The sequence below is a fragment of the Oceanisphaera litoralis genome (assembly GCF_016907015.1).
Lineage (GTDB): Bacteria > Pseudomonadota > Gammaproteobacteria > Enterobacterales > Aeromonadaceae > Oceanimonas > Oceanimonas litoralis.
Window position 1 is genome coordinate 57,672 of sequence record NZ_JAFBBE010000012.1, and the last position, 47,744, is coordinate 105,415.

Here is a 47,744-nt window from a genome sequence, read left to right on the forward strand (position 1 = left end):
AGCACCTGCAACAGCGCCACCAGCAGCAGTATCCAGCCCGGATTGTTTAATGCCGGGCTGCTGGTCAGCACGCCTTGCCAGTCGAACAAGGGATGCAGCAGCGCCATGCCGGCCAGCAGCACGATGAGTACCATAAGCAACCCCATCTGCAGCACATCGGTACGCAACGAAGCCCGCAGGCCGCCGGTCATGGAATAGATCAGCGTCAGCCCGGAGACCGCCAGAATAGCCCCTGTGTAAGCGCCGGAGCCCGCCACCCCGAACACCATGCCCACCACCAGCAGGTTGGCGAACACCTCGGTCAACAGCCGCAGAGAGATCAGCAGATTGAAACAGCCGCTGCCCACCCGGCCGAAACGAGCCACCAGAAAGCCCTGTATATTATGTACACCGTGGCGATAACGCAGCCGGTCGACAATCAGCCAGCCGGTGAGAAAGGAGCCGTAATAGGCGGCATAGGCCAGAGCTCCGGCAATGCCATAGACATAGCCGAGAATGGCGGCGTTCAACAGGGAGCGGGCAAAAATCCAGGTGGTCACCTGGGAGAAGGTCAGCGTCAGCAGCCCGGGCTGAGCGCCCTGCTCGTCCAGCCCGGAAAAAAAGCCGTCGGCGGTACGCACCCGAGGCGCCAGCAGCAGGCTCAGCAGCCCTACCCCGGCAAGCATAACGATGAGTATGGACACGGGAAAGTCGGCCATGCAGATCTCCTTATCATCTGGTCAGTCGTCTGAACGGTGTTGATAGGTAAAGCCTTTTACGCCTCTTTAGCCCGGCAACGCCTCCAGTTCGGCCAGCCAGTCATCCACCGAAATCGCCAGCTGGCCGGTGATCTCCAACTGGCGGTCTTCGAAGATGTCCTGGTCCGGGTGCAGCCCCTGCCAGTGCTCTATCACCGCGTCCCTGTGCCGGATCAGCGCCTCGATGTGGGGCCGGAACAGCACCAGCATGTTGCTCAGCCAGATATTCACCGGCCAGGACGGACTGGCATGATCGATAACGAAGCGGTCCAGCAGGGATATCACCGCCTCGGCCGGATACCAGCTTTCGTCGGTCACCCAGCGGTTGCAGGCGAACAGACCGGCGGGATATCCCCAAGCGTCCATGGAAATGGCGATCAGATGGGCGATGGCCTGCTCTCCCCCGGGCCAGGGTTCACTGGCCCGGGGATAATCCAGCATTTTCAGCTGCGCGGGAATGCCCGGCCCGCGCAGAAAGGTATGGAAGTGGCCGTGCTCCACCCCGCCGCCGCGATGGGCATGGTAGTAATACTGACTGTGGCTGCCTTTATCGAAGACATCGTCGAGCGGGTAATGGGTCATCTCGAAAAAAGTGCCCTGCCCCTTGAGCACTTCCCCGACGATATTGACCCCGCCTCTGGTCATCACCCGGTAACATTCCCGAATGCGGGCGCCGGCCTCACGCATCCGCTGTATGGTCTCGGGCGTCAGGCTGGCCGCCACCGGTGGTACCAGTTCGGGCAAGGGCCGAAGTGTCATTGCGGTCATAGGCTTCCTTACCGGGACTTGACGGCGCAGGGATTTTTCGCCGCACAGGGGTTGGCAGAACAAGGGTTGGCTGCACAAGGGCTCTTCACCGCACAGGGGTTGACCGCACACGGACTTTTCACCGCGCAGGGATTAGCCGCGCACGGGCGCTTTACCGCACACGGATTTTTAGCCGCGCAAGGGTTGGCTGCACAAGGACTCTTGGCGGCACAGGGATTAAAAGTAGCCTGCTCCGTTTGTACATAGGCCACCAGAGCCGCCAGCTCTTTCGAGTCCCAGGCAAGGGGCCGGGATGCCATGGGGGCGACCATGCAAATCTGGATCATCTCATCCAGATGCACCTGGCTCAAACCAAACTGACCCTGCGCCATCGCCACCGGATGGGGATAGGCCATGGCGAAACTGCCCTGGTACATCTGCTGCCCCTGGTGACAGCTGCTGCATGCCAGGCCATTGCTGCTCAGGCTGGTGTCGTTGAACAGCGCCTGCCCCAGGGTCACCAGTTCGGCCTTGTCGCCCTGGTAGGGCTGATGGCCGTCCGGGCGCTGCACGGCTTTGGCGGCACAGGGATTGACCGCCGCCGGTTTGGCCGCACAGGGGTTCTTGCTCTCGCAGGGGTTGGCCGAACACGGATTAGCCGCACACGGACTCTTCACCGCACAGGGGTTCTTGACCGCGCAGGGGTTAGCAGAACAAGGGTTGGCGGCGCAGGGATTGGCGGTGCAGGGCTTCTTGCTCATGGCTATCGGCGGTACACCAGTGGCGCCCGACTCGACGGCCTGCACCGGACCCGATAACGCCAGGGTCAGCAAGGAGGCCGACACCAGGGCGGCAACGGGAGAAAGACGAAAGTGACATTCGGACCGGGGATGAGATCGATGCATGATGAGGTTCCTCAAGATAAGTTCGTCCATGAAAGGCTCGGGGTAAAGCAGGTCTTGCCGATGGGTACCGTCGCAACAGGCTCCCCGGTTATTACAGACCGACGAACATTTTTGTCCCTCGCTCACCTCAGAATAGCCTGATTAACGCAGAGCAGAGGCCTGGCGCCATTCATGACCTACCGTGTTGTTTGGCGATCAGCATATAGAGCGAGGGCACCACGAACAGGGTGAACAGGGTGCCGATGGCCATGCCGCCCACCAGCACCAGGCCGATGGAGTTACGTGCCGCCGCCCCCGGCCCCTCCACCAGGGTCAGGGGAAAATGCCCCGCCACGGTGGCCACCGAGGTCATCAGCACCGGGCGAAAACGGGTCATGGCCGCCTCCTCGATGGCCGCCAGCTTGTCATGCCCCTGTTGCTGCAGCTTGTTGGCAAACTCGACGATTAAAATGCCGTTTTTGGCCACCAGCCCCACCAGGGTCACCAGCCCGACCTGGGCGTAGATATTCAGGGTGGTGGTCCAGCCGTCGGTCCACCAGGGAAAATCCGGATTGGGCATCTTCAGCACGGTGAAGATCAGCGCCCCGAACATGGCCAGTGGCACCGAGCCCAGCAAAATCACCAGGGGATCGCGAAAGGAATTGAACTGCACCGCCAGCACCAGGAAGATCATCAGGATCGCCAGCCCCAGCGCCGGCAGAAACTTGCCGCCTTCGGTACGCAATTGGCGCGACTCGCCGGTGTAGTTGATGGTGTAATCCGCCGGCAACAGCTCGCGGGCGGCGGCTTCCAGCACTTTTAACCCTTCGTCCAGCCGGGGCGTCATGCCCGACAGCTTGACCGCATTGAGCTGCTGAAACCGGTTGAGCGAACGCGGCACCGTGCTGTCGCTCAGGGTGGCGATGGCGCCGAGCGGGATCAGCCGCCCTTCCGGTCCGCTGATATAGATGTCGGTCAGCTGATCCGGGTTGAGCCGTTCGCCCCGCACCAGCTGGGGGATCACCTTGTAGGCCCGCCCCCCTATGTTGAAGCGATTGACATAGTTGCCCCCCAGGGCCGCCCCCAGATCGGCGCCCACCTGCCGGTGGGTCAGCCCCAGCGCCGCCAGCTTCTGATAGTCGAGCACAATTTCCGACTGGGGCTGATCCATCTTCAGATCGATCACCGGCGGAAAATAGAAAAGGCCGCTTTCCATCGCCGCCTGCTGCAACTGCTCGGCATAGGCCAGCATCTTTGCCGGCTCATCGGTGGAGGCGATGATAAATTCCACCGGAAAGTTGCTGCCGCCGGGCAGCGCCGCCGGCTGGCTGGCAAACACCTGCAGGCCGGGAATGGCCGACAGCCCCGCCTGCATCTCGGGCACGATTTCCCGGATCGAGCGGCTGCGCTGATCCCAGGGCTTGACGACCATGCCGCTGAAACCGCCGATGCCCAGGGCCGCCGAGAAGGGATCCGAGGGCGACAGCAAAATCTGGAAGGTCAGCTCCCGTTCCGGCGCATTCAAAAACACCTGCTCCGCCGCCCGCCCGAAATGGATTTTCTGATCCGCCGAGGCATTGGCCGCGTTGTTGATGATGCCGAACATGAAGCCCTGATCTTCGATCGGCGCCAGCTCCCTGGGCGAAAAGACATACATGGGCCCCACCAGCAGGGTCAGCACCGCCCAGAAGGCATAGACCGCCGGCCGCACCTTGAGGATACGCGCCAGCCCGCGGCCGTAGGCCAGGCGAACCCGGTCGAATCTGTGGTTGACCCAGCCGGTAAAGCCGCGCTCTTCCTGCTCGGCACTGCGCAGCAGGCTGGCGCTCATCATGGGCGACAGGGTCAGCGCCACTATGCCGGAGATGGTCACGGCCCCGGCCAGGGTGAGGGCAAATTCGCGAAACAGCGAGCCGGTCAGGCCGCCCTGCAGGCCGATGGGAATATAGACGGCGGCCAGGGTGATGGTCATGGCGACCACAGGCCCAATCAGCTCGCGGGCGCCGATCAACGCCGCCTCACGCGGCGTGCGTCCCTCGCGCAGATGGCGCTCGACGTTTTCCACCACTACTATGGCGTCGTCCACCACCAGCCCTACCGACAGCACTATGGCCAGCAGGGTCAACAGGTTGAGGGTGAAGCCGAACAGTTGCATCAGGAAGATGGCGCCGATCAGCGACACCGGAATGGCCACCACCGGCACCAGCACCGACCGCCAGGAGCCGAGAAACAGGAAGATAACCAGGATAACGATCAGCAGGGTATCTAGCAGGGTGCCCACCACCTCGTGGATGGCGTTGTCGATGTACTCGGAGGCATCGTAGCCCAGCCTGGCCGACAGTCCGGCGGGCAAGTCCCGATCGAGGACCTCCAGATCCGTGCGCACTCCCTGAATCACCTCGATGACATTGGTGTTGGGCAGCGGAAAGATCCCCATGAACACCGCCGTCTGGCCGTTGAAGCTGACCTCGGTGTCGTAGTCCTCGGCGCCCAGCTCCACCTCGGCCACCTCCCGCAGCCGCACCAGGGTATCGCCCTGTTGGCGCACCACCAGTTGCCGGAACTGCTCGGCGGTATGCAAGTCGGTATTGGCGGTCAGATACACCTGCACCTGGGCCCCCTTGGTGTTGCCCACCGCCGACAGAAAATTGTTGGCGGCCAGGGCCGCATTTACCTGTGCCGGGCTGATATTGAGCGCCGCCATGCGATCCGGCTTGAGCCAGACCCGCATGGCAAAGGTACGGGCCCCGAAGATCTCGGCCCGCTGCACCCCCGCCAGTGCCGCCAGCCGGGGCTGCACCACCCGTACCAGATAATCGGTGATCTCGCTCTGGGACAGGCGTTCGGAGGAGAAACTCAGGTAGGCGGCGGCAAATTCCGAGTCCGCCGACTGCACGCTGATCGCCGGCACCTCCGCCTCTGCCGGCAACGCATTGCGCACCTGATTGACCTTGGCGGTAATGTCCGCCAGCGCCCGGGTTGGCTCGTAGTTGAGCTTGAGCCGGGCGGTCACCAGCGACAGGCCGAGCAGGCTCTTGGACTCCACATAATCGATGCCGTCGGCGGAGGCGATGGCCCCTTCAATGGCGGTGGTAATGAAGCCGCGCACCACCTCGGCACTGGCACCGATATAGGGAGTGGCCACAATCACGGAGGCATTCTCGCTTTGGGGATACTGGCGCACGCTGAGCGACCACCAGGCCTGCAGACCGGCGATGACGATAACGATGCTGACCACCAGCGCCAGCACGGGGCGACGGACGAAGATATCGGTGACGGCAACCATGGTCAGCTGTTACCGGGCCGGGGGGCGAGTTGGAAGTCCGGCGCCAGGCGGTTGTCTATCACCACCCTCATGCCCGGAAACAACTTGAACACGCCGGTCGACACCAGCCGCTCGCCCACGGATACCCCTTCGGTCACCACCACGAAGTCGCCGCGCCGAACACCGAGGCGCACCGGGCGTAACTGGATCACCAATGACGAAGCCCCATCGGCCCCTGCCTCTCCCTCTTCCAGTACAAACACCGCATCGCCATCGGGGCCGTGCACCACCGCCGTCTGCGGGATCGGCAAGACCGTCTCCGCATCTGCCAGCTGCATCTCTACCGTCACAAACATGCCGGGCCGCAAGCGGTCATCCGGGTTGGCCAGGGTCGCCTGAATGCGCGCACTGCGGGTCACGGCGTCTATCTCGGGGTTGAAAGCGGTCACCCTGCCCGCAAATGACTGTTCGGGGTAGCTATCGGCGCTGACCGTCACCGCCAGGCCGGCGCTCAGCTCGGCCAGCCGTTGCTGGGGCAGAGAAAAGTCCACATAAACCGGATCGAGCGACTGCAGCGACACCACGGCGCTGCCCTTGTCGAGAAACTGGCCCTGGCTTATCTGACGAATGCCCAGTTGTCCGGAAAAAGGGGCGCGCAGGGTTTTTCTGTTGATCAGGGCGCGAAAAAAATCGACCCGGGCATTGGCCTGCTGCAGATTGGCGGCAATCTGATCAAAGTCGCTGCGGGAAATACTACCGCTTTTACGCAGTTGCTGCGCCCGCCGAAAGGAAAGCCGTGCCAGGGCGGCGGCAGACTCGGCCTCACGCAACTGAGCCTGCTCCAGCTCGGCGTCGAGCCGCAGCAGCACCTCACCGGCCTTTACCCGGGCACCCGACTCGAAGCTGATGTCCTGCACTATGCCCTCGGCCTCGATACGCAACAGGGCGCCCTGCACCGCTACCACGGAGCCCACCGCCCTGACCACCGGCTGCCAGCGTGCTTCGCGTACCACTATCATGTTGACCGGCTCCGGCGGCAGTTGCTGTTGCTCGCCCGCCCGGGCCATGGCATTGAACTGGGTCAGCTTGATCAACATCAGCACAGCGACGATGGGCAACACGACAAGCAGACCCACTCCGGCCCATAGCAATTTTTTCGGCATCGGCTCCTCTGAACGGCTGCTTCTGGTTGATCGTTTGCTCACACTGAAGTCTAGTCGCCCCGGATGCCTAACGGACATCGGTGTAATAATCCCCGTATCCCTTGCGACTCTGTGCATAACCTTCATCATGATCACCGGCGCCCTGTCGCCTCATGTCGCCTCATCGCCATCAAAAGGATTGCTTATGCGCAAACCCCTGTTGCTTACCCTGTTATTACTTCTGGTCGCCCTGTTTTTCATCTTCGATCTCGGCGACTGGTTCACGCTGGAGGCGCTGAAACAACAACAGGCCCAGATGGCCGCGTTGCGGGCCGGCTCGCCCTGGCTGATGGCCGCCGGCTTTTTTGTGCTCTATGTGCTGATGGCGGCACTGTCCTTGCCCGGTGCCGCCATCATGACCCTGGCTGCCGGGGCCTTCTTTGGCATCTGGCAGGGACTGGTGCTGGTGTCGTTTGCTTCGAGCATCGGCGCCACCCTGGCCTTTCTGGTGTCCCGTTTTCTGCTGCGGGATCAGGTACAGCTACGATTCGGCGACCGACTCAAGGCGGTTAACAGGGGCATCAGCCGGGACGGCGCCTTCTACCTGTTTACCCTGCGACTGGTGCCGGTGTTTCCCTTCTTCGTCATCAACCTGCTGCTGGGGCTGACCGCCCTGCCCGCCCGCACCTTCTACTGGGTAAGCCAGCTCGGCATGCTGCCCGGCACCCTGGTGTACGTGAACGCCGGTACCCAGCTCGCCGCCATCAACAGCCTGAACGACATACTGTCGCCAACGCTGCTGGCCTCCTTCGCCCTGCTCGGTATCTTTCCCCTGCTGGCCCGCACCCTGCTGCGCCAGGTGCAGCGCCCCCGGGTGTATCGCAGCTTCAGCAAGCCCCGCCATTTCGACCGCAACCTCATCGTGATCGGCGCCGGCGCCGCCGGTCTGGTCAGCGCCTATATAGCCGCGGCGGTCAAGGCCAGGGTCACCCTGATTGAAGCCGGCAAGATGGGCGGCGACTGCCTCAACACCGGCTGTGTGCCGAGCAAGGCGCTGATCCGCAGCGCCAAGCTGGCCCACCAGATGCGCCACGCCGAGCAGTTCGGCCTCACCGGCACCACGCCCGAATTCAGCTTCAAACAAGTCATGCAGCGGGTGCAGGCCGTGATCCGCAAGGTAGCGCCTCATGACAGCGTCGAGCGTTACACCCAACTGGGGGTGGAGGTATTGCAGGGTTACGGCAGGCTGCTGGACCCCTGGACGGTGGAAGTGACACTGACAGACGGCAACACGATCGATGGCAAAACCCGAAGGCTGACCGCCCGCAGCATCATCATCGCCGCCGGCGCCCGCGCCGCCGTGCCGCCGATACCCGGGCTGGATGAGGTCGACTACCTGACCAGCGACACCCTGTGGGACGCCATGGCCGAGCGGGATACGCCGCCCAGGCGACTGCTGGTAATGGGCGGCGGCCCCATCGGCTGCGAGCTGGCGCAAACCTTCGCCCGGCTGGGATCCGAGGTCACCCTGCTGCAGCGCAACCCCCGGCTGATGCCGAAAGAAGATCCGGAAGTGAGTGAATGGGTCAAACAGGCTCTCACCAGAGACGGCGTGCGGGTACTGACCGAGCATGGCCCCCAGCGGGTAGAGCCAGGCGCCAACGGCATCCGGGTGTTTGCCACTCATCGGGAGCAGGAAAACACACTGGAATGCGACGATCTGCTACTGGCGCTGGGCCGCCAGGCGCGGCTGCAGGGCTACGGGCTGGAGGCACTGGGCATACCCACGGATCGCACCGTCACCACCAACGACTACCTGGAAACCCTGTATCCCAATATTTACGCCGCCGGTGACGTGGCGGGCCCCTACCAGTTCACCCACACCGCCGCCCACATGGCCTGGTATGCCAGCGTCAACGCCCTGTTCGGCCAGTTCAAACGCTTCTCCGTCGATTATTCGGTGGTGCCCTGGTGTACCTTTGTCGATCCCGAAGTGGCCCGGGTGGGCCTGAGCGAGCTGGAGGCCAGGGCGCAGGACATCGCCTATGAGGTCACCCGCTTCGAGCTGGACGAGCTGGACAGGGCCATCACCGACGGCGCGGATCAGGGCTTTATCAAGGTGCTGACCGAGCCCGGCAAAGACCGGATACTGGGGGTGACCATCGTCGGTGAACACGCCGGGGATCTGCTGGCCGAATACGTGCTGGCCATGAAGCACGGGCTGGGCCTGAACAAGATACTGGGCACCATCCACGTCTACCCCACTCTGGCGGAAGCCAACAAGTACGTGGCCGGCGAATGGAAACGCACCCATGCGCCTGCGCGGGTACTGGCCTGGCTGGGCCGTTATCATCAATGGCGGCTGGGCAAAGGGTAAACACAAAAAGGGGCCGGGATGCTTTCGCATTCCGGCCCCTGTCACACTGCCTGCCTGTTTAAGGTCTGCAATAACCGGGCGCTTTAAGGCCCCGTTTTTTCATCAGCATACAATGACGATTATCCGCCCCATCACCCATCGACAAGGTCTGGGTAATGACGCCCGTGTTAGCCGATACTGTCGCTGCCTGAGCCGGTAACATAACTAGGGTAAACACCGCCGCCAGCGTAAGAGCAATCATGGTTTTCATAATGCTTCCCTCTCGTCTGAGTGAGTGGCCTTGTGACCATTAGCGTTGCCTGCAAGGCCTGAGTCAATAACACCTTCCGTCATGGCAACGATATCTAACAACGATATCTAACAACGATGTCTGACGGTTACTCATTAAGTCGCAGCAAGGCGGCTGATTATTACAACAAGAGACCATTTTTTATACAAATCACTGACGGGCGGTGTGACGGACGGTGAGTGATCAGCTTAGCGCCTCACTAAAAAAGTCCAGCAGCATCCGTACCTTGGGCGACAGATGGCGGTTGTGCGGGTAGAGGGCCCAGATGCCATCGTCCGGCTCCTGATAATGCTCCAGCAGGGAGATCAGCCGGCCATCGTCCAGCGCCGGCTGCACATAATAATCCGGTAGCTGCACTATGCCGATCCCCTTGATGGCCGCATCCAGCAGCCCCCAGCCGCTGTCGCAACGGATATTGCCCTTTACCCGGACATTGCGCGGCTTGCCCTGCTCCTGAAAGCGCCAGTAATCCAGGTTGCCCTGCAGGCAGTTATGTTGCTCCAGCTCCGATAACGAGTGCGGCACGCCATAGGTCGACAAATAATGAGGCGAGGCGCACACGTACTGGGTACGGGAAGACAGCCGCCTGGCCATCATGCTGGAGTCTTCCAGCTTGCCCAGTCGAATGGCCAGATCGTACCCCTCGGCCACCAGATCCAGCCTCTGGTTGGTCAGTTTCATCTGCACTTCCAGTTCCGGATAACGCAGCACGAAATCGTTGACCAGCGGGGCTATGGTCTTTTCGCCGTAGGTCACCGGCGCCGTCAGCCGCAACTTGCCCCTGGGCGCCAGTTGCAGATGGGTGATGGTGCGCTCGGCCTCTTCCAGCCCGTCCAGCACCTGGCGGCAGTGCTGATAGTAGATCTGGCCGGCTTCGGTCACCGACACCTTGCGGGTGGTGCGGTAAAACAGCTTGGTCGACAGCCGGGTTTCCAGGGCGCTGACCTGACGGCTGACCTGAGCGGTAGAAATACCCAGCCTTTTTGCCGCCTCGGTAAAACTTTCCACTTCGGCCACCGCCACAAACTCACTCACCCCTTCCCAGATAAACATGTCTACATCCTTACGTCGGAGCCGAATACATCGATAAGCACATTATATTGTTACTTAGGAGTAAAAGTAATTTTAGATATCCGGCCATTATCAACAGAAGGGATGTGAATATAATATCGCCATGGCACCACGGCGCCGGCTTCTATGTCAACGCCACCCAGGCGCCCTGGAACCGGCATTACCGCATGTACGACTATGTGCTGAACGAACTGCCGACGCTCGTCGAGTCCATGTTCCCGCTCAATGATCAGCGCTCCATCGCCGGTCATTCCATGGGTGGTCACGGCGCCCTGGTGCTGGCCCTGCGCAACCCGGAGCGTTACCGCTCTGTGTCGGCCTTCAGCCCCATCAGCAATCCGGTCAACTACCCCCGGGGCAAGAAGGCCTTCGCGGCTTACCTGGGCAAAGACACTGCAGCCTGGGCGGAATACGACGCCAGCCTGCTGATGCGTCAGGCCAGCCGGTTCGTGCCGGCGCTGGTGGATCAGGGCGAGGCGGACGATTTTCTTGCCGAGCAGCTCAAGCCGGAGACACTGGAAGCGGCCGCCAGGATCAGCGGTTATCCGCTGGAGCTGAACCGGCGAGAAGGCTTTGATCACGGTTATTACTTCATCGCCAGCTTCATCGAGCAACACCTGCGCTTTCATGCCGGGTACCTGGCCCGGTAATGCTCCGGCCCCGGAAGACAGCTTTCGAGGCCAGCACTCCGTCCCCCCGGAAGAACTTCGTCCCCCTCGCGAAAACCTCGTCCCCCCCGCGAGAACCTCGTCACCCCCGCGAAGGCGGGGGCCCGGTGCTACTCTGCAGGCGATGCCATAGCTGCAGAGCCGCGCTTCCCATCCTGGATGTCTACCTTGGTGGAAATGAGTCGTGGAAATGAGCTTAGGGGCAATGACCATGTGTTTATATGAGAAGCCACTGATCCTCCACTCAAGTGCCGGCCGACAGCCGCCGGCTCAGGTAGTCCACCATCTTCGACAAATGAGTGATGCCGGCAAAGTCCGTTTCGGGAATGACCAGCCCCAGCTCCCGGCTCAGTGCCTCGATCAGCCGCAGAAAATCCATCGAGTCCAGGTCCAGGGCGTCCCGCATATCTTCTCTTGTCATCCCCGCAGCCTTCTCTTGTCATTCCCGCGAAGGCGGGAATCCAGAAGCAGTGGCGAAGCACTGTCAGCCTGCGGGGCACCTGCAAAGGCACTGGCCCCCCGCCTTCGCGGGGGTGACGATAAAGGCGCGGGGGTGACGATACAGGCAAACTCGCACCCAAATCCATATCGGTTACAGGAGATGCTTAGGCCGTCATTAACCCCGAGCCGACTGTCACCGGCATTGCTTGCCGTGGCTGTCGGATCTCAATCAGCCCGTATCTTCCTTCTCCCCTTGCCCGATTTCGTTAAATACCGCTTAACCATCCAAAAACCTCGCTGTGACATCATGGCTTGCGGCATCCGGTTGCCGCCAGACGCTACATGCCCAAGCGGCCCCAACCCCAAAAATACCCAAAGATGGGTGGATTCCCCCGAATCCATACCGAAATAAATGCATCTCCACATCGGCCATGCCTTGCCCCAGCGCCATCTTCGCCAGAAATAAAGACTGGTATGGATATTGCCTTTTCTGTTTGAAGCCTCTTTGTGATTGAAACGGATTCAAGGATGAGGGGCACCGTTCATGGCCGGAGGAAAAAAAATGCAAAAAACAACACTCAACACCGCAACCGCGCTTTTGCTCGTGATGATCACGGGGCAATCGGCGCAGGCGGCACTGAATGCCGTAGACCCTGGGCCTTATCTGCAGGAAAATGGAGGCTTTGCCGCCTGGTATCAGGATACTCACGGTCGGGTACTTGATCTGTGCCTGTCAAAGGCAACCAGCTCTCGCGTCCCGGGGGCACCGGATGCCCCTTCCTATATGTGCGCACTGTTGCCCGAGCCGGGATTTGATGATACGCAACCGGTCAACTTTCCCACTAACTTCCCCGGCGAAGCCTTCTGGTTTACCGGTGATGCCAGCATAGTGGATACGGCCTCGGGCATCGATTTAGCCTACGGTTCAGCCTTGGAAGCCGCGTTCGCCGCCGAGGAAGTGGTTGAAGGAGATCAGGTCAGTTTCGCCCGTATCCGTATTCGGGTAGATGTGCCCACGGCCGGTACTTACATAGTCACCCACCCTTACGGCACCGAGGTGTTCGAGGTAGACGCAGCCGATGTGGGGGGACGGGCCATCAACATGACCCGGGATATCGGCATAGGTGCGCCCCAAACCTATGACGGCGCCCTGGCCGGTGATGTAGGGCCTTTTCTGCGTAGCGTGAACGGTCCCTATACGGAACCCAACCCGGATACCGGGGTAGTCGAAACCTTTATTGGCGATCCCAACCTGCTGGAAGAAGTCACCGGCAGCCCCTTTGATACCAACTATATTCGTATTCAGGGCCCGGAGGGAGTCGATTTACGCACTGACGTGTTCGCCGTGACGGGCAAACTGTCTGCCGTCGGCCTGACCACCCCGGCCAAGGTCGAACGCGCCACCTACTCCCGCAAAAATGGTGTCAGCGGCGTTGAGGCCCAGCAGGATGTGTTTCTGCAAGCCCCACCGCCCCCGGGCACAGCCAGTTTCACTGACTCGTCCAATGTCAGCGTAGAGATGACCGAAGCCAACACTACCGGCAACTGGTACGGGCAATCGAGCAGCAACCCCACCACCCTACCAGTGACCCTGAACCTGAGCGCCGACAACCAATTGGCCATCCCCAACAGTACGGCAGCCACAGTCACTACGCCCCTGGTCGATCTGGTGCAGATCCACAGTGCTACATACAACCCGGCAAACGGCCAGCTCACCATATCGGCCAGCAGCAGCGACGAAACGGCATCACCGACCCTGACCGTGTTCAGCAACGGTAACGACATCGGCACGCTCGCTGGAGCCGGGCCAATCAAGACGCTGACCACCAACAGCACGCCGATTCCTCCCGCCCAGATACGGGTGGAATCGGCCAACGGCGGCAGTGATCTCGAAGAAGTCATTATTCAGCCCTAAATATTCAGTGAGCCAGGAGGCATCATGAACAAATGGACAAGAACAATCATCACTCCCATAGGGCTGTTTGTCGCCACCGTCGGGCCGGCCCAGGCCGCGCTGTCGGTGGTGGCGCCAGGGCCCCATACGGCCATATCCGGTGGTTTTCCGCTTTGGTATGAGGACGAAAATGGTCTGCAACTGGAGCTGTGTACATCCAAAGCTGTCAACGGAGGCACTGCCGGTGCCTACATGTGTACCTTAATCAACGAGCCCGGGGTCTTTGACGATGCCGACCCTCTGATCTTCCCGGACAACTGGCCAGGAGAGACATTCTGGTTTCTGGCCGAGACCTCCATCCCCGAAGTCGGTAACAGCGGCTATGAGCTCGAGGTGTATGTCGCCGCCCTGGAGGCCGCTTTCGCCGCGGAAGAACCGAAAGCAGGCGATCAGGTGGGCTTTGCCCGCATTCGTATCCGCGCCTCGGTGCCAGTAGCTGGGACCTATACCGTCACCCACCCTTACGGCGTCGAAACCTTCGTGGTAGACGCAGCCGATGTCGGCAGGAGGGCCATCAACATGACCCGTGACATCGGAATAGGTGCACCGGGCGACTTCACAGGAGCCCTGGGGGGAGATCTGGGCCCCTTCCTGCAAAGCGTGAATGGGCTCTATACCGAGACCAACCCGGATACAGGGCTACCCGAAACCTTTATTGGTAATCCCAACCTGACCGAGCCGGTCACCGGTAGCCCCCTCAATACCAACTTTGTACGCATCGATGGCCCGCCGGGGAGAATAGAGAGCGATCTGTTCACCCTCTCTGGCAAGGTACGCGACTCGGCTCCCTCGATTCCACTGGACATCGAGCGAGCGAGCTACCAACGCACCACTGAGCAGACGAACATCGAGGTCTTCGCCAGCTCATCGGCAAATGCCGAGGTCTGCTTCCGCGAAACCCTGGCATTAGTCGACGGCAGCCCTTGCCTGACCGACCTGACCGCCGACAATAACGGCCGCTTCTTTGTGCAGCAGCCTCCGTCAGCAGCGTTGCCGTCCTTGATCGTGGTGACCGCCAGCTCGCCAACCGGGGCAGCACCATCCAGTTCCCTGTCCAGCTCGTTGGTTGACATCGTCAAAATCAATAGCGCCACCTACTCGTGGGACGATAACACCCTTCGCATAGAGGCGACATCCAGTGATGAAGCCCAGGTACCGGATCTGGTTGCCACCGGCTTCGGTCCGTTGAGCAAATCGGGCACAGTGCAGAGCCTGACCATAGTCGATTTGCCCCAACCGCCCGCCAGTATCCGGGTGCAGTCTGCCGCCGGCGGCGCTGATTCCGAGCCGGTTATCGTTATCGGCAGCGCTCCTGTTGTCGACGAAAACCAGCCGCCGGTTGCCCAGGCAGACAACGGTGCCACTACCGCCGGCGTACAGATCACGCTGCAGGTACTGGATAACGACAGCGATCCGGAAGGCAATACGCCGCTCGGCATCGTAGGCCTCACCCAGCCGGCTGCTGGTCAGGGCACCGTTGATAGCAACGGACTCACTCTGACCTATACACCACCGGCGTTGGTCACCAGCGCCTTTGACGCCATCTTCACCTACCAGGCACAAGACTCGCTCGGTGCGATCTCGTCGCCAGCCACGGTCACGGTCAGGGTGTCGCCAGCAGATGTAGACCAAAACCAGCCGCCGGTTGCTCAGGCAGACAATGGTGCCACTACCGCCGGCACACCAATCACGCTGCAGGTACTGGATAACGACAGCGATCCGGAAGGCAATACGCCGCTCGGCATCGTCGGCCTTACCCAGCCGGCTGCAGGTCAGGGCACCGTTGATAGCAACGGACTCACTCTGACCTATACGCCGCCGGTGTCGGTCACCAGCGCCTTTGACGCCATCTTCACCTACCAGGCACAAGACTCGCTCGGTGCGATCTCGTCGCCAGCCACGGTCACTGTCACGGTGTCGCCACAACCGGACACGGCTGAGAACCTAACGGTCACCAGCGCCGAGCTCCGTGATAGACGTGGCCGCCAGAGCTGGGCACTGCAAGGCCAAACCACGGTGGCCACCGATAACAGCATTACCGTCACGGTATCGGGCATCGATGGTCCCGAATTACTGGGCACGGTAACGCCAACTGCGGCCGGCAACTGGCAGTTGTCGGCCCGAACCTCCGGCCTGGTGCTGGCGGAGAACCCGACCGTCACTATCAGCTCGGCCTTCGGTAACACCAGTACGGTGCCGTTGACTATCCGATAGCGTCCCCCTGCCTCTGCAAGGTCGCGGAGGCAGGCTTTACTGCCGGGAAACCAGGCAGCAAGAAAAACCAGAAGGAGCTGACATTATGTCACACCAGACAGACTGGCTACGCCACTATAAAGCACTTGTGCTTGGCTTCTGCTTCTGCCTGGTCAGTCCGCCGCCCCAGGCGGCAGATTTGATGGAGAACTTCGACCTGGCCGGGAATGCCGATTTGATAGCGCCAGGGACAGGCGAACCCGGTAGTACAGCACAGGCTCAGCTGGCGGCAGTGCTCCAGCAGGGTCAGAACAACCTGGCGTACTTAAACCAGTCCGGTTCGTCTCTGCTCGGAATTATCGTGCAGGCCGGTACGGATCAGGAAGCCTATATCTTGCAACAAGGAGGTAGCCAGATGGCAATGATTAATCAGTCGGGTCAGGGTAATACGGCCTTTATTTCACAAGAAGGTGCCGATAACCAGGCATTGATAGTACAGGCCGGCGCCAACAACGGTGCCCGTATCGAGCAGTCCGGGAGTGGGCTGCAAGGCAGTATCGCCCAATACGGCAACCAGCTGCAGGTACTGGTTCGCCAGTATCAGTAACAGACAAAACAGACAACATGTTCATTTGTGACGTACTCGTAAAATATCCTTTGGAGGTAATACCATGTTTAACCTAGTCAAGTTTAAAATTACGCCGGTCGCCGCGGCCATGATGACCCTGCTCAGCGTGCAGGTGCTGGCAGACGATAGCACCTCTACCCAGACCCAGTATGGTGACTTAAACACCGCCGAGGTGACCCAGAGCAACGCCAGCTACAGCTCCACAATGCAGACTCAAACAGGGACTAGCAACCAGGCCATATCTTATCAGACCGACTCGAACAAAACCGTAGAGCAAATTCAGGCCGGCACCACCAACGCGGCCTACGCCGATCAGGACGGCGAACTGAACAGCAGCACGGTGCAGAACCAGGAGGGAGAGCTCAACGATGCGCTTAGCGTCCAGAGATCGGGGGAAACCGGCACCACCACCCAGACCCAGGTCGGTAACCGGAACAAATCCAGCTCCTGGCAGGTAGCAGAGATTGGCAGCACCTCATCAACCACACAGGAAGGTAATGACAACGAGGCCTCAGTCTTTCAAAGTGACGGCGGCGGCAATACTGCTACTATCAGCCAGAATGACAACGGCAACCGGGCCGCGACCGTACAGCTGCTGGAATACGACAGTGCCATTACCGTGACTCAGAACCAGGAGCTTAACGATACTTACGTGCAGCAGGCTGGCGGCTCGGTTAACACCGCCACCGTGTTGCAGGGGGGCGCTAAAAGCTACTCGGAAATCTGGCAGACGGGTCAGCAGGGCAGTATCTCCAGCATCACCCAGCACGGCACCGGCGGCGGCACCATTAACGAAGCGATTATCGACCAATTCATGGGCGACTCCAATCAGGCGACGATCTGGCAAGTGGGTAATACCCAGGCCGCCCTGGTCCAGCAATACAACGCTGACTGGGTAACAACCAGCGTCACCCAAGTCGGCAGTGGTAACGTCAGCTACCTCTACCAGGAAGGCAACGACCACCGCCTGACGGTTCACTCAAGTGGCACCGGCAACACAGTCGACGCCGGCACCCCGGAAGGAACTAACAACGCTGGTGGCCAGTACGGCACCGGCCAGATTGCCACGCTGAAGCAGGATGGTACCAACAACCAGATGAACTTCAGACAAGAAGGCACCAGCGCCAACGAGCTGTATTTCGATCAGGATGGTAGCGGCAACATGTTGACTTCGGTACAAAGCGGTGGCGGTAACTATGTGAAGGGCTACAGCAACGGCGATGACGGTATCGTCACCCTGGACCAGTCCGGCGGCGGCAACCGGGTCGAGATAGCACAGGTATCCGGCATTGGTAACCAGGCCACTGTCACCCAGGCCAACTTCAACCAGGCTGCCTATATCACCCAGACCGGCAACGGCAACATGGCAACCGCCAACCAGTACTGAGCCACAACAGGGTGCCGCCCATCGGGCATTGATAGTGCAGACCGGCGCCAAGCACGGCGCCGGTACCTTGCAGTTCAGAACCGGGCTGCAAGGCAGTATCGCCCAAGACGGCTCTCGCCAGTATCAGTGACAGACAGAATGTTCATTTGTGATGCACACGGAAAATACCCTTTGGAGGTAATACCATGTTTAACCTGACCAAGTTTAAAATTACGCCAGTCGCCGCGGCCATGATGACCCTGCTCAGCGTGCAGGTGCTGGCAGACGACAGCACCTCTACCCAGATCCAGGACGGTGATTACAACACCGCCGAGGTGACCCAGACCGCGGCCAACTTCAGCACCGTGACCCAGAGCCAGACCGGCAACAACAACCTGGCTGAAGCCAAACAGGACGACGAGCTGAACAGCCACTCCTTAACCACACAGCTCGGAAATGACAACGACGCTTCGGTCCTTCAAGAGTACGGCAGCGGTAACCAGAGCGACATCACCCAGACTGGCGACGGCAGCCTCGCCGTAACAGAACAGGAGGAGGAATATGACAGTACCATTACCGTGACTCAATACGGCGGCGTGGGCTCGGAGCTTAACGATACTCTCGTCCTACAATATTACGGCTCCGATAATACCACCACAGTGTCGCAGTCGGGCTCGGGCAACATCGCCACCTCCTGGCAAGAACTTCAGCAGGGCAGTAACTCTAGCGTCACCCAAATCGGGACCAACAATGACCTGTTTGTCGATCAGTTTGACGGCTCAGCTAACCAGGCGACGCTCTGGCAGGAGGGTACGGCCAACATAGCCACGGTAAATCAGTACGACGCCTACGAAGTGATGGCAAACATCATCCAAACCGGAAGTAATAACGACAGTGTCCTCCACCAGGAAGGCGCCAACCACAGCCTGACGCTCATCTCGAACGGCACCGGCAACACCGTCGGCACCGGCACCCTGGACGGTAGTTATAACAACGGCGGCCAGTACGGCTCCGGTCAGATTGCCATGCTGAACCAGAATGGTGACTACAACGAGATGAACTTCAGACAAGAAGGCACCAGCGCCAACGAGCTGTATTTCGATCAGGAGGGTATTGGCAACAGTCTGACCTCGGTGCAAAGCGGTGGCGGTAACACTGTGAAGGGCTACAGCAACGGCGATAACGGCATCGTCTCACTGAACCAGTCCGGCGGCGGCAACTGGGTCGATATCGCACAGGTATCCGGCAGTGGTAACCAGGCCACTGTCACTCAGGCCAACTTCAACCAGGCTGCCTATATCACCCAGACCGGCAACGGCAACATGGCGACCACCATCCAGAACTAAGCAGAACCCCACTCAATGCCGCCCTCGTGGGCGGCTTTATTTTTGCCGCCTTGCTGATTGCCAGCGGTTTTCAACAATAGTTTCCACACTAGTTTCAACACTGGGTCAGATTCCATGCTAGCCATGCTGTTATCCGCCGTTATGCTGACGGGCGACTCGCCGGTCAGCCTTCAATTCGATATTTACAGGCGGGCCCCGGCGCAAGTGCAAGTCAGCCTGTGTTTTCAGGGGGCGGGTCAGAGGGTGCGCTTCAAACTGCAGGTGCTGTCAAACAGTAGCGCAGGACGCAGTCGCACCGTTCAGAGCGGAGAGCTACGAACGGAAGCCGAGCCCGAATGTCCGGTAATCAATCAGATAACGGCACCCGGTCCCGGACGAATCGAGGCCAGCCTGTACTGGTGGATTGACAATATCGAGCAGGCTCCCGAAACACGCACCATCGAACTGAAACAGACCACAACCAACGGCCCTCATACCACAGATATCATCAGGGCCTAAGTGGCACTGCCTTATTACCCACGCTCAGGGGACATCGACACCTCGCCGAGATATTTCGGCAACGACGACTGCTCGAAGCTACTGTCGTCGGCTGCCTGCCACAGACGCTGCTCGATACCCTGCGCAATCATATGGGCCACCGCCGCCTCAATTGCCGACAAGACACTGAGCTGGGCCGGTTCATTGGTGGTGTAGCCCGCTTCGGCTTCCAGCAGCTCCTTGAATTCGATGAATTTGAAGACTCCCGCCTTGTATCCCACCGAATAGATGGTTTTGCTGGTCATGACGTTGGCCAGCACTCGCCCACTGCGCACATCCACCGCGCGCAGGTTAACCGTGACCTGATCGACCCGGTACTCGTGCGAAAGGCTGATCCCCAGATAGGCCGCCCCCTCTCCACCACTGCGCACATTGGTGTCGTAGGCGATGATTCCCCCTTCCAGCAGCAGGTTGGCCGCCTGCAACGGTGGCAAATCATCCTGAATGTTAACTGGTGTGTTGGGCTTGTTCTGGGAGGCGCGGATAATCTTGCGTTCGGTCAGTACATTCTGCAGCCCTTCACGTTCCAGCACGTGAAACCAGCCACTGGCTTGCAACGCATCCACCAGCATGCTGGCGGCGCCCTGGGTCACACTGGTAGAAAAAGAGCTGGCCGGTGTGGGTTTGTACTGGCCGGTTTGATCACGAAAACCATAGACGGCGGCAACCAGTCTCCCCTTGGGGCTGGGCAGCGCCAGCAGATCATAATAGGTCGACGCCCGCGGCGTCAGGGTCGGTGTTTCAGGTTCCATCTTCGCCTGTACAGGCTCGCGCACCGCACAACCCGACAGCGCCATTGACACCAGGGTCAGCATGATTAATCTGTTCATTGTCTCGACATCCTTGTTAGACCTTGATACAGCGGTTTATTATGGCTGTAATTACAAGCCGTTAACGACCACTTCCGATACCTCGCCGGTTACTCGGTCGGTAATCACAATACTCAAAATTCCTGCGTCATCCTCAAGATCTATCATAAAGGCATCCGTGGTCAGGCTACCGGTATTGCCGTCCTGGATATTAGTCAGCAACTGTGACAGCAGGCGCGATTCCAGTTGGGAGGTAAAACGCTCCAGCGCCGTTTGGGTACTTCTTGTGCGGCTCTCCAGATCCGGATCCTTGTGTTTATTCTGAGCCTGGGCACTACCCAGCAAAAAAGAACCGTTCAAAGGGCTGCCACCAAAGGTGGGGTTAATGGGAGTATAAACCAGCTCGGTGGCCTGACTCGATCCGGCAAAACAACTGGCGGCCAGCCAGAGACAGAGCGAAGTCGATGTCATTTTTATCTTCATAATTCATCCCTCTCCAAATCAAATGTATCCTGAAACATATTTTCCAACTTCTGTCGGGCAACTTCTTCACGTATCAAATCCGCCGCTTCATGCGCGACCGACTGCAACTGCGAGGTATTCGGGGCCAGAAAATTACGATAAAGGGTTCGTCCTTCATACTCTACCCACACCAGGCTGCCCCAACGGGCCGATGGTCGTTCGCGCACCACCAGATTAAAGTCCAGTTTACTGGTATCCCGCAACCGCTCGGTGAAATAACGATAGAACTCATGCCCGACGCGAGAAATACTGTTATCGACGATAAACCCCATCATCTCATCCTCATTCGCGTTCACGCTCCCTGCCGTCAACAACAGCAGTAGCAACCCCATTAATAGTGGTCGCCTTCCTCCCGAACGGGAACTTTTAGCTATCCTCCAGCTCTCGGCCACAGTGACAAATAGTGCGCTCTTACTGGGTACACAAGCACACTCTGGATGATTGCTCGTCTGATATTTCATTTCGCTAATCCCTGTCATGATTGTAGACCCCATAGCGCGGCAACCTGGCTTGAGGTCAGTTCACCAGAAAGGACCTTTCCGCCACAAACTGCCAGTCCCGATAGCTGCCCATACGCTCGAACTCCACCCACTGAGCCGGGAAGTTCGCCTGCTTTAACGGCTGCGCCTGCAATCGGCTGTAAACGCCGGCAATGCGGCCATCAACGGACAGGATCAGCCCCCAGTCATGACTTCCGGTCATCGGATCCGGGTAGAGACGGCGCAGATGGCGACGAACCTGAGGGAAACGGGGATCCTCCAGCAATTCTTCCAGCCGTTGCGGATACCGGGCCACGCCCGGCGAGCTGCGGTAGTAGCTGCGCAGTGCCTGGGCATACTGAGTCCCTACCCACAGTAGCTCCCTTTCCTTGGCGCGCTGACTACCCAGTGACCAGAGTTGCCCGGTTCCGGCCAGCGCCAATCCCATTAACACCACCAGGAACAGCACCCCGATATAGGTAAATCCCTGTTGTCCTGCGGCCACACCGCTACCACTGCGCATACCGACTTCCATCCCGGGCCTGGCCGGGGGCTCCGCTTTTGATATCCCCCACCCCGTTACCCTCCGGCGGTGGCACTATGACCCATGAGTCACTGCGCTCGATAATGGGATCCTGCGGCAACCTGCGCAGATAGCGCTGCTCCACCAGCTGCTCAAGGGAGTCCGGGTAGTGGCCGGTATCGCCATAATATTGATCGAGCGCCTCACGCATTACCGACAGACTCTGGCGGAGCGTGGTCTCCTTCGCCTTTTCCAGGCTGGTAAAATAACGTGGCCCCGCCACCGTCAGTAGCATGGCGATAATGCCCATCACTACCAGCAGTTCAATCAGGGTAAAACCCAGGTTCCGTTTCATAAGTCACCATGCTCGATATGGAACACCGTTAAGCCCCGTGCCGGGAGCCAATGAATAAACATCGAAGACATCGTCCCCGGCCCTAGGCTCATCTGCCGGGCTATCGTAGGCACGCAACCCCCAGTGCTCTGCCGCCTCCCGTCGTTGATCGGCAAAAGGATCTCGTGGTATGCGGCGTAAGAAGTAGATTTTTCCACCTTTGACATCTCGTACGTCGCGTACCCCTTCCACCAGCACCTGCAGGGAGGGAGGGTAACCACTTTCATTGGCCGACGTTTGAATATACCCGGCTGTCGCCGCCATGTTGTAGGCATCAATGGCATCACGGAGCTGGTACAAGGCCGTTTTAAGCTCCTGCTCGTGGCCGCGACGGATCACGGTTTCCGTCATGGGTAATGCCATGCTGGCAAGCAGCGCCACCAGCGCCATGGTGATCACCATTTCGATCAGTGAAAAACCCCGTAATCGCTGCAACATAAAGCCTCCTCAGGATGCCGGCGATTCCCTGTCCAGCCCTTCGGCTCCTAGCGAAGGCAGTGGTACCGAAACGGGTTGCAGCTGCAAGTGGCTCTCGGTGCCGCTCGAGAACTCCATGTCGCTGGGGCTGCGGTATGGCAGGTTGCGAACAATTCGCGGAGTAATGGACAACACCAGTTCCGACTTGCCGACCGTATTCTGATTACTGCCAAACAGTCGACCCAAACCGGGAACATCACCGAGCCCCGGGATCTTGTTACCGCTGGAAGAATGGTCATTACGCATCAGGCCGGCCAGCAACTGGGTTTCGCCATCACGCAGCCGCAGCGTGGTCATCGCATTGCGAGTATCTATCTGTACCGGAATGGTTCCCGTACTGGTGGGCCGCTGTGGCGTAGCGTTGCTCACCTCCAGAGATATTTTGATCCCCACCTCATCGTTAAGATAAATGGTCGGCTCTACATCCAGCTTCAGACCCACATCCAGATAGGTGATGGTTTCGGTAATTACCGGCCCCTGAGTGGAGGGCACCGAGGTGGCACTGATAATAGGAACTCGCTGGCCAATATGGATCTTGGCCTGCTCCTTGTTGGTCACCCGGATCACCGGACTGGCCAAGGTATTCACGTCATTATCCTGGGCATTAATCCTGAGCTGAGGAGACGGTGATATGGTGATGCGCCCCGAATCTATACCCCGCAACTGATCCAGAATTCCGATAGCGGATCCATCTGCGTTAATCACACCAAAGGTGTTGGGCCATTGCAGCCCCAGGTCAAGAATTCGCTGCTGGGACACTTCCATCACTTCCAGCTCCAGCACCACTTCAGGGCTGGCTTGATCTTGCGACAACAACAACATTTCGGCCATACGCACCGCGTCCTGCGAATCTCTCATGGTCAGGGTATTGAGCCGTTCGTCAATAAAGATATCCCGGGTTTTAAGCATGGTCTTAATCAGATTAAGCGCCGAGTTGGCATCGGTATTGGTCAGGTAGAAAGTGCGCATCACCAAATCCTGATAATCCTTCAGTTTTTGTGGCGAGTCGGGATAAATCAGAATGGTATTGTCGTTGATCACCTTCTGATGCAACTGATTCTGTTGCAACAGCAGATCAACGGCGTCTTCGATGCTGACTTGACGCACAAATATCGACGCCTTGAGATCCGGCCTGATGTCTTTATCGAAGATAAAGTTCAACCCGGCTGTACTCGCCAGCACCTCGAAGATAACTTTCAGATTGGCGTCTCTGAACTCCAGGGTTACCGGACGGCTCAAGCGGGAACGTAACTGCGGATAGGGAGTACGCGTACGCGCCCTGAGTGTTTCGATGCTGCGCTGTAACTGTCGCCCGCCTTCGTGTTTCGGATCCAGGGCGAAAATGGAGCGTACCTGCTGCTCGGCGCCACTTAAATCACCTCGTCGCAGCGCCGTCTGCCCATGCCGAAGCATGTCGCTGATATAGCGCATCTCATCCAGTTGACGCAGCCCTTCTTGTGCTCTGGCATTATAGCGCTCAATGCCCAGTACCCGTTGATAGCCAAGCCGGGCACTCACGAAGTCTCGTGAAGCTCTGGCCATGTCGGCCTGACTCAACAAGGTCGTTAATACCTTCTTGCGCTGCGTTGCCAGCGTAAGCTGCAGGGCCGTGTTGCGTGGCTTTTCCGCGGCGCTCTGCTCGAGCTTAGCCAGCCCTTCCTCGTAGCTCCCCGACTCGATAAGCGTCAGGCCCTCATGCCGGCTCACACCGGCACATCCGGCCAGCAGAACCAGCCCTGCTATCATGATCAACCAGCGGCCCCACGAACACCCGGTCACTCTTTTCCTTACCCAAGCCTTCCCGCCAGAAACAGAAATCACCGCCGGAAAAGGCAGGCAGGCTAACGTCATTCCGTCGTCATTAACCCGTGCTGCCACTATCATAGTTTGCTCCCTACATTTAGAGACTGAGTCGCTTGCAGAGGCAGATAGACCAACGTCATCCTGTCGTCGGTAACTCCATCTACCCGGTAAGTGCCGTCGATCACATCACCGACACTAACAACATGAACCTCTTCTCCTCGTTGTAAAAAAACCAGCATTTTCTGGCTGTCATCCAGTTTGCCAATAAAACGAAAAGGCAGAGGGGGCGCCACAGGACGCCGCGGCGGAGGTGAGTACACGGGGACCACAGCCACCGGTACTCGCGGCGGTGCCACATACCAGCTATGGGGGGCAAACAGATCGGTACTGGTTTCTACTGCCTGTTTTTCCCTCCTGATACTGCCCTCCTGTTTTCTCATACTCACCGACTTTTGGCCAGAACGTAATGTCGCCAACTGCCCTTGCTCCTGCGGTGAGAAGTCCGCCCTTGTCTGGACGGGCATACTTGCGCTCTCTTCGGTAAAAAAGTATTCGGGGATAATGGCAATAACGCCGGCCAGTCCCAAAAAAATCACCCAGTAAAGTCGTTTGCGGTGTTCCATCACAACCTCGACAAATATAATGTCATACGAATTCGGCCTTCGAGTTGGGCATCGGCAATCTGCTTACGCCGAAAATCTACTTCCTCCAGTACCACCGCGGGTAATTCGGCCAGGAGTCCATGGAGAAAACGCCGCAATTGAGGGTAGCTGCCACGCACCGGCAACAGAATTTGATAACGTACCAGTTGCGTTTTTGGATCAACCCCCAGTGCATATTCACCGCGGGACAAAGAGATGTGTTCCTGATCGGCCAACACATAAATACGATCGATGGCGGTCGTGGCATCCATCTGTGCCGGCAAAGCCTGATAAAAATCATCCACTTGCTGTCCCGGCGCCGCTGGCGGCACATCCAGCCCCTGCTCCAGCCGCTCGCGGTATTCAACGGCCTGGCTGGTACGCTGCTTCAGCGTCGCCAAATGCTGCCGTTCCGGCAAGAGCACCAGAACACCGTAACCCAGCGCCAACAGCAGCAACAGCCCTCCTGTCCAGCCAGGCCAGCCCAATCGTTGCCACTGCTCCTGGAGGATCAGCTTAGGGATACTCATGGTTCACCTCCCAGGTCGCCAGCAGGGTGAAGCGAATCGGCCGTTCGGCCACACTCGCCACTATCTCGTGGCTCAATAGCGACACATCGCTTAATTCATCACTTTGCTCAAGCTGACGATGAAAGGCCAGCATGGCCGGCAAATCACGAGACTCGGCCGAGATGCGTATCTGCCGCTTGTGCGCATCCGGTGCCAGTAACAGCAGAGATACGTCCTCCCGCGACATAGTTTCAAGCAGGGTAAACAGCCCCTCCCAGGGGCGGTTCATCTGTTCGGACACCCGGCGGATCTCTTTCAATTCGGCCTCTTGCACCGGGCTGGCATAGCCTGCGGCAGCCCCCGTGGCCGCATTGCGTCCCGGCAAAGTTCCTTCTACCCGTGCGAGTTCATGCTGCTGGTCTTCTGTGGCGGCGGTGAGTCGCCATTGGTATAGCAGGCTAAACAGGACAACAATGACGGCCAGCAGCAGCAACCCCCACCCCGGTAGACTGGCCCGTGGACGAGATTGAAAGTCGAGTTCGAGTGACCGCATATCAGAGTACCGCCATTGCCATGGTATAAAGATAATCTCCCCCCACTTCGGGTAGGGGTAGAGCAAGGGGATGGGTGAGCACCGCACAAACCGGACTGGGTGGCGACTCGGCTCGGCCTGGTGCATGCAGGTAAACTTGTGACACCGGCGAGCCTTCGAGTTCCTGCAACTCCCTTTCCCGTTCAATCAGGATGCCCAGCGCCTGATCGGTATCGTCACTCGACAACGAACGTACGTGCGCCCAGTGCCCTCCTTGTGCCAACAGCAAGGTACTGCGCTTGGGTTCCGCGAGAATGAACAAAAAGTCATCCTCGGGCAGCGCTTTGGAAAAGCGGTTGAACGCCGCCATCAGATAAGGTTGTACCGAGCCTAGTTGCCAGCCTCTGCTGTTGGCGCTCTGTTGCAAGCTGAGGAGCAATTCAGCTGGCATAGCCGCCGCCAAACGAGTCCGCCCCCCGGCTTCGGGCGAAAAACGAAACTGCCACTCATTATTGAGCGAGCCATAGATCTCCTCAAAACAAATACCGGCATAATTCTGTAACTCGCCAGGCGAGTCGATTTGCTCACTCCAGGGAAGCAGGCAATAGCGGGTAAACTGATTAGAGACCAGCACATACAGTTTGGCCCGTCCCCGACTCGACACCTGTTCGAACAAGCGTTCCAACCCTTCCAGTGCCGCTAGCCAGCCCGACTTTTCACTCTCCTTGTTGTCGGCACGGCCCAGCCACACCAATCCATCCCGCGAGCTTCGGCATAAACCCACTCCTTCACCACCCAGGACGGCGATATAACGCTCAGTCGACAAAAGTGACACGGTTGATCTCCTCCAGGGTGGTTCGTCCTTCACGTACCAGCGCCAGCGCCGAGCTGCGTAACAAATGCAGCCCACGTTGACAGGCGAGTTCTTTGAGCTCGGCAACCGGCCGGCGGTCGATGATCAGCTGGCGCAGCTCATCGTCCAACTGTAATAATTCGGCGATCGCCGTGCGGCCGTGATAGCCGGTTCCCCGGCAATGGCCGCAGCCGGTGCCGTGCACAAAATGGAACCCCTCGATACTGGCGCTGTCCAGCCCCGAGGCTTGCAGCTCATTCTGACTGGGAGTAACGGGAGTGACACAGGACGGACACACCAGGCGAAGCAAGCGCTGGGCTAATACCGCGTTAAGTGCGGATACGAAGCTGTAGGGATCGACTGCCATCTGGGTAAAACGACCAATAACATCAAACACGTTGTTGGCATGAATAGTGGTAAACACAAGATGACCGGTGAGCGCAGATTGCACGGCTATTTGGGCGGTATCGGGATCTCGAATTTCACCGACCATGATTTTGTCCGGATCGTGACGCAGAATGGAGCGTAGCCCACGAGAAAAGGTCAGTCCTTTCTTCTCGTTAACCGGGATTTGCAGCACTCCGGGCAGCTGGTATTCGACCGGATCCTCAATGGTGATGATCTTGTCTACGCCATGGTTGATTTCGGTCAGCATCGCATAAAGGGTGGTGGTCTTGCCGCTGCCCGTCGGCCCGGTGACCAGTACCATGCCATAGGGCTCAGCTGCCAGCCGCCGCAGGTGACGCAAGGTGGCTTCTTCAAAGCCTAGCGACTCCAGGTGAACCCCCTGGGTCTTGTCCGCCAACTCCTGCTTGTCGAGTACCCTCAATACCGCATCTTCACCAAAGATGCTGGGCATAATGGAGACTCGAAAATCTATTTGTCGCCCTTTTATCGCAATCTTGAAACGGCCGTCCTGGGGCACTCGTTTTTCGCCGATATCCAGCTCTGCCATCACCTTAACGCGAGAAATAACCTGCTCCGCAATATCACTGCCATGTACGCGACTGATATTATTCAACACCCCATCGATACGGTATTTAATAACCAGCCCCTGCCCCGTCATACCAATATGTATATCACTGGCATGTATTTTCAGGGCATCGTAGAGGGTTGAGTTGACCAGTTTGACTACCAGGCTGGGATCTTCGCTGATACTGGTCAAGGACAGGTTTTCCAGCGTGACATCACTGTCATCATGGGGCTCGGTCTCGGCATTCAGAGTACCAACGGCCTGGTATGTCTCTTCATGACGGGCCAGATAAGCAACCAGCGCTTCTCTGTGTACCAGGTACAAGGGGGCACCGTCCAGACAGGCGTCGATCCACGCCAACCTTGCATCGTCGAATGGATCGGAAAAAACGCCCACCGGCTGCTGGTCCAGCTGGACCATGACAAACTCTCGTTTGAGCGCTTGTGCCAATGACACGCGCTCGAAGCAGGGCACACAGGAAAACAGGCGTTCGCTGTCCAGCACAGGGTAATGCAGGCTCTGCCCCAGGTTCAGCGTAAACTCATCCGGCGTCAGCGCCACCAGTTCTTCCAGCTCGACCACCAGCCGCCGTCCACTTTCAGCGGACAAGGTTCGCGCATGACCTAATAGCCCTGCATCGAAGCGAGGCGTGACGGGTGTAGCTGCTCTATCCTGTATGTCCTGATTATCAGGCTCAACCCCCATCAATAAGGATCGTCTATCCATGACCTTCCCTCGCGCATTAGGTTCGACCGTTATCCTCGGTCGATTCATCTTTTGAGCTGATTATATCCGGAATGTCAGCTTGCTCAGACTGACGCCGTTCAGCATATACCCAGGTGCCATCATACATCTGTAATGGAAAGTCACTGCGCTGACGGCTCCTGCGATCTTCTCTCTTCTCGAGCGAGCCGACATCGCAATGATTGCTCTGACTAACGTCCCTTAACGCCCGTATTGCCCGGGCCAACTCCGCCAGTGGAAAAGGTTTAAATAGAATGTAGCTTATTCCGCGCTGCACTGCCTGTTCGCGAACATCATTGATCGGATTTCCTGTCATTAATACGCAATGACCATTCCAGTATTGATGAATGGTATCCAATGCCAGGAGTCCTGCCATATCCGGCAAACGAAAGTCGAGTACGATAATGTCTGGAGTAAAATCATTCTGTACCAGACTGATAGCACTGGCCCCGTTACTGACAACCTGAACCTCCAGCTGTTGAAACTCGAGATAAAGCTTGAGGTTTTGCGCTAAAATAAGTTCATCTTCGACTATTAACACCTTGTAATTCATAATGGAAAACTCCTATTATTTTCCAAGCGGGCTTTCCTGCTGCAGTAGCACGCATCCAGACGTAAACATGCATACTTCACGCCAAAAAAATACCGTGAATTTATCCCGTATTTCATGAAAATAGCCGAAATTTATATCAGATATGATGCGTCTATCCCAAAAATAGAGGAAAAGGTGGGTGGGTAACACTGATTTCCCCAATTTTGGGGACTCTCAAGCCATTAGCGAGACAGCACTTCAATCTCGCTATCAGCTCGCAGTCGTGCCAGGGCGTCATCGCGCGCCTCGGCCTGCTGCTGGGTGGCCAGCTGCTGTCGAATAAGCTCCTTGGCCTGTTGCGCTGGCATCGAGACCGCTGGTTTGTGCTGTTCAAGTTTGATCAAATGCCAACCATATTGGGTTCGTACCGGCTCGCTGACGTCTCCCGGCACAAGAGCAAAGGCGGCGGTTTCGAATGGCAAAACCATATCACCTCGCTGAAAATCATCCAGCAAGCCACCCTGTTCCGCCGAGCTGTCTTGCGAATAACTGCGTGCCAGAGCGGCAAAGTCAGCACCCTGACTTAATTGCTGCTGCAGGCTTGTAAGCTGTTGATGCACCGCGGCGTCGGTCTCGCTATCCGCTCCGGCATCGACTTTCAGCAGTATGTGCCGTGCCTGTAACTGTTCGGGTCGTTCAAACAGTCGCAGGTTCAATTGATAGAGTCGATTCACTTCCTCTTCGGAGGGCGAAAACACCCGAGTGAGCGACTCCAGTACCATCATGGCCGCCAGCTCCTGCTCCAGGTAATCCACATAACCGGATTCATCAAAGCCATCTTTATCCAGCCGACGAGCAAAGCTCTCGGCGCTGCTGAAAGCCGATTTTATTTTTTGTAACTCCGCCTGCACTCGTGCCGGATCCACTTTCAGTCCGCGTTGCTGTGCTTCCTGCCATAACAGCTCCTTATCGATCAGTTGTTCCAGCGCTTCGTTTTTAAACCGCTTGTAAACACTCGGGCTACGAATAGCACCCACGCTGCGTCCTTGAGACAATAGATAATCGGCAAAATGGCGATCGAGGCGGAAATTAGTGATTTCTACCCCGTTGACTCTGGCCGCCACCCCCACAATCTGAGACCAGCCGATACTCATTTGTGAGCAATACAAGATGAACAACAGTCCCCATTTAATGCCCTTCATAGCGACTCCTCTATACGAAGATAAGGCCCTAGTGGCCGAAAACGCCGAGTTTCAAGATCCACCGTCACCACATGCGCTCCCGCGGCCCCAACCCTTTTTCCTGGCCCAAAATTCAGGGTCGGGCTCAGCCCGGTATTAAAATCATAAAGAGCCTCGAGAGCAGTCACCAGCTTTTTTCGGCTGGCGTCTCGACCGGAACGTTTGAGACCTTCGCCGAGCAAAACGGCGGCACAATAGGCTTGCACCTGCAGCGCCGTATATTGGCCACTCAGCTGCCGGCTTTGCCGTATCGCGGCCAACTCGGTGGCCCCGGCCGAAGTCCAGTCACTGGGCAGAAAGGGATAAGCAAGAAACACCCGCTCAGAGAATGTGCTTGGTAAATTCAGCACTTCACCGGCAACCTGAGCCGAAACGGCAAACAGATAAGGTCGTCGCCCTGCCGCATGCCACTGTTCGGCCAGCTCGGCAAAGTCTTGCGAGGCGCCGATGAAAAACAGTGCCTGGTGGAGTGTCGTTATGGACTCATCAGCCCTGCGTTGCTGACGATTATCCAGCAGCTGTACCCTAGACCACCCAGAGCGGCGCAGCTGCTCTGCCAGTGACTCGGCCAGCTCACGTTGGTGAGCCATATCCGAGTAGGCGATAAATGCACTGCGCCCATCGGGGGGCAGCATATCGCCGGCAAAATCGCCGAGCGCCTGCAATTGCTCCCGCAAGCCGGCCAGAGCCCGAAAGACCATGCTACGCCCGTTGCCGTCTGCATAGGGGTCAAGCGGGCCTATCAGGGGGATCCCCATGGCTTCGGCCCATTCAGACAGCGCTTCGTCCAGCCCCGGCACCAGCGGTGCCAGCAAGGCAAAAACCGGTTCACTCTCCTGTAATTCGTCCAATGCCGCTTCGGCACTGGCTCGGGTGACTCCGGGATCCACGACTACCAGCTCGAGCCGGCGGCCATGAATCCCCCCGTTATCATTGATGCGCGCAAATACTTCTTCAAGCACACCGGCGACCGTCGCCCCCATTTCCGCCCTGGCTCCTGCTTTGGGGAGCAGGCTGCCGATACGCAAGCTGTTCTCTTTCAGCCCGGGATCACCATCCTCTTCCAGCCGCTTTAAATAGGCGGTCAGGTTGTTCATATCACGCAACGACATCACAAACCGGGGCATGGCGGGATCCAGTCGTTCACCGGCTGGATCCCGCCCTTCTGTCACCGCACGGGCAAAGGTGTGTTCGTCATAGGGCGGGCGAGAACGCCCATGGCTCAGTTGTCCCCCATAAGAAAGAGTCAGCCGCCGCCAAAGAATGGCCGGGGGCCGTACGCCGCCTTCCGGCCGACCACGTCCGTCCGCCCCATGACAACTGGCACAGGGCAGTACCGAGGCGGGCAATACAGTGCCGGCAGCCCCCACTCGTGCCTGAACCAAACTGTCCCCCGCCCCTTCGCCATACAGATACAACCGCTTGCCCGCCGTCTCTTGCGGGTTAAGCTCGAGGGCGGTAACGGGCCCGTTCAGACACAGTAAAGCGCCAGCCAACCATAGTCGATAGCGCATAGGGTCAGTACCTGGGTTCGGTCAACAATTGCAAACGCTGGGCAATCGCCTGCACCTGTGCATCGGGCCGGATCTTGCTCCACCGCTTGTTCGCCACATCGCCGGCAATCAGCAAGGTCGAATGGGCTTCCGGACTAGCAATAAAGTGTCCGAGACGCGACAACACCAGATCAACTTCAGCCTTGCCACCAGTCAGAAAGCTCCAGTTTGGGCTGTCTACCCCATGCTTTTGTATAAATGTCTGGAGCACTTCGGGATCATCGTTCACGGGGTCGCTGGTCACGGAAATAAAGTGCACCCGCTCGGCGGTTTGTTCATCCATCGCTTCCCGTACCTCTTTCAGCTTTCGGGTGATCAACGGACAGGCATCGGCGCACTGGGTAAATACCACATTCAGCAGTACCACCTTGTCTTGCAATACATCGCTGTAGAAGCGCACCCTTTCCCCGTGCTGGTTTAGCAAGGCAGTGTCGGTAAAATAACTGCGGGCGTCTTGAGGTGCACTCACTTCAGTCTGCTCCGCCTGTGGATGCTTATCATGATCATCATGGTTTTCATGAGCCAGGACAGGGTTGATCATCACGCTCAACATCAGGGCGCTAAAGGGTAGGTATTTCATGGTTGAGTTCCTTCATGCATAGCGGAATGGTTACGTGCCAGCGACTGGCGAGCGCGACTGAGTTCATCGACCTTGGCGACCAGAGTATCGGGGGATGTAAATCCATAGAAGCGGGCCCAACGATCGCTGCGCCCGTCACCCACCATGATCAACGGCGGGTGAGCCTCATAATCGGCTGCCCAGGCGCCCAGGCCCTTGAGGGTCTGATCGATCGACTGAGTAGTACCAGTGAGCCAGCTCCAGCCGGTTCCCGCGTTAAAATTTTCAGAGTATTGCAGCAGCCGGCTTGGGGTATCACGCAAGGGATCCACGCTGATGGACACCAGTTGCACTTCGTCTCCTACTCGCTCGCCAAGCTGACTCTGCACCTGCCTCATCAACCCCGAGACCACGGGGCACACCGTGGTACAGGTGGTGTAGATAAAGCTCATCACCACCAGTTTGTCTGCCACCAGATCCTCTTTGAGGTTAACCGAGTGGCCGGTTTGATCGAGCAAGGACACCTCGGCGAAGTGCACCATCGCATCCGCCGCCTGGGTTGGCTCCGCTTGTTCATGAATATGGTGTTCGGGTGAATGGGCCTGCACCGAAGTAGCGAGCAGACTCGCCCCAAACAGAACGAGTAGCTTACCTGCACTGATGTTGCATCCTTTCATCATTGTTACTCCTGTTATGCCAAGTTATTTTCTTAACGTACTTGTTCGGTCGCCCTTCCCCCCAGGCTGGGTACGCAGACTGGTATAAGGCAGATCATTAAATCCCAACCTCAGGGAAGCCGCGGCCACATGCAGGTAATAGGCACCGGCCGACGCGAGATCTACCCTGGCCTCATAGACGCCGTCACCGATCTCCAGGGCCTCTACCTCGCGGGGGCGGGATGACGGTGCCTGAAAATAACGTACCCGCAGATCATCGATTCCGCTCACCGGCTGATTGTCTCGCCCCCGCGTCAATCGCAAGTGCATGGTGACCGACGTACCCGCCACCAGTGGCTTATCCCACAGGAACTCCACCTGGGGTTTTTGCAATCGCTGCACCAAGGCCGGATCGATGGCCACCTCGGTGGCGAAACAGTGTGTCAATTGCGGTTGATTGAGCATCAGCGCCACATCAAACTTGCCGGCCGCCGGCAGCTTGACTTTGGCACTGTAAACGCCGGGCTCCAGCTCACGCAGACGACGGTCAATCACCGTGGCGGCCCGCGCCGCATGCCCACGATTCAGGTAACTGAACATGGGCGCATTCATGCCCTCGGTGTAGAAGTAAGTGCTGTTATCAACCGGGTTCACCACGTAGACGGCGGCGTCTTCCCGGGCCGGAGCCAGACTGGTGGCAAGGGGAAGACTCCCGGCCAACTTGGGCGCCGCCGGGCCTGCCTCGAAGCTCTGTACTGTGGGGGTTTTTCCTGCCCCCAGCGATAACAGATTAATCATGGAGACTCGGGATGAAGCCAGGCCGCGGATATAGGCGTAAGAACGGGTAAACACCAGCTGATAAGGCTCGGCGGCCACCTCGACACTGTGCAGCACCTCATCGGTCGCCGCGTCTATGACCGTTGCGCTGTCTTCCAGGGTGTTAAGCACTATGCCAAAACGACCGTCCTGGCTGAAACGCAAGGGCCCTATACCTTGCTCGGCCTGAATGACCTTGCGTACCTGCAGACTACGGGCATCGACCACAGTGACCGTCCCCTCCTTGCCATCGCTGACATAAACCGCCTGGGACAAGGGAGAATATGCCACCGCCAGTGGATGTGGCCCGGTGTTGATTTGCGCCACCTCAGTCAGAGTCGCCACATCAAACACCGTCAGGGTGCCCGCATCCCGATTACTGACAAAGGCATGACGGGAGTCGTCACTAAAGGTAATATCATGATGACCCGCCCCCGTGACCAGGGTTTTCAACGGCTCAAGACTCTGGGTATCAATGACGGTCACCCCCCCCAGCTCCTGATGTCGGCTATCGTTGCCGACCCACAGATAACGCTGATCCGGTTGCAATGCCACCCGCACCGGCTCGGGACCGGCGGCAATATTGGTCAGCACCGTAAAGTTTTCGGTATCGATCACCGCGACTTCTCCGGCATTGGGCATGGACACATAGAGCCGTTTGTTGTTCGTCCCGACCACCCAGTCCATGGGCGCGCGTTTTAGCGCAATGCGGCTCAGGGTACTGGTGATGCCTCCGACCGAAATGGACGGGTCTATCACCGTCAGACTGGCATCCTGATTGAGCACCATCAGGTAATAGCTGTTGAAGTCGATCAAGGGACGGGCCCCCATGCGCCCCTTGAGGTAATAACCGATTTTGTCCTTGCACTGGGACTGATAATCCCCGCCCTCGGGGACACTTTGGGAAACATCGAGCCAGGCACCCGGTATTTGGCCGGAAATGGGCTGCCCCGTGGTCGCGTCGCGAAGTCGAAAACGAATATCAACCAGCTTGCCTTCTGTGGGTATGGTGTCGTTGCCAAGCGGAAGTATCTCGAAGTCGATGTCGACTCCATCCCGTTGCAGGTGATGCTCTTTCTTGGTTGGGGTGTCTCGAACATGATGGGGGGCATCGCTGGCCGCCCCGGATTCAGTGGTTGTCTCGGCCGCGTGCACCTGCAACTGGGTCATCAGCAAGGGTGTCGCGCAACACAGCACATAAAATATCGATGATAGCTTCATCGGCATATCCCTCTTGTTAAAAAAGCCCGGAATCCGCTTCCGGGCTATGTTGCTTACTACCTTCTGGTTTGCTCACGTCGAGGCGGTCTGCCATCATCTGCGGGCGGAGGTGTCTCGAGAGCCGCAACCCGCAAGATACCCCAGAGCCCGTTGGCATTACCGCCGCCGGTAACGTCCCGGTACAGATAGTCTCCGGGTATCGCGTTACTCCCACCAGCACTGGGGAACATCATGCTGAAATGGGTTGCCGGCAATATGCTCTCCTGAACACCGGTATACATGTCCTGTGGATTATAGCCGAAGGCCACGGAACCGACGCCCGGATGCTTGAGCGGGTAGCCATAACCGTCTTGCTTCTCCGACACGAACGGCATACGTCCCCACACGTGGCCGGTGAGCTGGAAGCTCCCCGCACGCCCCGCACTGGCACCTTGCAGCACATGAGTGCGGAACGGCTGTCCCGGGGCTACCGTCAACACGGGTGTTTCGGGGTCACCACCGGTCAGATCGTTACTGTAGGCCATATGGGCGTTGGGAATATCTCCCCAGCCATGGCCACCGGCCCGTCCCACGGGAGCATCAGGCGCCTTTTCAAACCGATACCAAAGCGGCTCGCTCTTGTAGTTGATGGCCATGCCCGAGTTATCTTCCGGGTCTGCGGGTACCCCGAAGCCTTCCGGCATCATATTCTCCACCGGTCGACCATCGGCCCAACGCATATTCAGCCCTCGCTGCCAGCTCAGGGTGAAGTCGCGATATGCCGGCTCGCCCAGAGGTTGCACGGTTGCAGAGGCTCGCGTGTCCGCATCCTCGGTCCAGGTAGATCCCAAAGGACTGATGACCATACTCGCGGACAGACCCTTCTGCGGTTGCTTGACCCTATCGGCTTGCATCAGGTTCAAGCCACCAAACTCGATGGGAGTGGCATCGATCCGGTCGACATTACGTCCCATTTGAGAAACCGGTCGCCCTTCTCGCTCAAAGTGTCCGGCGTAGTACTGATAGCTTCTACTCGGGTACTCGAGCGTTCCGGCCACCCGTGGCGGTACTGTCTGTACCGGGTTGATACCGACGTTAGCGCCGTCGCTCCTGGTGACATCGTAAGCCAGCAGCTGGGCATGGATCCCCACATGATTGGAGGGTCGCATCAGGTTATTGTTGAACGTGGTGGCCCCGCGGTCGCCAAAGCGATCGCGTTTGACCGTGTCTGCCATCACCGCGAAGTTGGGCAGATCCGGCATGGCCAGCGGCAAACGGTTTTCGAGCTCCACGTTAATACAATCCCCGGCGGCGGCCCTCAGTACCAGCGGCTCGATAGGCACCCCTGCTTTCAGCTTGCCGGTCAGAGGGTCCAGATCGGACTTGTGCACATACATGATGGCGGTGGGGTCGTGCAGCGGGCCAGACTGGCCGCCAATGAGGGTAGCTTCACCGGTTTCTTCGTCCAGCACACTCTCCTCGGGAATACTCACGGGTCGTGAGTTATAGACCAGAGTACCACCATCCGGATTGAGTGGTCCGCCCACATGCAGGCCTTCACCACTCGGATCCCCTATGGTCAGCCCCAGAGGGTTATCCAGGATGTCGTTGGCCAACACCGCCACTATCTCGTAGTTGCGCTGAGGTGTTTCTCTGGTCCCTATGCCGTTGGGGTTGGGTCCATTGCGTGGGCAGGTACCGTCGAAGTCAACCGTATTGCGCGATGCCAGCGGCTGGGGATTGTTCGGCAAGGGGAACAAATCATTACGACTGCGCGTGTAGTTACGCATGATCCCCCACATGCCGTGCCAGTAGCCCTCCACCGAGGCACTCATGGAATACAGGTAATCGCCGGTCTCGGCATCCGAGCTCGACAGCATGGCGACCGGGGCCGCAAAACCGAATTGCTCCGACAGGCCAACCTGCTGTGAGGCCCGCCAGCCGGAGTTGGAGCTGGAGCCGACTCCGGTTCCGTTACTTAGCCACTTGATACCGTGCAGGGTCACGTTGTGTGCCTCCTCATACCCGCCGGGATGCACCCTTAACCGCACATTGTCCCCCGAGTAGGTTCGCAACATCGGAGTAAAGGGGTCACCCGGCTGATCGCCGCTGGTGTTGATATGGGGCGGGAAGGTAGTGGTGCCACCGGTCGGGCCCACGGCCGAGATAATAGCGCTGGGCGCCAGATTCAAGGCCGGTATGGCACGATCGGTACGACTTTGCAGGGCATGTGCCAGGTCACCGGCCAGTCCTTCGGCCTGCATACCCGGCTTGCCGTCCGGCGCTATCCGTTCGGGGTCATAAATGCGCAGCCCCACCGGTTCGTTACGATAGTTGACGGTGTACATTCCGGGATCCTCGACCGAAAGTGCCTGCGGGCAGGGTCGGCTCGGACAACCAGGTAATTGGCCGCCTTCCACCTCGACCACCGATTCCAGCAAGGAGCTGGCGCTCTGCCGTCCCGGCGGATTGATGGCATAGCGGAAGGTATCGGCCGTCGCCGGGTAGGCTCCGGGGTCAGGCACACCATCGGGGCCGGCACCCACATAGACACCCGCCTCGTAGGCATGCACGAAGTCACTGTACTCCAGGAAAAACTCGCGGAAGCTGTCGTTTTTGCCATCGCCATTGAGATCGCCGGTAGCAATCACCGCCTGCCAGGAGGTCGGTCCGCCATCCTGACGTTCGGCGGTGTTGTACAGTCGTTCACCCGTTTCCGCGTGAAACCACTCAGAACCCGCCGGCTCGGTCAGTACGGTGCCATAGAGCCCCAGTTGCTGATGAGTGGAAGGTGAGAAATGGTCATGGGTAAAGATGTTGCCCAGACCACGGTCGATGTTGTGCACATTAATCACGGGATCGGCGAACCAGCGCTGCATGCCGGTTCGGGCGCCCACCCAGTCGTTGCGATTGAACTGACCAAAATAAGGGTGAACCGTGGCCTCGGGACAGGCGTCTGTTCCTTCCCGCGGGTCATTCAGCACACACTGATTATACTCACGAATCGCCTGAATACGTTCTACCACCGTGGTTGGCGCCAACACACCGTCTTCATAGTTCCAGCCATTGGCCGAGCCATCGGAAGCCGTCTGATCCCATTTGGGCAGGTGAATATGCTGCCCCATGACATCGGTCGGTGTGCGTACCTGATAGTCATCCAGCTCGAAAAAGGCCGGGATCAGGTTGGTTTGCTGGTACACGGCGCAGTCGAAGGTATTCAGGCGCATCACCAGCGGCTCCGGTGCCTTCTGCTTGTTGATGGTCGGCCAGGCGTCTTCCCACAGTGCCAGCATCCGGGTTTGCGGATAGTGATACCCCACCTTGTTGAACACCGCATCAACCTGGATGTTGGCCGCCTTGTAGATACGCGGACTGTCGGCGGTAAATTGCGACGAGCCGGTAAACGACATGCCATCCAGCCGTTCGCCACTGAAGAAAGACCCCGGACCAGAGTCCTGGGTCAGGCGCATTTGCCTATCATCGATACAGGGCTCAAAGAAAGGCGCCCCCGGCACCGGTGGTGAGCCATTGGTCAAGAAGTTCTTTGCCAGGATCTCACCATTGGGCAGCACGGTAAAACTGGCGTGTTCGGGTTGGGCATGAAATGCCATACCTGCCTGCTCTACATCCGTGCCTTCCTCGGGAAAAAACACCGGTTTGGCACGGGTGATGACCTTGGTGAAATCCAGGGCGCTGGTGATCACTTCGGCCTCACCACCACTCGACCAGCCCTCAAGGGTGTGACGGGACAAGCCGCCATTCCAGCCACCGGACTGATCCGGATCGAGTGACGTCCACAAGCTGTTGCCCGTGTCTTTCAGGGCCTGAGCGGTCGCCGGGTCCAGCATATCCAACGGTGGCGTCGGTGCCCGCTGGCCAACGGTATGCTCTATGCCCCCAATCCAGAAGGGGAAACCGGGGTTTTTCAAGTTGCCGTCGGCGTTACGATTGAATTCGCTACGATCAACCAAAGCAACGGAGCCGACAGGTACTGCCTCCCCATCAATTTCAGGGTCATTGCCGTACTTGGTCACTACCGTGACCTTGCCCGGCATGGGTGGCATGGCCTTGCCCGGCAGCGGCACTATCGCCGGTATGGGTGTACCGGCGACGATTTCGCCATCCGGCAGGGCGCGAGCGCCGGAGGCAGGCAGACCGCTGCGCAACGCAAACGGCTCGGTGTGGTAACCCCCCTGACTCTCTCCAGAAACCTGCAGCCGGGTCCCTTCTTCAAAGACATCGTGCACCCGCCACATGGCCCACATACCCTGGGCAAAGTGCGGATAAAAATGGCAGTGGTAGATGGAATCCCCCGCCGAACGGTTACGGTTGCCCGAACCGCCGTTGGTGATTTCGTAGGTATAGCCCGACCCGGGCCCCAGGCCCTGGGCATCCAGGTAATCGGAGTTGTCATCATTGGGGTTGAACAACCACTGATGGCCGTGCAAGTGAAAAACATGATTCTCGATCCCGGTATGGGTGTTGCGTATCTTGACAAAATCGCCCTGGTAACTGTGACTGACGTTGGACGGTTCGGACGGGTACAGCGCCATGCTGGCCTTGATGCCGATGTCATTCTCCGACGGTACTTCCCCCGGGGCGATATTTTCCAGGCCGATGTTGGCCGGTACATCAACCAACATGGCGACATCACCGACGGTGTGGGCACTGAGGAAGAATTCTTCATAGGCGCATGACATGCAGTCATGCATGGGGCCGACCCCGAGTCGATTGGCCAGGATCTCGGCGCCAAGGCCGCCGGAACCATAGTTGATCATGAAGGCATCGCGCGCCGGTTCGAGCACATGGCCGAAAACCGGGTCCTCCCAATAACCGGGAAATGCCTGCGCGACCGCGACTTCATCCTGAAACGCCGCGCTAAAATCGCGGAACGGCTCCAGCCTGTTGGGCAATGCGGGGTTACGCTTGCCGATGCTTTCCAGGGGATAAGTATCGGGTGGGAAGCTACCATCGGCATTCGGCCCCATGACGACAGTATCGGTATTACTGAAAATAATCTCGTTACCGTCCACCATGTTCAGTATAGGCAGCCCCGCCTTGCCTTCGGTCAGCCAGGGTTCTGTCATGGGATAGCGGGCTTCATAGTCAATCACCGGCTGCCCCGCGGGGGTTCTGCCGATGGTGGCCAGGCGCATCTCTTCTTCGGTCACCGTATTGCGATAGGTTTTTGCGTATTTGGGTAATACCACCACCTGGCCAAAGAGGCCGTTTGCCACATTACCACTGGTACCATCACTGCCCAGGGTGGCTCCGTAACTGGTGGCGACAAAGGCGCCCTCATGCTCGGCATAAAGGGTATAGCTGCGGCTGGCACCGGGAGCCAGCAAGGCATTGTCGTTACGACCTACATAAGTGGCGATGTCGCCGATAGAGTTCACCGCCTGCAAACCGGCGACCTCAAACCCCACATGCCGATCAGCCACCTGATCATCAATGTTCAGCGCTGCTTCGTCGGCATTATTGGGGTTGGACTGGTTGGCCAGCAGGTTTTGCAGATTAACGGTCAAACAGTCTCCGGCTGCCACCTTTAATACCAGTGGCCGAGGCCGTTTATCGGGCCGCAAGGTCACGGCACCGGGTACCGCAGCCCCGCCGATGGACAGCGGGACCCCGGCGTCGTCCACCACGTCTCTACGCAGCGCAAACATCATGCCGTTGACGTTCTGAGCCCCTAGCCGATTAAACATCAGCGGTTGATCGAGGGCGACCACGTTGGCCTCCAGATTACGGGCGCAACTGGTAGTGGCCTGCGCACTCTGCGGGAAAAAAAGCAGTGCTGCCGTCAACAATATGGGTCCGGCAATATAGGTTAATGGTTCCGATACCGATCCGCAGGGATCGGGCGTATCGGGTGCTTCCGAATTGATATTTCGTTTCATCATGACGAGCCTCCAATATGATGCTCAACACCGTCGTTACCAAGCATCTCTAGGTACAAAACTCAGCTGCAAAATTTGATCCATAATAAAAACATATAAAAATCAACAGCTTATAAAAACCTTTCCATTATTGGGGATTATACCTACCCATTACTGGGGGCCTTCGCCCAAGATGCATGCATAACAGTGGCTCGCCGATGACCATCACCACAACAATACGGTAATACGGTAATACGGTGATGATTCAAACGGGTAAAATGATGACGATTTCAACGTCCGCCAATACGAAGTGTATTCACCCAATATGGGCGCATAGCCCCGGTCTCGGGGAAAGTCTGGACTGAAGTAATTATTGAGGCACCGCTTGCAGCCGCCGATAATGCTCGGTCACTCGGGCTACATAGCGTTGGGTTTCCAGAAAAGGAGGGATACGGTCTCCCCGGGTTCTGACGGCGCCAGGGCCTGCATTATAGGCTGCAAGCACCAACGAAAGATCGTTGTCGAACATCTTCATCAGCTGCTTCAGATAACGCGCACCGCCACGGATATTCGATAATGGATCCCATACATCATCGACCCCAAGCTCCTGTGCCGTAGCAGGCATCAGCTGCATCAGGCCCGCAGCGCCTTTGGGGGAAAGAGCTCGTGGGTTGTAGCTGGATTCGGCGTAAATCACTCCATGCAGCAGGTTCTCCGACAGTTCTTGCTCTGCCGCCACCTTGGCAATCAGCTTTGCAAAGGGCCGCTTTTGCAGACCGGGTAACGGCGATAACTCTGGCCTAGAGCCAGGGCCAGGTCGAGTCACCGCCGGTTCACGTAGCAACAGTTTGAAACGGCTCCCTTTAGAAGGAATATTCGTCAGCGTGATACTGCCGTCCTGTGCGGTTGCCATGTACACGTCGGCCTGAGCCGAAGTCGTTAATCCCAGAATCAGCCAAAATAAGATCGACACTCTCATCCTTGATTCCCTCAGCAGTAATTGAATATACCGGTCGATAGAGAAGAACCCTTCCTCGCCATGAGCCTTCAGGTAAACAAGCAAGCACATAATGTGCCCAAAATAAAAAGCCATTAAGAGAACACCTTGCATGGTTATTGCATTAACTCATTTATGGCTACTGCGTGAGCCGGTTTTATCACCAAGGAATGGAGGACGAAATTATGGAAAGGAATTCTATGAAGGGTCCACATCAACAGCAGGGTTTTACATTGTTAGAGCTGCTGGTGGTACTGGTCGTACTCGGCCTGCTTGCCGGAATAGTGGCGCCCAAATACTTTGGTCAACTGGGTCGCTCCGAAATCAAGGTAGCCCAGGCTCAGATTGAAGGCTTGTCCAAGGCTCTGGATCTCTATCGACTGGACGTAGGTCGTTATCCAAGTACTGAGCAAGGCCTGAACTCCCTTGTTATAGCACCGAACAATGAACCGAAATGGGGTGGCCCTTACCTGCAGAAAAGCGTGCCTCAGGATCCCTGGAGCCAGGACTACATTTATCGCTCTCCTGGTGAATATGGCGATTACGACTTGCTGTCGCTGGGCAAGGATAGTCAACCCGGCGGTGATGGCGAGAATGCCGACATCACCAGCTGGCAGTAGCGAGGTAAGGCCAGATGCATTTTCATATCAAAGGGGTAAATAAACAGGCATTGATTGTTTCCCTCACGCTGGAAGCTTCATCCGAAACTGACGCCTTGCTGCTCGCCGAGCAGCAACAAGTGCGCGTGTTGGCGATACGCTCCAAGCAGACCTGGTCTCTCGGCCGCTGGCGTCCCCGCGAGGCTTTTCCACTGCTGCTGTTCAGCCAAGAACTTGCCACCTTGCTGAACGCTGGCCTGGCCTTGATTGATGCGCTCGAAAGCCTGGCCGAAAAAGAATCGACCCCCCGAGCAAGTGAAATTCTGTCGGGTCTGGTTCGTCAACTCTACGAGGGCAAATCATTTTCTTTGGCGCTAGGAAAATTTCCTGCTGACTTCCCGCCTCTCTATATTGCCTTGATCCAGTCCAGCGAAAAAACCGGTACCGTCGGTGAGTCTCTGGAACGCTATGTCAGCTACCATCGCCGTATGGATGAAATCCGTCAAAAGATACTCAGCGCCTCACTCTACCCGATCCTGTTGTTCATTGTCGGTTGCGGGGTGCTGCTGTTTTTAATCGGCTATGTGGTACCCCGTTTTAGCCTGGTATTCGAAGGGGTGGGGTCTGAACTCCCCTGGCTATCACAGATGCTGTTGCGAGCCGGACAGTTTCTCAACCAACATCAGGCCGGTATGTTCGGCGGCCTGATGCTGGTTATTGTGGCTTCAACCATACTGCTCCGACAAGATAATGTACGACAGGCCATAGTGAGACTGATTAACAAAGTACCCACCATTCGTCGACGCCTGTTCGTCTATGAACTGGCGCGTTTTTACCGTTCACTGGGGATTCTGTTGCAAGGAGGGATACCCATTCTGACCGCCATGAACATGGTGCGCGGCCTACTGGGGATCATGTCGCGCCAGCAACTGGATCAGGCTATCCTGAGCATTCAAGAGGGTCATGCCTTGTCAGAGTCACTGGCGCAAAAAGGGCTGACGACCCCGGTCGCCCTGCGCATGCTGCGTGCAGGTGAACGGTCGGGTAATCTCGGGGAAATGATGGAACGTACGGCAGACTTTTATGACGAGGAAAACAATCGCTGGGTCGAATGGTTCGTACGCTTGTTCGAGCCGTTATTGATGACCTTTATCGGCCTGCTGATTGGTGTGATTGTGGTGCTGATGTATATGCCCATTTTCGATATGGCGTCAAGTATCCAGTAACATCATAAGCAGCATGAGCAGACAAGCTCAATGCCACTCATGAACTCTCTCCGGTCACTAGCCGCGCACTGGACGGCTCAGCCCCAGGCGATCAATGCGATAGCGCAGCATATCCCGCGTAATACCTAACAGACGAGCAGATTTAGTCACATTCCAGTCGGTCTTGTTGAGTATCTTGATCACCAGACTTCGTTCAATTTCCGGCAGGCTGGCTTCGCTCGTCGCCTCCTTAGCCATATTATCATGAGAGGGCGGAGATTCGTTCAGGCTCGGGCTGATCGCCAGCTGGTTGGGCATAATGAGCGCCCCTTGAGCCAGCAGTACGGCCTGCTCCACTATATTGCGCAACTCTCGCACATTACCCGGCCAATGATAATCTTTGAGTAATGCTTCCGTCTCGGCCGAGAATTTCAAGCCCGTCTTACCATAACGCTTGCTATGCAGGTTCAGAAAGTGGCGTGCCAACAACAGAATATCATCACCACGGGATGACAGACTCGGCACCTTAATGGAAATGATGCGCAGACGATAAAACAAATCACGTCGAAAGGTACCCTCTTGCACCATTTGCTCAAGGTTACGATTGGTCGCACTGATAATACGAAGGTTGATTTTGCGCTCTTTTACCGAGCCGATACGACGGATGGTGCGATCTTCGAGCAATTTAAGCAACTTGGCCTGCAAGGCGAGGTCCATCTCACCCACCTCGTCCAGAAATAAAGAGCCACCGTCCGCCGCTTCCACCAATCCGATTCGACGTTCCTTGGCGTCGGTAAATGCCCCCTTTTCATGACCGAACAACTCGGCTTCCAGCAAATGCGCCGGAATCGAAGCACAGTTAAACTCGATAAAGGGTTCCTTGTGTCTGACACCGTCGACATGTAATGCCCGAGCCACCAGCTCCTTACCGGTGCCGGTATCGCCTTCAATTAACACGCTTGGCAAATCTGCGTCTGTCATGCGGCTTTCGGCACTCAGCAATTGACGTATCATTTGCTTAACCCCCTGCATGGCCGACGAATTGCCAATCATGGCCTCCAGCCCCGAATTCTTTACATCACGGCTCTGATAAAAAGACAACTGGTGTTCCATGCGCTGGGCAGCCAGGGTTTTGTCGAGCAACAATTTAAGCTCGGCCAGAACGACGGGCTTGGTCAGATAATGAAAGGCCCCTGCCTTCATTGCCTCAACAGCATCTTCTATATTGCCAAAGCCGGTCATCATGATCACTTTTAGCAGAGGATCGCCTGCATGAATATGCTGAATCAGCTCAACTCCATTCATCCCTGGTAGCGAGTTGTCAGTCAGCACCACATCAGCGTGCTGGGTTTTCAGTAGTTCAAGCGCCTCTTCGGCCGAGTAACATACCAGTGCCCTGAACTTTTTTAATTCAAGATAGGTCTGAATATTCTCCGCCAGCATCACGTCATCTTCGACGATCAATATACTGTGTTCCATTTCTGCCTCCCTTGGCTACCTTGAAACGCAGACTCACCTTAGTACCCTCTTGTTCGCAAGAAGTCAGTTTAACCTGTCCACCGAAGCGCTCCATCAAACGCTTCACCAGCATCAGCCCGACTCCGACCCCCCCCTGTTTGGTCGTATAGAATGGTTTGAAAGCCATGATTCTTTGCCGCTGCGACATGCCTTTTCCACTATCACTGATGGTCAGATGAAAACACCGCTGACTGCTATCCTGCTCTATTGTAATGCGCAGCAGGCCACCATCCGGCATTGCCTCAATGGCATTCGCTATCAGACTATTAAAAACTTGTGTGAGTAAAACTCGGCGGCTAACCACCAGGGGAGTTTGCTTTATGTCGCATTCAACCTGAATATTTGCGTTTTTTATTTGCGGCTCGAAGGCAAGCAGGGCTTCCTGGATCACTGGCAGTGGATCCACCGCTTCGCTATCACCATTAAGGGAAGGAGATGATACCAGCAAGTCACGAATCCACTGGGACATGCGATCAACCTGATTAATGATATCGTTGATGTTTTTATGGATTGGCGGAGCAGATAGCTCTAGCGTCAGTTCGGCGCTGGAGCGAATTGCGGCCAGTGGGTTGCGTAGGCTGTGAGCCACGGCAGAAGACATTTCGCCCAAGGCGACAAATGTTTCATTCGCGATCAACTGTTGCTGCTGCGAGGCCAACTTGACAGAAGCCCGATATACTATCCAAAACAGCCCCAGATACATAAGGCCACCACCAAGCACCACCGCCTGCCAGATCACCACATAACCACGCTGGATCCGCTCGTTAAGATCCTTCGGCTCCTTGTAAACTTCTACTACAGATAACACCGTATCATCGACATCAAGCAACGGGATATAATTCTCGATATACAACTCTTCGGGTAACCAGAGAAACTTTTGTTCAATACGACCATTATCTACTTTCATATAACCAGAGGAAACTTGGCGCTGAGAATTAAATGTAAGTTCGAGCTCCTCATTATCAGTTACTTTTTGACCGATCAAGTCAGGATTCGTTGACCAGACAATAACTCGCTCCCGAGAATAGATATTGGACAATAACAAATCTGGCAAATGGGAAATATGATCAAGAAACTCATTACGTGCCTTTTTTATCCGTTCATCCTCGAAATTGAACGTAGAAAAAGAATCATGATGCTGATAAGAAGAGAGCAACTCCCCCATAGCAGGCAGCATAGGAATACCCGCATGATCGACTTCCACTTCAGCAATGTCTTGTATAAACTGGGCACTCAGAATGGAGTCACGCTCTATGCTTTCTCGCATCATAAACTGTGTAGTTATATAACCTACACCGCTTGCGGCAGAAGCAATGAACAAGGCGCTGAGCCATGAAAACAAAAGGAGAAAGCTGAACCTGGAGCCCTGTCGAACAGCACCTGGTCGAGCCAATGTCTTAGTGTACTCAAATAAATCCCACATAGGACTTCCTGTCCTTATTTTATTATTAAAGTAACTGTTCCATGTCGTTCTTGCCATCTAGCAACCAATATTACCCATAAACCCTTATATATCAATACAATCCATTAATATCTTTTTATTTAATATAGCCTGAGTTAATCTATTTTTATTCAATTTAAAAACGTGATCATCATCATTCCGCTTATCCGTTATACATCAACGTCCTAGCTCAAGTCGTAATTCTAGGACAGCTTCAGGATTTCGCCAACCCATCCATAAAATATCCCGGCCAAGGCGAAATTTTAGATTTAGAGCCTATATCCATCCCTTTACCCATAAGTCCCTGAGTGAGTATCATCACGCCACTGAATAACAGACATAGCGGCGGGTGACATGACAAGTTGGGTTGAGCAGGAGTTTGCCACGGCAGATCTGGGCGATGAGCGATTAAATCAGCGACTGGCCAAGGTCGTTGATACCCTGGCCACACAGCCAGGCAAGAGCATCACCGCCGCCTGCCGTGGCTGGAGCGAAACCAAGGCAACCTATCGTCTGCTGGAGCAGGACATTAGCTGGGATACTTTGCTTGTAACAGTTCACCCAGAGTGGCTTGACGCACACAATTCTTCAGGAATGGGGTAATCCGTTTTCTCGATGCAGGCGCGGATCACGGCACGTAACCA

The 47,744-nt window shown here is 57.3% G+C and carries 40 protein-coding genes and 1 pseudogene (1 of these 41 only partly in view); 11 read left to right on the top strand and 30 right to left on the bottom strand.

Annotated features, from left to right (window positions below; all coding sequences use genetic code 11):
- From HNR62_RS08995 to HNR62_RS09015, 5 genes are all read right to left on the bottom strand, one after another.
- A protein-coding gene (locus tag HNR62_RS08995; RefSeq protein WP_204795747.1) for a sodium:solute symporter family transporter crosses the window boundary here: on the bottom strand, nucleotides 1-698 show its 5' portion. The gene continues 712 nt to the left of window position 1, outside the view; only the first 698 of its 1,410 coding nucleotides appear in the window; it begins with the start codon at nucleotides 696-698; the stop codon falls past the left edge of the window.
- Nucleotides 699-764: 66 nt separating this feature from the next.
- Nucleotides 765-1,505 (bottom strand): DUF6969 family protein, encoded by a 741-nt coding sequence (locus HNR62_RS09000; RefSeq protein WP_204795748.1) that lies wholly within the window; start codon nucleotides 1,503-1,505, stop codon nucleotides 765-767.
- A gap of 8 nt (nucleotides 1,506-1,513) precedes the next feature.
- Nucleotides 1,514-2,389: a c-type cytochrome gene (locus HNR62_RS09005; protein ID WP_204795749.1), complete on the bottom strand. Its 876-nt coding sequence runs from the start codon at nucleotides 2,387-2,389 to the stop codon at nucleotides 1,514-1,516.
- A 169-nt stretch (nucleotides 2,390-2,558) separates the two neighbouring features.
- Nucleotides 2,559-5,654 (bottom strand): efflux RND transporter permease subunit, encoded by a 3,096-nt coding sequence (locus HNR62_RS09010; protein WP_204795750.1) that lies wholly within the window; start codon nucleotides 5,652-5,654, stop codon nucleotides 2,559-2,561.
- Between the two features lie 2 nt (nucleotides 5,655-5,656).
- A complete protein-coding gene (locus HNR62_RS09015) occupies nucleotides 5,657-6,796 on the bottom strand; it encodes an efflux RND transporter periplasmic adaptor subunit (RefSeq protein ID WP_204795751.1) in 1,140 nt (379 codons plus the stop codon).
- Nucleotides 6,797-6,980: 184 nt separating this feature from the next.
- On the opposite strand from HNR62_RS09015, the gene HNR62_RS09020 reads away from it, so the two are divergent.
- The gene (locus HNR62_RS09020) at nucleotides 6,981-9,152 is read left to right on the top strand and encodes an FAD-dependent oxidoreductase (protein WP_204795752.1); all 2,172 of its coding nucleotides are present in this window, start codon (nucleotides 6,981-6,983) and stop codon (nucleotides 9,150-9,152) included.
- Between the two features lie 58 nt (nucleotides 9,153-9,210).
- Here the strand turns inward: HNR62_RS09020 and HNR62_RS09025 are convergent, their stop codons facing one another.
- Together HNR62_RS09025 and HNR62_RS09030 are read right to left on the bottom strand one after the other, a co-directional pair.
- Nucleotides 9,211-9,402 (bottom strand): hypothetical protein, encoded by a 192-nt coding sequence (locus HNR62_RS09025; RefSeq protein WP_204795753.1) that lies wholly within the window; start codon nucleotides 9,400-9,402, stop codon nucleotides 9,211-9,213.
- Nucleotides 9,403-9,624: 222 nt separating this feature from the next.
- Nucleotides 9,625-10,494, bottom strand: coding sequence for a LysR family transcriptional regulator (locus tag HNR62_RS09030; protein ID WP_204795754.1), 870 nt, complete (start codon nucleotides 10,492-10,494; stop codon nucleotides 9,625-9,627).
- A 104-nt stretch (nucleotides 10,495-10,598) separates the two neighbouring features.
- Between HNR62_RS09030 and HNR62_RS09035 the strand changes: the two genes are divergently transcribed.
- Nucleotides 10,599-11,162: an alpha/beta hydrolase-fold protein gene (locus HNR62_RS09035; RefSeq protein WP_476703922.1), complete on the top strand. Its 564-nt coding sequence runs from the start codon at nucleotides 10,599-10,601 to the stop codon at nucleotides 11,160-11,162.
- A gap of 262 nt (nucleotides 11,163-11,424) precedes the next feature.
- On the opposite strand, the gene HNR62_RS09040 is transcribed toward HNR62_RS09035, so the two are convergent.
- Complete coding sequence (locus tag HNR62_RS09040) at nucleotides 11,425-11,601, bottom strand: acyl carrier protein (protein WP_204795755.1); 177 nt, start codon at nucleotides 11,599-11,601, stop codon at nucleotides 11,425-11,427.
- Nucleotides 11,602-12,183: 582 nt separating this feature from the next.
- On the opposite strand from HNR62_RS09040, the gene HNR62_RS09045 reads away from it, so the two are divergent.
- The 6 genes from HNR62_RS09045 to HNR62_RS09070 all read left to right on the top strand — a co-directional run bounded on the left by HNR62_RS09045 (nucleotide 12,184) and on the right by HNR62_RS09070 (nucleotide 19,606).
- Nucleotides 12,184-13,536: a hypothetical protein gene (locus HNR62_RS09045; RefSeq protein WP_204795756.1), complete on the top strand. Its 1,353-nt coding sequence runs from the start codon at nucleotides 12,184-12,186 to the stop codon at nucleotides 13,534-13,536.
- A gap of 24 nt (nucleotides 13,537-13,560) precedes the next feature.
- Nucleotides 13,561-15,789 carry an Ig-like domain-containing protein gene (locus HNR62_RS09050; protein ID WP_204795757.1) on the top strand — a complete coding sequence of 743 codons (2,229 nt, stop codon included), beginning with the start codon at nucleotides 13,561-13,563 and terminating at the stop codon, nucleotides 15,787-15,789.
- A gap of 85 nt (nucleotides 15,790-15,874) precedes the next feature.
- A complete protein-coding gene (locus HNR62_RS09055) occupies nucleotides 15,875-16,375 on the top strand; it encodes a hypothetical protein (protein WP_204795758.1) in 501 nt (166 codons plus the stop codon).
- Nucleotides 16,376-16,439: 64 nt separating this feature from the next.
- Nucleotides 16,440-17,783: a hypothetical protein gene (locus HNR62_RS09060; protein ID WP_204795759.1), complete on the top strand. Its 1,344-nt coding sequence runs from the start codon at nucleotides 16,440-16,442 to the stop codon at nucleotides 17,781-17,783.
- A gap of 185 nt (nucleotides 17,784-17,968) precedes the next feature.
- Nucleotides 17,969-19,108: a hypothetical protein gene (locus HNR62_RS09065; RefSeq protein ID WP_204795760.1), complete on the top strand. Its 1,140-nt coding sequence runs from the start codon at nucleotides 17,969-17,971 to the stop codon at nucleotides 19,106-19,108.
- Between the two features lie 114 nt (nucleotides 19,109-19,222).
- Nucleotides 19,223-19,606: a hypothetical protein gene (locus HNR62_RS09070; RefSeq protein ID WP_204795761.1), complete on the top strand. Its 384-nt coding sequence runs from the start codon at nucleotides 19,223-19,225 to the stop codon at nucleotides 19,604-19,606.
- A gap of 14 nt (nucleotides 19,607-19,620) precedes the next feature.
- On the opposite strand, the gene HNR62_RS09075 is transcribed toward HNR62_RS09070, so the two are convergent.
- The 20 genes from HNR62_RS09075 to HNR62_RS09170 all read right to left on the bottom strand — a co-directional run bounded on the left by HNR62_RS09075 (nucleotide 19,621) and on the right by HNR62_RS09170 (nucleotide 42,433).
- Complete coding sequence (locus tag HNR62_RS09075; protein ID WP_204795762.1) at nucleotides 19,621-20,475, bottom strand: CsgG/HfaB family protein; 855 nt, start codon at nucleotides 20,473-20,475, stop codon at nucleotides 19,621-19,623.
- Nucleotides 20,476-20,526: 51 nt separating this feature from the next.
- Nucleotides 20,527-20,925 (bottom strand): curli assembly protein CsgF, encoded by a 399-nt coding sequence (locus HNR62_RS09080; RefSeq protein WP_239552703.1) that lies wholly within the window; start codon nucleotides 20,923-20,925, stop codon nucleotides 20,527-20,529.
- Between the two features lie 8 nt (nucleotides 20,926-20,933).
- Nucleotides 20,934-21,437 (bottom strand): curli production assembly/transport protein CsgE, encoded by a 504-nt coding sequence (csgE, locus tag HNR62_RS09085; RefSeq protein ID WP_204795764.1) that lies wholly within the window; start codon nucleotides 21,435-21,437, stop codon nucleotides 20,934-20,936.
- Between the two features lie 55 nt (nucleotides 21,438-21,492).
- Nucleotides 21,493-21,978, bottom strand: a complete 486-nt coding sequence (locus HNR62_RS09090) for a type II secretion system protein (RefSeq protein ID WP_204795765.1) — start codon at nucleotides 21,976-21,978, stop codon at nucleotides 21,493-21,495.
- On the bottom strand, nucleotides 21,965-22,333 hold the full coding sequence (locus HNR62_RS09095; protein ID WP_204795790.1) for a type II secretion system protein: 369 nt from the start codon (nucleotides 22,331-22,333) through the stop codon (nucleotides 21,965-21,967). Before HNR62_RS09095 ends, HNR62_RS09090 begins: the two co-directional genes overlap by 14 nt.
- 3 nt (nucleotides 22,334-22,336) lie before the next feature.
- Nucleotides 22,337-22,810: a type II secretion system protein gene (locus HNR62_RS09100; RefSeq protein WP_204795766.1), complete on the bottom strand. Its 474-nt coding sequence runs from the start codon at nucleotides 22,808-22,810 to the stop codon at nucleotides 22,337-22,339.
- 9 nt (nucleotides 22,811-22,819) lie between these two features.
- Nucleotides 22,820-24,628, bottom strand: a complete 1,809-nt coding sequence (locus tag HNR62_RS09105; RefSeq protein WP_204795767.1) for a secretin N-terminal domain-containing protein — start codon at nucleotides 24,626-24,628, stop codon at nucleotides 22,820-22,822.
- Nucleotides 24,629-24,729: 101 nt separating this feature from the next.
- The gene (locus tag HNR62_RS09110) at nucleotides 24,730-25,275 is read right to left on the bottom strand and encodes a hypothetical protein (protein ID WP_204795768.1); all 546 of its coding nucleotides are present in this window, start codon (nucleotides 25,273-25,275) and stop codon (nucleotides 24,730-24,732) included.
- On the bottom strand, nucleotides 25,275-25,823 hold the full coding sequence (locus HNR62_RS09115; RefSeq protein ID WP_204795769.1) for a GspMb/PilO family protein: 549 nt from the start codon (nucleotides 25,821-25,823) through the stop codon (nucleotides 25,275-25,277). The genes HNR62_RS09110 and HNR62_RS09115 overlap by 1 nt, the downstream gene beginning before the upstream one ends.
- Nucleotides 25,810-26,355: a pilus assembly protein gene (locus HNR62_RS09120; protein WP_204795770.1), complete on the bottom strand. Its 546-nt coding sequence runs from the start codon at nucleotides 26,353-26,355 to the stop codon at nucleotides 25,810-25,812. Before HNR62_RS09120 ends, HNR62_RS09115 begins: the two co-directional genes overlap by 14 nt.
- 1 nt (nucleotide 26,356) lies before the next feature.
- Nucleotides 26,357-27,169: a hypothetical protein gene (locus HNR62_RS09125; RefSeq protein ID WP_204795771.1), complete on the bottom strand. Its 813-nt coding sequence runs from the start codon at nucleotides 27,167-27,169 to the stop codon at nucleotides 26,357-26,359.
- On the bottom strand, nucleotides 27,150-28,769 hold the full coding sequence (locus HNR62_RS09130) for a GspE/PulE family protein (protein WP_204795772.1): 1,620 nt from the start codon (nucleotides 28,767-28,769) through the stop codon (nucleotides 27,150-27,152). The genes HNR62_RS09125 and HNR62_RS09130 overlap by 20 nt, the downstream gene beginning before the upstream one ends.
- A 133-nt stretch (nucleotides 28,770-28,902) precedes the next feature.
- On the bottom strand, nucleotides 28,903-29,457 hold the full coding sequence (locus HNR62_RS09135; RefSeq protein WP_204795773.1) for a response regulator: 555 nt from the start codon (nucleotides 29,455-29,457) through the stop codon (nucleotides 28,903-28,905).
- A gap of 221 nt (nucleotides 29,458-29,678) precedes the next feature.
- On the bottom strand, nucleotides 29,679-30,638 hold the full coding sequence (locus tag HNR62_RS09140) for a peptidylprolyl isomerase (RefSeq protein WP_204795774.1): 960 nt from the start codon (nucleotides 30,636-30,638) through the stop codon (nucleotides 29,679-29,681).
- Nucleotides 30,635-32,191: an ABC transporter substrate-binding protein gene (locus tag HNR62_RS09145; protein ID WP_204795775.1), complete on the bottom strand. Its 1,557-nt coding sequence runs from the start codon at nucleotides 32,189-32,191 to the stop codon at nucleotides 30,635-30,637. The genes HNR62_RS09140 and HNR62_RS09145 overlap by 4 nt, the downstream gene beginning before the upstream one ends.
- A 4-nt stretch (nucleotides 32,192-32,195) precedes the next feature.
- Nucleotides 32,196-32,810, bottom strand: a complete 615-nt coding sequence (locus HNR62_RS09150; protein ID WP_204795776.1) for an SCO family protein — start codon at nucleotides 32,808-32,810, stop codon at nucleotides 32,196-32,198.
- The gene (locus HNR62_RS09155; protein WP_204795777.1) at nucleotides 32,807-33,469 is read right to left on the bottom strand and encodes an SCO family protein; all 663 of its coding nucleotides are present in this window, start codon (nucleotides 33,467-33,469) and stop codon (nucleotides 32,807-32,809) included. Before HNR62_RS09155 ends, HNR62_RS09150 begins: the two co-directional genes overlap by 4 nt.
- Nucleotides 33,470-33,490: 21 nt before the next feature.
- Nucleotides 33,491-35,482: a YncE family protein gene (locus tag HNR62_RS09160; protein ID WP_204795778.1), complete on the bottom strand. Its 1,992-nt coding sequence runs from the start codon at nucleotides 35,480-35,482 to the stop codon at nucleotides 33,491-33,493.
- 56 nt (nucleotides 35,483-35,538) lie between these two features.
- Nucleotides 35,539-41,364, bottom strand: coding sequence for a manganese-oxidizing multicopper oxidase MnxG (mnxG, locus tag HNR62_RS09165; RefSeq protein WP_239552704.1), 5,826 nt, complete (start codon nucleotides 41,362-41,364; stop codon nucleotides 35,539-35,541).
- Between the two features lie 346 nt (nucleotides 41,365-41,710).
- Nucleotides 41,711-42,433 carry a lytic transglycosylase domain-containing protein gene (locus HNR62_RS09170; RefSeq protein ID WP_204795779.1) on the bottom strand — a complete coding sequence of 241 codons (723 nt, stop codon included), beginning with the start codon at nucleotides 42,431-42,433 and terminating at the stop codon, nucleotides 41,711-41,713.
- A 104-nt stretch (nucleotides 42,434-42,537) separates the two neighbouring features.
- Here HNR62_RS09170 and gspG point away from each other — a divergent pair, with 104 nt between their 5' ends.
- Complete coding sequence (gspG, locus tag HNR62_RS09175; protein WP_204795780.1) at nucleotides 42,538-42,957, top strand: type II secretion system major pseudopilin GspG; 420 nt, start codon at nucleotides 42,538-42,540, stop codon at nucleotides 42,955-42,957.
- A 14-nt stretch (nucleotides 42,958-42,971) separates the two neighbouring features.
- Complete coding sequence (locus HNR62_RS09180; protein WP_204795781.1) at nucleotides 42,972-44,162, top strand: type II secretion system F family protein; 1,191 nt, start codon at nucleotides 42,972-42,974, stop codon at nucleotides 44,160-44,162.
- Between the two features lie 57 nt (nucleotides 44,163-44,219).
- Here HNR62_RS09180 and HNR62_RS09185 read toward each other — a convergent pair whose 3' ends face one another.
- On the bottom strand, nucleotides 44,220-45,620 hold the full coding sequence (locus HNR62_RS09185; RefSeq protein ID WP_204795782.1) for a sigma-54-dependent transcriptional regulator: 1,401 nt from the start codon (nucleotides 45,618-45,620) through the stop codon (nucleotides 44,220-44,222).
- Nucleotides 45,589-47,082, bottom strand: coding sequence for a sensor histidine kinase (locus HNR62_RS09190; protein WP_204795783.1), 1,494 nt, complete (start codon nucleotides 47,080-47,082; stop codon nucleotides 45,589-45,591). The genes HNR62_RS09185 and HNR62_RS09190 overlap by 32 nt, the downstream gene beginning before the upstream one ends.
- Before the next feature lie 372 nt (nucleotides 47,083-47,454).
- Here HNR62_RS09190 and HNR62_RS16160 point away from each other — a divergent pair.
- Nucleotides 47,455-47,616 (top strand): annotated as a pseudogene (locus HNR62_RS16160) (IS4/Tn5 family transposase DNA-binding protein); the annotation flags it as partial.
- Nucleotides 47,617-47,744: the final 128 nt, after the last annotated feature.

Bases quoted from the DNA above. Each gene is read 5' to 3' on its own strand.
- HNR62_RS09000 (WP_204795748.1), bottom strand. From the start codon at position 1,505: ATGACCGCAATGACACTTCGGCCCTTGCCCGAACTGGTACCACCGGTG.
- HNR62_RS09005 (WP_204795749.1), bottom strand. From the start codon at position 2,389: ATGCATCGATCTCATCCCCGGTCCGAATGTCACTTTCGTCTTTCTCCC.
- HNR62_RS09010 (WP_204795750.1), bottom strand. From the start codon at position 5,654: ATGGTTGCCGTCACCGATATCTTCGTCCGTCGCCCCGTGCTGGCGCTG.
- HNR62_RS09015 (WP_204795751.1), bottom strand. From the start codon at position 6,796: ATGCCGAAAAAATTGCTATGGGCCGGAGTGGGTCTGCTTGTCGTGTTG.
- HNR62_RS09020 (WP_204795752.1), top strand. From the start codon at position 6,981: ATGCGCAAACCCCTGTTGCTTACCCTGTTATTACTTCTGGTCGCCCTG.
- HNR62_RS09025 (WP_204795753.1), bottom strand. From the start codon at position 9,402: ATGAAAACCATGATTGCTCTTACGCTGGCGGCGGTGTTTACCCTAGTT.
- HNR62_RS09030 (WP_204795754.1), bottom strand. From the start codon at position 10,494: ATGTTTATCTGGGAAGGGGTGAGTGAGTTTGTGGCGGTGGCCGAAGTG.
- HNR62_RS09040 (WP_204795755.1), bottom strand. From the start codon at position 11,601: ATGACAAGAGAAGATATGCGGGACGCCCTGGACCTGGACTCGATGGAT.
- HNR62_RS09045 (WP_204795756.1), top strand. From the start codon at position 12,184: ATGCAAAAAACAACACTCAACACCGCAACCGCGCTTTTGCTCGTGATG.
- HNR62_RS09050 (WP_204795757.1), top strand. From the start codon at position 13,561: ATGAACAAATGGACAAGAACAATCATCACTCCCATAGGGCTGTTTGTC.
- HNR62_RS09055 (WP_204795758.1), top strand. From the start codon at position 15,875: ATGTCACACCAGACAGACTGGCTACGCCACTATAAAGCACTTGTGCTT.
- HNR62_RS09060 (WP_204795759.1), top strand. From the start codon at position 16,440: ATGTTTAACCTAGTCAAGTTTAAAATTACGCCGGTCGCCGCGGCCATG.
- HNR62_RS09065 (WP_204795760.1), top strand. From the start codon at position 17,969: ATGTTTAACCTGACCAAGTTTAAAATTACGCCAGTCGCCGCGGCCATG.
- HNR62_RS09070 (WP_204795761.1), top strand. From the start codon at position 19,223: ATGCTAGCCATGCTGTTATCCGCCGTTATGCTGACGGGCGACTCGCCG.
- HNR62_RS09075 (WP_204795762.1), bottom strand. From the start codon at position 20,475: ATGAACAGATTAATCATGCTGACCCTGGTGTCAATGGCGCTGTCGGGT.
- HNR62_RS09080 (WP_239552703.1), bottom strand. From the start codon at position 20,925: ATGACATCGACTTCGCTCTGTCTCTGGCTGGCCGCCAGTTGTTTTGCC.
- csgE (WP_204795764.1), bottom strand. From the start codon at position 21,437: ATGAAATATCAGACGAGCAATCATCCAGAGTGTGCTTGTGTACCCAGT.
- HNR62_RS09090 (WP_204795765.1), bottom strand. From the start codon at position 21,978: ATGCGCAGTGGTAGCGGTGTGGCCGCAGGACAACAGGGATTTACCTAT.
- HNR62_RS09095 (WP_204795790.1), bottom strand. From the start codon at position 22,333: ATGAAACGGAACCTGGGTTTTACCCTGATTGAACTGCTGGTAGTGATG.
- HNR62_RS09100 (WP_204795766.1), bottom strand. From the start codon at position 22,810: ATGTTGCAGCGATTACGGGGTTTTTCACTGATCGAAATGGTGATCACC.
- HNR62_RS09110 (WP_204795768.1), bottom strand. From the start codon at position 25,275: ATGGAACACCGCAAACGACTTTACTGGGTGATTTTTTTGGGACTGGCC.
- HNR62_RS09115 (WP_204795769.1), bottom strand. From the start codon at position 25,823: ATGAGTATCCCTAAGCTGATCCTCCAGGAGCAGTGGCAACGATTGGGC.
- HNR62_RS09120 (WP_204795770.1), bottom strand. From the start codon at position 26,355: ATGCGGTCACTCGAACTCGACTTTCAATCTCGTCCACGGGCCAGTCTA.
- HNR62_RS09135 (WP_204795773.1), bottom strand. From the start codon at position 29,457: ATGAATTACAAGGTGTTAATAGTCGAAGATGAACTTATTTTAGCGCAA.
- HNR62_RS09140 (WP_204795774.1), bottom strand. From the start codon at position 30,638: ATGAAGGGCATTAAATGGGGACTGTTGTTCATCTTGTATTGCTCACAA.
- HNR62_RS09145 (WP_204795775.1), bottom strand. From the start codon at position 32,191: ATGCGCTATCGACTATGGTTGGCTGGCGCTTTACTGTGTCTGAACGGG.
- HNR62_RS09150 (WP_204795776.1), bottom strand. From the start codon at position 32,810: ATGAAATACCTACCCTTTAGCGCCCTGATGTTGAGCGTGATGATCAAC.
- HNR62_RS09155 (WP_204795777.1), bottom strand. From the start codon at position 33,469: ATGATGAAAGGATGCAACATCAGTGCAGGTAAGCTACTCGTTCTGTTT.
- HNR62_RS09160 (WP_204795778.1), bottom strand. From the start codon at position 35,482: ATGAAGCTATCATCGATATTTTATGTGCTGTGTTGCGCGACACCCTTG.
- mnxG (WP_239552704.1), bottom strand. From the start codon at position 41,364: ATGATGAAACGAAATATCAATTCGGAAGCACCCGATACGCCCGATCCC.
- HNR62_RS09170 (WP_204795779.1), bottom strand. From the start codon at position 42,433: ATGGCTTTTTATTTTGGGCACATTATGTGCTTGCTTGTTTACCTGAAG.
- gspG (WP_204795780.1), top strand. From the start codon at position 42,538: ATGAAGGGTCCACATCAACAGCAGGGTTTTACATTGTTAGAGCTGCTG.
- HNR62_RS09180 (WP_204795781.1), top strand. From the start codon at position 42,972: ATGCATTTTCATATCAAAGGGGTAAATAAACAGGCATTGATTGTTTCC.
- HNR62_RS09185 (WP_204795782.1), bottom strand. From the start codon at position 45,620: ATGGAACACAGTATATTGATCGTCGAAGATGACGTGATGCTGGCGGAG.
- HNR62_RS09190 (WP_204795783.1), bottom strand. From the start codon at position 47,082: ATGTGGGATTTATTTGAGTACACTAAGACATTGGCTCGACCAGGTGCT.